Raw genomic sequence first — 57,671 nt, 5'->3', positions numbered from 1 at the left:
AAAAAAGGATTGTGTGAACTAACAGGTCAGATCAGTGGCATGGAAAATAAAGAAATCAAAAGAGCGCTGAAACAAGCAGAAAGGAAAAGAGCATGAGTACAGTAATGTTTTGGAGCCCACAAGCAGGTCATGGCAGAACATCTTCACATACTGCATTAGTGACATTAACAGCAGCATTACAATATCGATTACGGATATTGGTCTGCCATAATCAAGCTCAAGGTGAAAGTATAGAAAGTGGATTAATGGCACAAGGAACTATCGTATCGACTGCTTATCAAGAATCAGATATTGGCATTGATAGTGTGCGTAGATTGTTATCTTCACGCAAGTTGAACAAAAATAATATCTCGGATTATACAATCCCATTATTGAAAGATCGGTTAGATCTGCTACCAGGAACTATGGTTGCATCCCATTCTTCGTCTCTGGAAGAAGGTTCAGATTGGCAAGACATTTTAAATATTGCTAATGAGTATTATGATCTTGTGATAGTAGATGTAGGGTCAGGGATGGACAAAGTGGAATTATTAAAGCAAGCAGATAGCATAGTTGTGAATATGAGCCAGAATATTAATCATTTAGAGTCCTTTTTTAATACTGCTAATCAGTGGGGGAATATCCATCAACAGCCATGGACAACAGTTCTAGGAGCTTATGACTCTGATTCCAAATGTGCGGTTGCTAATATTCGTCGCAAATTTGGCTTAAAGCAACCTCTATTTGCGATAGAAAATGATGCTCAATTTAGAGATGCATGGAATGCACAAACATTACTCTCATTTGTGCGTCGTAATCTTGGCGTAACGCAGCCGCGTAAATATACAGAGTTGTTTAAGCAGACGACGATGTTAACAGAACATATACTGACACAGTTAAATGAAGGGCATGATCATAAGCGGCTTGGAGAGGGGAAGCTTCATGCTATTTGAAAATGGGATCAATATGACTTTGATTATTATCGTGTTGCTGATTCTTGGTCTGTTATTATTTGCACGTCATCGTCGCGCAGCCCTTGCAGGTAACGATATTGCTATTAATCACAGTCAAGAGCATACATTGTTTGCATTGATTCAATACGTCAAAGATCAATTGCATGATATGAGCCATAGCCGTCTATCCGATTATGGTCTGAATGAAGAAGAGTACCGACGCAGAATAGCAAAACGTACTGAATTACGCCAAGCGTTAAAAGGATGTATATCTGGAGATGTGATGGATAAGCGTTATGTGAAAGACTTTATCGCAGGTCTATTGCACAAAGGATACGGGCTTAACGAAACTAATATTAATCAGATTATTCCGTTTGATCAAGAAGAGCGCCTAACTACAGGCGAACAGTTTGATATTTTGTTATATCGCTACATTAGCGAATATGGACGTGATGGATTATCGATATTGATCGATACATATGATCTTGCAGCGCCTAAGTTAATCGAGACGGATGGAGATAGTTTGTCTTATGCAATTACAGAGCATGATATCCAGCAAATTTTCAGACAAGAATATCGATCCTTAACTTTTGAAGAAAAGCTAGATATCGTGACGCAAAAAGTCTATCAGCATTATAAAGGATTCTCTGTAATTGATGAAATTAGAGATCAACGGGTCGATGGCGTCAGCGGTGGGGTAAGTGGTGTACTTGAAGATTCCGGCCAATTAACACCACGTTATATGCCTAACCCTAAAGACCAAGTAACAGAACCACCTGCCAAAGGATGGGAAAGTGTATGGCTATTTTATAAAGGAAAATCGATTCATTTGTCGTTTCTCAGCTTTGGTTCTGTACGTGAATTAAAACGGGTCTGTCAAAATATTTACAAATACAATCATCCCGGACAATTGTCAGAAGCCAATGGTTATAAAGTAAATGAAATGAAAGATGGATCTCGGATAGTTGTGGTGCGTCCTCCTTTTGCCGAATCATGGGCATTTTTTGTCCGTAAGTTCGATGTGCAAAACGCTACGTTGGAACAACTGATTCGTGGCGATCAATCTGCAATGGTCATCGAAATGCTGGTTTACTTAATGAAAGGAGCACGTATCACTTCGATTACAGGTGCTCAAGGTTCCGGTAAAACGACATTGTTAATGGCATTGGTAAAACATATTTACGCTTCTTACACGTTAAGGGTACAAGAGATGGCATCAGAGCTTCATTTACGTGAAATTTATAGTCGTCGTAATATTTTGAGCTTTCGTGAAACAGAGAATGTATCAGGTCAACAAGGGCTTGATGTTCAAAAGAAAACCGATGGAACAGTTAATATTTTGGGAGAGGTTGCTACAGATGAAGTAGCTGCCTGGATGATTCAGATGGCACAGGTTGCCAGTTTGTTCACTATTTTCACCCATCATGCGAAAACGTTTCGCGATCTGATCTATTCTTTACGTAACTCACTACTCAAAACAGGTGTTTTTCAAAATGAAGTAATCGCCGAAGAGCAAGTGGTCAGCGTTATTAACTTTGATATCCATTTAAAAAGAGATGCCGAAGGTCAACGTTATATCGAACGGATCACCGAGTGTGTGCCGGTAGCAGATTTAAGCGAAGAAGAAGGTCACAATCAGCGTTATACGTTTATTGCACGTAATATTATTGAATATCATGATGGGGTCTATGTAGCTGTTCATCCAATGTCCACAAAAAATCAAATTGAAATGCAAGAGCAAATGACTACTCAAGATCGTGTTTTATTTGAGCGTTTTGTAAATACGTATTGGGGGCAAGCTGTATGAGTATCAAGCATTTGCTTATCGCTGTCTTGATTATATGTGCAGTCGGAATGGCAGTTGTGATATTACTTTATCGGATACAACATAATCGTAGTCGACATCTGACAGCAATGATGCCTTCTGAAAAAAATCAGGATCTACGTAAAAAATGGCAAGCATGGCATTATCAAACGTTGCAACAATCCTATATGGTTGCGATGAAAATCCCGCTTCTAGGCAATTATGTTCTACGTATTCGCAAACGACTAACCAGTATTCATGCTTATGAAGAATGGGAATTACGTCGCCGTACAATGGCAGTAACATGGATGATTATAGGCATATTAGGTGGATCAATAGTCATCCTAATTATCCGCAATCCTGATCCGTTATTCTTTATTATGCTTTGTATTGCAGCGGTCGTACTAAATAGCATGTTTATCGAAGCTTATGCAGGTCGATTAGAACGAAGATTGTTGCGTCAAATGGTTGATCTGTTAGCTGATGTTAGACATCATTATCATCGTCATGGCATGGTTGATGAATCGTTATACGAAGCAGCGGAATATGCTGCTCCTGAAATTGCTCTACATGCTAATTTGATTGTAGAAGCATTAACCGACCAACATCCCGAAGAACGATTAGAGCAATATTACGAGACAGCGCCTAATCGCTTTCTCAAAGCTTTTGCGGGTATATCCGGTATGGTAATGGAATACGGAGATAAAGTAAGGCAAGACGGATCGATGTATCTTAGAGGACTCAGTAATCTGATCAAAGAGATCCATTTAGAAATTTTACGACGCGATAAGCTCGATTATCTACTCAAAAGTCTAAATATTATCGTGCTTGTACCGATCTTTTTTACCAATCCGATTGAACAATGGGCACGTAGTAACTTTCCAGCAATGGATGATTTTTATACCAGTAAATTAGGATTTATCGCACGAATTTTTATTTTTATCCTTATTCTGATCAGTTATCTGTTACTGCAAAAATTACAGACTTACGATGAAACCACTTATCGAGCAGGCAAAGATTATCGCTCCTGGGAGCAAGTATTGTTGAAATGGAAATGGTTTAGCAAAATCGTATTTCTAGCCTCAGCCGGAGAAAATCCACTTCATAAGTATCGTTTAGACAAATTACTGAATGATGTCAATGCTCGTATCACGGTGGAATGGTTGCAAGTACGCAGATTAGTACTTTGCATTTTATGTTTTGGCATTACATTATCAGCAGGAATTATTCTGCATCAACAAGCTAAAGAAATGATTCTGTATGCACCTGTCAAAAACGATATGTTATTTGGCTCTATGTCTATAGATGAGCAAAAAAATGCAGAAGATTTAGCAACTTTGGATCGTCAAATTATGATGTCTGTTGGATTGTCCAGTAAAGCGACATATGAACAGATTGCTACACAAGTGAACAACTCGGGAAAATTTCGAGATCAGGAGCAGATCAATACGACAACTGATCGAATTTTGCTCAAGCTCAAAGCGTATGATACCGAGTATTTTCGCTGGTGGGAATTACTGATTGCTTTACTCACTGCTTTTATTGCTTATCAAGTGCCTGTATGGATGCTTTATTTCCAGAAAAAAGCACGCAGTATGGATATGAAGCATGAAGTGTACCAATTCCATACAGTGATCTCTATGCTAAGTGGAATGGATCGTATGTCTGTGGAAGTGATTTTAGAATGGATGAATCGATTTGCTGTGATCTTTAAATTGCCACTACAGAAATGTTTACTGCATTATGAGCATGGGCCTGAAGACGCACTAGAACAGTTGAAAGACGAAGTATCTTTCCCTGAATTCGGCAAGCTAGTAGACAAACTACATCTGGCAGTAGACAAAATTCCGATTCCGCAAGCATTTGATGATCTTGAAAGTGATATGTCCTATTACTTTGAACAACGTCGTCAAGAATACGAAAAAATGATCGAAACAAAAGCAACATGGGGCAAAATGATCGGTTTTACTCCGATGTATGCTCTGATATTCCTTTATCTAGTCTTACCACTGATAGGTATGAGCTTTAGTCAGATGGAAGTCTATTACGATCAGATTCAAAGAATATAGCTATTGATACACGTTAAAACTGATAAACTACAAAACAAATAACGGGGGATTTTACAATGAATAATGCTTCAACCGCTTTAAAAGTAGCCGCAGGAATATTTTTAACGATCGCTTTGATAACGATTGTAGTAATCTTATTTATTTCTGCTCAAGAAGCTACCAAAACGGCACAAAATAACTTTGCTGATATCCAAACTGAATTATCTCAAGCGTCTTATACAGTCTATGATGGTACAACTATCAGTGGTTCTCAAGTAACCAATGCTTTACGTAAATTTAGCGGTAAAGAACAATTTGGCGTTCAGGTAACAACGGGTAAAAACAAAGGTTCAAATGGTCAATGGTACGGTAATACTTTAAACACAAGTGGAGAATTAACTTCAGATTCTTATGGATCCGTAACAGCTAAAGCCAATGGTGATATGAATAATACGATGACAGAATCAAGCCCAGAGTATGTTAATCCGAGCGGTAAATTCAAAGCTGCGATTATTAAAGATCGTTCTAACGTTGTACGTGGTCTTGTCTTCACTCAGCAGTAAGGACTAATCGATGGATAATAGTACAAAAAGTATGCTGTGGCTCGCTGTTCAATTATTTTTGTTCGGAACAGCTTGCCTTGCGGCACTTTATCTAAGTGGTGGTATTCAGAAAGTAAATCAATTATCAGAACCTGTGATGCAAGGACAAAAGCAAAGCGTTCAGCAGTATATAGGCATTTCAGAACAGTTGACGTATACAGGTGCACAGGTCAGACAATCGATTGCTCAGATTCAAGAGATCGGTGTAGATATGCAAATCGATCATGTGCTTTATCCTCATGCTGTAAAACCTGAACCATCTGCATTACTGAGAATAGAAGTCAATCGTACGTATCAAGTGACTTACCAGACGAATCCACAAGGTGAAGTGGTTACTATTCTATTTAGCTAATCAATATGATGTAGTAGCCCATAGTGCTATACCACAGAACGATCAAGGAGAACGCTATGAATTCGATGTCCAAAGTATTTGCCGCTTTTCTTGCGGTAGCTTTATTATATGTATTTCCTACGATGCAAGCGGCAGAGCGACAAGACGATCTTTCTCAGATGATAGTTTATAATGCAGTTGTTCAATTTACAGATGCTGTACGCACCAAAGGATACGTAACACCTACTATGTATAATGATTTCACGCGTGAAATTAATACAACAGGCAATGAGTATACTATTCAAATCGAACATTTACACAAAACATATCATCCTGAATATACAGATCCAGCGAACGTAAATACTTTTCAAAATAAATTTACAACTGTGTATGAGGGATACTATGAGAATGCTATCATGCCTGTATTGTATCCAGATAATAGCACACCTAAAGATGATCAAAGCAGACAATATCGTTTACAAAATGGAGATTATTTTACAGTGAAAGTAGAAAGTACGAATCGAACAATGGCAGCGATATTGCGCGGAATGTTAGGGATCGAAGGAAATCAGAATCGTTCTGCTGTACTTGCACGTTATGGAGGCATGGTGCTGAATGAAGATTACTGATTTTGCTATTTTGTTTGTTATTATTTTCTTTCCGCTATTTTGGCTGAGTGGCTTACATACTGACGAACAGGCGCAAGCATCAAGTCTACAAATTTCGTATACTACAGCACTTCGTACAGCTGCTCAAGATGCAGGTCAGGTGATGAGTACGAATGAGCAGCAACAATACGAAGCAGGATACTCTTCAGAAAAGTTTTTTCGAGCAGATAAAGAGTTAGCATTACATACATTTTTGAATACATTGTATTTGAATTTTGGTATTCGTGGAGATGAGTCTGCACAGCAAAATCTACTGCACTATATCCCTGCAATCGTAGTGATTGATTATGATGGTTATTACATCTATGCGACTGAAGATTATGCAGGAAGTGATGGATTGCCTAATGCTAGACATATTTGGCATCCGAAAAAGCCATATGCGTATTCTGATGCACAAGGCAATAGTATCCAATTTACGCTAGATCATTATGTGCATGTTGTCGAAGCCAGTACAGGAAAAGTGTTAGATGGAGAAGCAGAGCAGTTAGCGGATCAGACGAATATAGCGCTTTTAGATCAGATCAATACATTTGAGCAAGTGAGACGTACAGCGATAGTGAGTTCAATTCAAAAAGATTTGGCTTACTATATCAATAAACACAATGAATATGCTTCTCGTTATGGGATTTCTTATACATTTACATTACCAACGATATCGCAAGAGGAATGGAACAACAGTATTAACGATATCGGTATTATTTCTTTTTTGCAGGGGATTCCGACAGGAAGCGGTTATTATAATAATTATGCGCTTGGCGGAGGACGATTAGTGAAAAAGACTTCATGGTTAGGAACGACTGATCCTGATTCAGGTATCAAGTATGCTTATCCTAATGGTTGTAAGTTACCTGCACCAGCTCAAGATTTATTCACCGATGCCAAAGAAGCTGCGAAATCAGGATACTTTCTACGTGATTGCCGTAATCCTTTAATTCATTAATGTTGTATAAAATAGCTTTTTTAACTCAAAAGTCATACAAAAAAACCAATAACCTTATAAAAGGTTACTGGTTTTTGGTTTTGAACTACCGATCATCGTTTGGCAGGTTGTGCATCAAGCTTAATTTTAAAACGATAAAAATTTACCAAGTTTCATCAAGGTGTTGAGCGTAGTAAGAAATTCCTCTTTTGAAGTATTGAAGATGTTCATCAGAAGTCGTTTCCATTAGATTAGCCAAAACAATCTCCATAGCCTGTTTGTAATCTTTTGCATTATACAGAGCCATTGAATAAAAGATTTGAAGGCCACGGTGTTCAGGAAACTCTGTTACACCTCGATGTAAAGTTTCAACCGCTTCTTGATAGTAACCTAAAGAACGGTAGGTACTGCCAAGACCAAGCAAACATCTTTGCAGATTTGCTCCTGTAAGACCTTGGTCAATTGCCTTTACATAATAAGGGATAGCTTCATTCGGATATCCGGAATTATCGTGAACCATTCCAGTCTGGTAATTTACCTCAGCGTGATCTGGATAGGTAGCGACCATTTCTAAAAGAAGAGAACGTGCTTCTTTCAGAATTTCTGGGTCTTGTTTAGCACGCCCTTCTTCACGCAATTTGTGGGCTTTTTCTAAGAGCAAATTCAATGTTGTTTCAGCTGTAGTATTTATTCTTTGATCATTCATTTTTAAAACTCCCTCAAATGTAGTATTGCAAATAGTAAAGTAACATTATAAAAACAATACTTTGAGAGAGTTAATTAATTTTGAAAGTGACTTTGTAAAAACATGTTCATGGCTTTTAATTCCTCCTTAGAAATCAGGAATAAACCCTAAGGTTCTTTTTCATACTAGGCTTTTTATTAACTAAAGTCAAAATCAAATTCAAAGTATTCAGTCGTTTATAATATTCTTAACAAGCTATGTCTTAAAACTAATACAATCTACTTCTTAAAGTAACAACCGACAGTTAAATTTAATTTTTAGAAGTAAGTAAAAAAGCTTTGATCTTTTCATAAAATGGCAAAATCTTCAACGATAATAAGATTACTTCAATTCTTTCAAACCGTTCGTAAAAGCATACATTTATTCTACACATCAGAAAATGAATGTAAAAAAATGAAAATTTTCAGTTCTAGACAGCTTCTGCTTATGTTACAATACACTCTGTAGCAATTTTGTGATGATGTATATTTAAAAAAGAGATATTTAACATAGACAGGAGCATTATTTAGTATGAGTTTGTTATCAGTAGAAAATGTAACACATAATTTTGGAGACCGAACATTATTTCGGGATGTATCTTTTCGTCTGCTTGCTGGAGAGCATGTAGGCTTAGTCGGTGCAAATGGTGCTGGCAAATCAACATTGATGAATATTATGACAGGTAAACTGTTGAAAGATAGCGGTAAAGTCGAATGGGCTCCGCGTGTACGTTATGGTTATTTAGATCAGCATACTAAGTTAACAGAAGGAAAAACAGTACGTGATGTACTGAAAGATGCTTTTCTTCCGTTGCTAGAATTAGAGCAGGAGTTAAATGAAGTCACCAACCAGATGGCTGAAGCATCCCCGGAACAATTGGAAGTATTGTTAGAACGAATGGGTGATATTCAAGAGCAACTGGAAATAGGAGACTTTTATCTATTAGATACCAAAGTTGAAGATATGGCTTACGGTCTTGGACTCAATGTTATTGGACTTGATAAAGACGTAACAGCTTTGAGCGGTGGTCAGCGTACTAAAGTACTGCTTGCCAAGCTATTACTCGAAAAGCCTAATGTTTTGTTGCTGGATGAGCCTACCAACTATCTGGATGTAGAGCATATCCAATGGCTAACTCGTTATCTACAAGAATATCCACATGCTTTCGTATTGATCTCACATGATACAGATTTTATGAATCAAGTCGTTAATGTAATTTATCATTTGGAATTTGCCAAATTAAATCGTTATACAGCTGATTATAATAAGTTTTTAGAAATGGCTGATATTCAAAAGCATCAACATATCGAAGCCTTTGAAAAACAGCAAGATTTTATCAAAAAACAAGAAGAATTTATTCAAAAAAATAAAGCACGTGCATCTACATCCGGTCGTGCAAAAAGTCGTGAAAAGCAATTAAATCGTATCGAACGTATCGACAAACCAGAAGAATTTGCTAAGCCAACATTTAATTTCAAAGAAGCTCGTGCAAGTAGTAAAACAGTCTTTGAAGGTAAAGACTTTGAGATTGGATATACACATGCTTTATTGCCTAAAATGACAATGAATATTGAACGTGGCGAAAAAATTGCGATTGTTGGTTGTAACGGTGTAGGTAAATCAACATTGCTCAAAACTATTCTAGGTAAACTTCAACCGGTTAGTGGTAAAACATATCTGGGCGATTATTTGCATTCTGCTTATTTTGAGCAGGAAGTACGTCCAGACCAATTGACACCGATAGATGAAGTATGGAATGAATTTTCACATTTAAGTCAAAATGAAGTGCGTGGTCATCTGGCACGTTGTGGTCTGAAAAATGAGCATATCACGCGCCCAATGCGTATGTTAAGTGGTGGAGAGCAAGCGAAAGTTCGTTTGTGCAAACTATTACTGCGTGAAAGCAATTGGGTATTATTCGATGAACCGACCAATCACTTGGATGTTCATGCTAAAAATGAATTAAAACGCGCTTTAAAAGCATATAAAGGTACAGTATTACTCGTGTCTCACGAACCTGAATTTTATGAAGATTGGGTTACTAAAATTTGGGATGTTGAGCAGTGGTCTGAAGCTAAAGCGAAATAAAAGATTTTCCATCTTTTTAAGATGTCATAGCTAGTTGTACTCATTTATTTTTAAAATGAACTGTAAAAGATGACTTTATAAAGAGTCTGAGAATCATTTGCTTTATTGAATAGTCTTTGCTAAGATGAATAACAAATTGAATAGCTTGAATGCACTAGGGGGGCCGCTTGAGGCTGAGATGAAAGCAGATATTGCTTTCGGACCCTTTGTACCTGATCTGGATCATACCAGCGTAGGGAAGTGGTAGCAGAGTTTCGGAAATGTTCGATACAATAATCGGAATAATCCAGTAATAGAGAATATGAAGTAGTGATAATCTACTAAATGTCTTATTACTATAGATGAATAAGATTATACAATTTCCGTTCCTTCTAAATAATCTTGTTTGATCGAACAGAGCGATCATTATTTTCTAGATCTATACTAGCCACTTCTTATTAAAAAGAAGTGGCTTTTTTGCGTTTTATTATATCTATGAACGTAAAGGAGGCATCTTATAAGTATGGAAATTCATGCGATTAGTACAGGTCAGCAATCGATGACTAAGTTGATAGAGATCGCATCACAAGTATACCCCTGGGTTACTGCTATTCATATTCGCGAAAAAAATTGGTCTGATCTTCAGATCATCAATACAATTCAGCAAATGGTAGATAAAGGTGTTCCGCGCTCACAACTAAGGATCAATAGTCGACCGCAATTAGCGGTTGATATGAATATAGGAGGGGTACATTTAAGCGAAAATATGGCTTATCCTTCGATTGATCATAGACCTTTGACATGGAAAGTAGGACGGTCTGTTCATCATATAGAACAAGCACTACAAGCTGAGCAGGAAGGAGTAGATTATATTTTTTACGGGCATATCTATCCTACTACTTCCAAGCCTGATCGATCTCCGCGGGGATTGATTCAACTGGAACAAGTATGTCATGCAGTGTCTATACCGGTGATTGCGATCGGTGGTATCCAGCCAGCCCATTGTCAGGATATTTATCAGGCTGGGGCGAAAGGAATTGCGGTAATGTCTGGTATTTTCGAAGCAGATTATCCTCAACATATCTGTCAGCAATATAAGGCAAGTATTTCAAATCGTACGTTTGCCAATCTATAACTACGAGGAAAGAAGTGAATGAGATCATGGGTCATTTATCCAATCTCAATACTAATCATTATGATGTAATCGTTGTAGGCGCAGGAGTGATTGGTGCTGCTTTGGCATATGAACTAGCACAGCAAGGGGTCAAAGTAGCATTAATTGAGAAAAGTAAACCAGCTTCTGGTGCATCAGGGGCGGCAGGTGGAATGTTAGCTGCTCATTCTGAGCATTTTACACATGTAGAACTGCATCAATTGGCGCTGTATAGTCAATCCTTGTATAGCAAGCTTGCTATCGATTTACTTGAACAAACAGGCATAGATATTGGATTGCGAACAGAGGGATTTTTACTTCCTCTCACTGAAATAGAGTTAAATTCATTACATGCAGAACAATCAAAAGTTCAATGGCAGGCAAATGCTATTGATCCAAATTCAAATCATCCTAATCGAAATCCTCAACATCAACTGGATAACAATCAACATACTTTTAACGATAACTACAGTCTTTCTGCTATCACGAACGCTAACAATATAAAAACAGATCGCAAACAGTGGTGGAGCCCCTCTTATCTGGCACAAGTAGAACCACAACTGCATGCTCCATCAGGGATGATCTATAATCCAGACGAACCGCAATTAATTCCAGCGCTACTTAATCAAGCACTTGTACAAGCGGCAACTCAATATGGAGTTGATTTTTATTCGGAAACAGAAGTTTTACGTTTACTGTATCAGCAAAATAACTCTCAAATTAAAGGTGTAGTGAGTAACAGAGGTGAGTTATATGCTGAACAGGTGGTTTTAACAACAGGATTGAGTACACAACAATTGCTAGCAACCGAGCAATATGAATTACCTTTTATTCCTGTCAAAGGCGAATTAATCGAAGTCAACACTCCGTCAAAGTGGCTTGGTCATACGATCTATGGAGAAGGAATTTATATTATTCCCAAAAGTGATCATCGACTCTGGATCGGTGCTACCAGTAAATCTGATCGAATCGATACTAGTGTAGATATTTCTGCTATTGCACAGTTATTGTCTCAGGCTGAACAATATCTGCCTGCTATTGGCTCAGCTACGTTTGTCCGTTGCTGGTCAGGTATACGTCCTGGAACACCGGATGAATTGCCTTATTTAGGTCGGATTGAGCCTATTCATGGCTTATGGACAGCTTCAGGTCATTATCGCAATGGTATTTTACTAGCGGCAGGTACAGCAAAATGGATGACACAAGCTTTGATAACCAATGATACAGCGCATATTCCAGATTGTTTTGCTCCAAAGCGAGCTTTACAAAAATCAAGCGATCAAGTTATAGCGAAAGGAGTGACTACATGGAACTGATTATCAATGGTCATCACAAATGGATAGAGCCTGAATTGAATACTGTATCCAAATTGCTAGAATCTTTATCATTAGGTCATAAAACAGTGATTGTCGAGCATAATCAACAAATTTTGCAAAAAGAAGAGCATCCGCATATTACACTAGCAGACAAAGATATATTAGAGATTGTACATTTTGTAGGAGGTGGCTGATTTGTTAACGATAGGTACACATACATTTACATCGAGACTGTTACTAGGCACAGGGAAGTTTACAGATTTGCAGATTCAGAATCAGGCGGTAGAAGCATCGGGCACAGAAGTGCTAACATTTGCAGTAAGACGATTGAATCTAGATCAAGTGAATGAACCGAATTTTCTAGAAATGTTAGATCTCCAAAAATATAAACTATTGCCTAATACCGCAGGAGCCAAAACAGCCGAAGAAGCTATTCGGATAGCACGTCTGGCAAAAGCTTCTGGATTATGTGATATGATAAAAGTAGAAGTTATCGGAGATGATACATTGCTTTTACCTGATCCTTTGGAGACAGTCAAAGCTTGTGAAGCCTTGCTAGCAGAAGGATTTATTGTTCTGCCGTATATCTCTGATGATTATATGTTAGCCAAACGCTTACAGCAACTTGGTGTACATGCGATTATGCCTGGAGCTTCCCCGATCGGTTCTGGTAAAGGAATACTTAATCCTTCAGCGTTGCAATGGATTATCGATCAAGCGACTATACCTGTGATTGTCGATGCCGGTATACGCTCACCGAAAGATGCTGCGTATGCGATGGAACTTGGAGCCGATGCGGTACTCCTTAATAGTGCTGTCTCTGGCGCAACGGACCCTGTTAAAATGGCAACAGCTATGAAGCTAGGTGTGGAAGCAGGACGATTAGGAAGGGAAGCAGGCATGATCCCTGTACGTGAGTATGCTGTGGCGAGCAGTCCAGCAGAAGGGATGATCACGACTTGAACGTGAATAATACCAATAATCAGCAACAAATAGAACAACATAATCGGTACTCCAGACAAGTGCGATTTACTCCTTTAGGTCAAAAAGGTCAGCAACATTTGACAGAAGCCACTGTGCTTATTGTAGGAGCTGGAGCTTTGGGTTCTAGCTCTGCAGAGACACTGGTTCGTGCAGGAGTAGGCAAAGTAATTATTGCAGATCGCGATTATGTAGAATGGAGTAATTTGCAAAGGCAACAACTGTTTACAGAACAAGATGCTCAAGATCGTATGCCCAAAGCTATCGCTGCTCAACGTCGTCTACAACAGATTAATTCTGACGTAACTATTGAAGCACATATTGCAGACGTAACGGCTGATGAAATGAATGATCTAGCCAAAGGGGTAGATCTGATCATGGATGCGACAGATAATTTTGAGACTCGATTAATGATTAATGATATTTCGCAAAAATATAATATTCCCTGGATATATGGTGGTTGTGTAGGAAGCTACGGCATTACATTTACGATTATTCCCGGAGTGACACCTTGTCTACAATGCTTAATGGAATCTGCACCACTTGGAGGAGATACTTGTGATACTTCAGGTATTATTCCTCCTGCTGTTCAGATGGTTGTAGCTCATCAGTGTACAGAAGCCATTAAGATTCTTAGCGGTAATACAGATCAACTGCGTGGTACATTGTTATCATTTGACTTATGGAATAATGAACAGGTGTCTATCAAAATGAATAGTGCACGCAAGTCGAATTGTCCTTCTTGTGGTACCCAACCTACGTATCCACATCTCACTCAAGCGGGTCAAAGTAAAACAGAAGTACTATGTGGTAGAGATACGGTACAGATTCGTCCAGCACAAAAAATGATAATAGATCTAGAGCAGACCGCTCAACGCTTAGCCAAGCTTGAAGAAAATCAAGTGAGTGTTACTCCTTTTTTAGTATCTATGACGATGCCAAATGAACAGCGTTTTGTTATTTTCCGTGATGGTCGTGTTATGGTGCATGGTACAAAAGATATAGCAGAAGCACGCACTTTATATCATCGTTATTTTGGTTGAAAAGGAGGGAATAGGATGACTAATATTGAGAATGAATCGACATGGCCGATCTGGGCAACAGAATCAGTAGAGATTGCACCACCTGATCCACAATGGATAGAGCAGGGCAAATTCTATACAAATGAATTAACGCAGTTACTATCTCCTGTGGATATACAACATATTAAGCATTTTGGTAGTACAGCGATACCTAATCTTCCTGCCAAACCTATTATAGATATGATGGCAATCACAGATTCATTTGATCAATTACCAGTTATTATTCCTATATTGGAAAAAGAAGATTGGCATTACGTTCCGCCTGAATTAGATGGTAAACAGCATCGCCGATTTTTTGTCAAAGTGATCAATGATAAGCGGGCAGCTCATTTGCATATCGTATTGCAACAAGGTCAGCAATGGCAAAATCAACTTCTGTTTCGGGATCGATTGATCGCACATCCAGAATGGGCAGAGCAATACGGTCAATTGAAGCAACATTTAGCAATAGACAACAAAGATGATCGAGAAGCATACACTCAAGCCAAAACAGAATTTGTGCAAAATATTCTAGATCATCATGACAAAATATAATCTTTAGGAATGAAAGAGTATAGAGTAAGAATCTATATATAGTTGATCAAAATAAGGGATAAGCGTGTATTACTTCTTATTTTGTTCTTGTTATTAGATACGGAAGATTCTACTTGCTTTATTAATTCTCATTACGAATGCTCATTACACAAAAAATCCATCGAACCAGCAATGCTCTCTGGTCGATGGATTTTTGATTTTGGTGCTTTTTAGTGATGATTTATTTTTACATATGTAACAAAATAAAAGGATCAAACAAATATAGCAAAGTAAATAAAAGTAGTAAAGTGCATAAAAGAGTTAAACAAAGCGATTCAATTGTAGTTACTTATTCAGTAGAGAACTGTATTGAAGAAACAATATAACAATTAATCTCTACTCTGAATAATTAACAGTAGACCGCCTTCGATACTGACTGTACCTTCTTCGTTGATTAGATGATTACTAATACCACGGGATTGACCCATCCGTAGAGTAGCTTGCTCTAATGGATATTGAAATCCGGTAAGATTAATGCCGGTCACTTCAGATGTAATAGGCAATAAAGAAATATAAGGGAACCCACGATTTTCAATAACGGCTTGTGTACTGGTAAGGGAAATATAATTATTCATATCCATAATGCTGCAACTTACCTGATGTTGAACCGCCCGTACAAGAAGTTGTACATTTGCCAACGTATGATCAAATCGTGTACCCAATGCTCCTAAAATTAAAATATCACGAATATGACGTTCCATCGCTATTTCAAAAGCAGCTTCGGTATCAGACCAATCTTTTTCAACCGAATCATAGACAATCAATTGATCACTGTTAGCTTTGATATTTGCCAGATCATGTTCGCGATCGGTCAGTGAATCGAAGTCTCCTACAGCTACATGGGGATGAATACCATGTTCAATTAAAAATAGTGCTCCACGATCAGCACCAATAATCAAATCGTCTTCTTGAATTTGTTGCAAAAAGTCAGGATGTAATTGACCACCCGAGAAAATAATAGCACGCTTCATCAACATGAATCAGCCCTCGTTTCATCTCATACTAAAGATCTATTGTATCGTTTATATGTGAATTTGGTATAAATAAAAAAAGATATATTGAAATTGTAGTTGCATAACTTTCTATCACACAGATACAATAGAAAAGACGAGCAATCAAACGAGTTATAGATTTTTTTGCTTATGAAAGCGCGAACATCGATATAAGCCGTTTGAAAGTTCGATTTCTACTGTAAGTACTTAAAGAACTACAAATTTTAGATTTCGGGTAAAAAGTATTTTAATGCAGCAGGAAGTTCTTTTTGCCAGAAGCCCCACAAATGTTTACCATCTTTTTCACTATATTGTACAGTTGCTCCACGTGCTTGCAAAAGATCACGAGTGTCGCGGTTTAATTGTACAAAATCGTAAATACCTGTATCGCTCTCAAAATCTGTTTCTTGCAGACCGACAATCATGTATACATTCAAATCTGTAAGATTTTGAGCTTGTGCGATAATATCCTGACTTTGTTGATAATAAGCACCGGATAGACTAATCACCTGCTGAAACAGTTCAGGATATAACAGGGACAGATGGATCGAAACGCTGCCGCCAAGTGAATCGCCAGCTAGAATTCGTTGATCTGGAGTGCGTCGCACAGGATATTTTTGCTCGATATATGGAATGATTTCTTCAGCAAAACAAGCGGTGTATTTTTCGAAGCGATCGCCAAATGGAGCATATTCTTGCGTTCTAATCTTCGTATTTACTTCTACACCTACGATAATAAAAGGCTCGATATTTTCATCTAAAATTAATTGGTTGGCATACGTAGCAATTCGACCAAAGTTGAAAAATTCTTCACCGTCCTGACAATACACTACAGGATAACTTAATACTTCATTATAGCCTGGCGGCAAGTAAATCCGTAATGTACGACTTTCACCAAGATGGCTGCTTTCGATTTGTTCTTTCAGTATTGTTCTTTTAAGATAACGGGAATCTGTCACAGTGATCACCTTTTTCGGGAATATTTTTTGCATTGCGTATCACAATGCGTTAAGATTGTTTCGTGCGGTCGTAAAGTCTTTGAATACAGAGATCGTAAAACTGTTATACAAATATTAACCTGCTGTTATACATACAATAATACACATATCTACTAAATTTCAATGTATGTTTTGACGAATGGAGTAGAACAGGTGTATAATAATTCTATAACAGCGGGACATGATATTCAAATTTTTTATTGAGGTGAATAAAATGAGCAAGGTTCCTTATGAAGTTTATACGGAGGACGTGGAAGCTCTTTCCGTTCTTTCTCCTGAAGGCAAAATCGTCAACAAAGATTTACTACCTGATCTTAACGATGATCAATTGAAAGAAATTATGTATCGTATGGTCTTCACACGTAGTTGGGATGATCGTGCAGTTAACTTAGGTCGTCAAGGTCGTCTTGGTTTCTATGCACCAGTATCTGGTCAAGAAGCTACAATGGTTGGTAGCGAATTCGCTTTGCAAAAAGAAGATTTCGTATGCCCGGGTTACCGTGATATTCCTCAGTTGGTATGGCACGGATTGCCACTTTATCAAGCATTCTTGTACTCTCGTGGACATCAACACGGTGGACAAATTCCTGATGGCGTTAACGTTTTAATGCCGCAAATCATCATTGGTGCACAAATTTTGCATGCAATGGGTATTGCTATGGCTTACAAATTGAAAAAACAAAAACAAGTTGTTATTGCTTACACAGGTGATGGTGGTTCTTCTGAAGGTGACTTCTATGAAGGTCTTAACTATGCTGGTGTATACAAATTGCCTGTTATTTTCTTTGTACAAAATAACGGTTATGCAATTACAACTCCTTTCGCAAAACAAACAGCTGCATTGTCGATCGCTCATAAAGCGGTTGCAGCAGGTATCAAAGGCGTAAAAGTAGATGGTATGGACGTTCTTGCTGTTATCAAAGCGGTCCAAGATGCTGCTGAACGCGGACGTAATGGTGAAGGTGCTACATTGATCGAAGCTGTTACTTACCGTTTCCGTCCTCACTCCATGTCTGATGATACAAGTAAATATCGTACTAAAGATGAAGAAGGTATCTGGAGTGAAAAAGATCCTATCGCTCGTCTTGCTAAATACTTGGCTGAAAAAGGTCTCTGGACTGATGAAGATACAGAGCGCGTAAGAGAAGAAGCTAAAGCTAAAGTAAATGAAGAAATCAAAAAAGCAGAGAAAACAGAGAAAATGACTGTTTCTGGCTTGATTGATAGCATGTTTGAACAAACACCTCAACACTTGGAAGAGCAAAAAGCTGATTTCGAATAAGAGGTTTCTAAAAATAGAGCGTTAATCTAGATCCTTGATGCGTGAACATGAACAGTGAAATGTTTAAGGAGGAAATGAAGCAAATGGCACAAATGAATATGAAAGAAGCGATTCGTGATGCGCTTCGCGTTGAATTGAAAAATGATCCTAATGTGATCCTTTTCGGAGAAGACGTAGGTCATGTTGGTGGCGTATTCCGCGCAACAGAAGGTCTGCAAGCAGAATTTGGTGAAGATCGTGTATTTGATACACCTCTTGCTGAGTCAGCTATCGGTGGTTTGGCAGTAGGTTTGGGTATCCAAGGATTCCGTCCTGTTGCTGAAATCCAATTCGTAGGTTTTATTTTTGAAGCACTTGACCAAATGGTTGTTCAAGCAGCTCGTATGCGTTACCGTTCTGGTGGCAAATACAATTCTCCAATCGTTTTCCGTACACCTTTCGGTGGCGGTGTAAAAGCGGCAGAATTGCATACTGATTCTCTAGAAGGCTTGCTTACACAAACTCCAGGTATCAAAGTGGTTATCCCTTCTAACCCTTACGATGCTAAAGGACTTATGATCGCATCTATCCGTGATAACGATCCTGTATTCTTTATGGAGCATTTGAACTTGTACCATGCATTCCGTGCAGAAGTACCTGAAGAAGCTTATACAGTAGAATTGGGTAAAGCAAACGTAGTACGTGAAGGTTCTGATGTAACAATCATCGCTTACGGCATGATGGTTCACACAGCTACTAAAGCGGCTGATCAATTGGCTGAAGAAGGAATCAAAGCAGAAATTATTGACCTTCGTACAGTAAGCCCGATTGATATTGATACAATCGTAGCTTCGATCCAAAAAACAAATCGTGCAATCGTTGTTCAAGAAGCACAAAAAAGTGCTGGCGTAGCAGCAGAAGTTATTGCACAAATCAATGAAAAAGCAATCTTGCACTTGGAAGCTCCAGTACTTCGTGTAGCAGGACCGGATACTGTTTATCCATTTGCACAAATTGAAGATTCTTGGTTGCCATCACCTAAACGTGTTATTGATGCAGTCAAAAAAGTAGTTCAATTCTAAAATAGTTTTTATTGTCAAAAGGCGGGTACATGAGCATATTCATTCAGTTTGATGATCGTCCTTTGGATACTCGTTAAATCGAAGAATATAATTTTGCGGACGCCTTTTGGCTTTGAAATATGCACTAAATAGATTAGGTAAAGAGATATTGCTGAATGATAGGAGTGGAATCAATTGTTCAGCAATCTAAATAGGGAGGTTTTGCAAGTGGCAAAATTTATTTATAAATTTCCAGAGCTTGGTGAAGGTTTGCATGAAGGCGAAATCATCAAAATGCATATCAAACCAGGTGATAAAGTAACAGACGATAGCATCATCATGGAAGTACAAAATGATAAAGCAGTAGTTGAAGTACCTTGTCCAGTTGATGGAACAGTACTTGAAGTATTGACAAAAGACGGTCAAGTTTGTCATGTAGGCGAAACGGTAGCAATTATCGAAGCTGAAGGTGACATTCCAGATCAAGACGAAGAAGAAACAGCTCCAGAACAAAAGAGCGGTCAAGAACAAGAATCTGTTCAAGGCGGAGTAGATACAACTTCATCTCCTGCTGCTGACAGCCCTGCTGATGCAAAAGAAGGTAAAGAAACAAATGCTTCTACACCAGCAGCTCCTAACAAAGATGTTCTAGCTACTCCAAGCGTTCGTAAATTTGCTCGTGAGCAAGGTGTTGATCTAGCACAAGTTAGCGGCACTGGCAACAACGGTAAAATTACACGTGAAGATGTAGAATCTTTCAAACAAGGTGGAGGACAAGTTTCTTCTCAAACTACAGAAGTAGCAGCAGAAGAAAAAACATCTTCTCCAGTAGCACCAGCGGCAGCTCCTACAGCTATCGCAACAGGTGGAGACGAAGAGCGCGTACCATTCAAAGGTATTCGTAAAGCGATCTCTAACGCTATGGTTAAATCTGCATACACAGCTCCACATGTAACGATTATGGACGAAGTAGACGTTACAGAATTGGTAGCTTTCCGTACGCGTATGAAACCACTTGCTGAGAAAAAAGGCATCAAAGTAACATACTTGCCATTCATCGTAAAAGCACTTGTTGCTGCTACTCGTGAATTCCCAGCATTGAACGCTTCTATCGACGAAGCTTCTAACGAAATTGTTTACAAAAAACATTATGATGTAGGTATTGCTACAGACACAGATAACGGTCTAATCGTTCCTGTTGTTAAAGATGCAGATCGTAAGAGCATCTTCATGATCGCAAGCACAATCAATGATTTGGCTGTACGTGGTCGCGAAGGTAAATTGTCTGCTAATGAAATGCGTGGAAGCACAATTTCTATCTCTAACATCGGTTCTGCTGGCGGTATGTTCTTTACTCCAATCATCAACTTCCCAGAAGTTGCGATCTTGGGAACTGGACGTATCAGCGAAAAAGCTGTTGTTAAAAATGGCGAAATCGTAGCAGCACCTGTAATGGCTCTATCCCTAAGCTTTGACCACCGTATTATCGATGGTGCAACAGCACAGAACTTTATGAACTTTATCAAATCACTTCTCGCTAATCCCGAGTTGCTGGTTATGGAGGTGTAATCAATGGTAGTAGGCGATGCTTCACTCGATATTGATACTTTAGTTATTGGTGCAGGACCTGGTGGATATGTAGCTGCGATTCGTGCAGCTCAATTGGGTCAAAAAGTTTTGATCGTAGATAAATCCGAACTAGGCGGCGTTTGTTTGAACCGTGGTTGTATTCCTTCTAAAGCGCTAATCTCTGCAGCTCACCAATTTGAAGCTGCACAACATGGCGAAGCTTTCGGTATTACAGCTGAAAATGTAAAAGTGGATTTCTCCAAAACTCAAGAATTCAAATCAGGCGTTGTTAAAAAAATGACTTCTGGTGTAGCTGGATTGTTGAAAGGTAACAAAGTAGAAGTATTCCAAGGCGAATGCATGTTCATTAACCAAAATGAAGCACGTGTATTCAACGATCATGAATCTCCTCGTTACCGTTTCAAAAACTGTATTATTGCAACAGGTTCTCGTCCAATCGAACTTAAAGCATTCCCATTTGGTGGACGTATTCTTTCTTCTACAGAAGCATTGAATTTACCTGAAATTCCGAAAAGCATGGTTGTTATCGGCGGTGGTTACATCGGCGCTGAGCTTAGCCAAATGTATGCTAAATTCGGTACTAAAATTACAATCATCGAAGGTCTGGATACAGTATTGCCAGGATTCGATAAAGATATGACTAGCCTTGTTGCTAAAAACATGAAGAAATCAGGTATGGAAATCTTCACGAACGCGAAAGCGGAAAGCGCAGAGCAAACAGATAAAGATGTAACTGTTAAATTCAGCGTTGGTGGCGAAGCTAAAGAAGTTACAGCAGAATACTTGCTAGTAACAGTTGGTCGTCGTCCTAACACTGATGGTGAGTTGGGTCTTGATCTAATCGAGATGGAATTAGACGATCGTGGTTTGATCAAAATTGATCACCAAGGACGCACAAACATTCCTCACATCTTTGCTATCGGTGATATCGTTGCTGGTCCTGCTCTAGCTCACAAAGCTTCTTACGAAGCTAAAGTAGTAGCTGAAGTTATTGCTGGTGAATCTTCTGTAATTGATTACAAATGTGTTCCGGCTGTTGTATTTACAGATCCAGAATGCTCTAGTGTTGGTTACACAGAGACAGAAGCAAAAGAAAAAGGTTACAAAGTATCTGCTGGTAAATTCCCTTATGCAGGTAACGGGCGCGCAACTTCTTTGAACAACACAGAAGGTTTCGTGAAAATCGTAGCAGACGAAGAAACAGGTCTTGTTCTTGGTTCTCAAATCGTAGGTTTGGAAGCTTCTAACATGATCGCTGAAATGGGTCTTGCTATCGAAATGGGCGCAACTCTTGAAGATTTGGCATTGACTATCCATGCGCATCCAACATTGGGTGAAATCGTAATGGAAGCGGCTGAATTGGTTATGGGTCACCCTATCCATGTTATCGCTCCACGCAAAAAATAATAAATAAACAATTATGTTATATATCATCGTACTCTTATCTACATTACTGTATATAGCATGAGTGGTTACTCAAAGCCGTCAGAATACATTTCTGACGGCTTTTTGCTGTTTTTGTGAATACATAAAATAGGGATCTTCCACAAAATAATTGACAATTATGCTATCACTAGGTGTATAATCTTTTAATAGTAATTATTACGATTAAAAGTGTGATGGGGGATAATATTATGTTAATCAATCAACAATCGAAAATTCCAGTAACCGTACTTAGTGGTTATTTAGGTTCAGGCAAAACAACAGTTCTTAATCATGTACTTAATAACCGTGATGGATTAAAAGTAGCTGTGATCGTCAATGATATGAGTGAAGTGAATATTGATGCAGGTTTAATCAAATCAGGAAGTACATTATCTCGAACAGAAGAAAAGCTAGTAGAAATTTCGAATGGATGTATCTGTTGTACATTACGGGATGATCTTTTATTAGAAGTAAAGCAGTTAGCAGAAGAAGGTCGATTTGATTATATCCTGATAGAGTCGTCTGGGATTAGTGAACCTATTCCTGTTGCTCAGACATTTAGTTATGCAGATGACTCACTAGCATTTGATTTAACGACTATTACACGTCTGGATTGTCTAGTGACTGTTGTAGATAGTAATCGGTTCTGGCATGATTATGAGTCTGGTGAAACTCTTTTAGAGCGAGGAGAAGCGGTAGGGGAGGATGATACTCGGGATGTGGTCGATTTATTGATCGATCAGATTGAGACTTGTGATGTAGTTATTTTGAATAAATGCGATCTTGTTGGTGAATCAGAATTAAATAAATTAGAAGCGGTTATTCATAAACTTCAACCGAGTGCACGTATCCTCCGTACTACCAAAGGTCAAATTGATCCTAAAGAAATTTTAAATACTCATTTATTCGATATGGAGAAAGCTTCTACTTCCGCAGGATGGATGCAAGAGTTACAAAAAGATCATCATACTCCTGAAACTGAAGAATACGGTATTCATTCTTTTGTATATCGACGTAGACGTCCTTTTGCACCACAGCGATTGTACGATTTTATGGAAGAATGGCCTGAATCGATTATACGAGCTAAAGGATTAGTCTGGTTAGCTACAGGCGAAGATGTAGCAGCTACATTAGGACAAGCAGGCACATCGATTCAATTTGGTCCTGCTGGTCATTGGGTAGCAGCATTACCTGAAGTTGAACGACAGCAGGTTTTAGCAGAAGAACCAGAACTATTAGAACAATGGGATCAGCAGTGGGGAGATCGTATGACAGAGGTCGTTTTTATCGGCATAGAATTGGATCAATTGAAAATGGAGTCTGAACTAGATCAGTGTCTGTTAACCGATCAGGAGATGGAGCTAGATTGGTTCACACTGAATAATCCGTTACCCTGGGTAACACCGGAAGAGGATCATGTGAATGAAGCTGTAACACATTTGTTTGGTGATAATTGCAGGTGAATTCATATCCTATGTTGTACATTTCTTTTCAAAAAATCAAGCGTATTCAATGTAAATATACAACAATCTATGATATAATAGAAAAGGCTGTTGGACATCATATCTGTTCGGTAGTGAACAGATTGAGAAAAGATTTAACCTATCCTTTAATGAATATGGTGTTTTTCTGAAAATTGAAGTTGAACATTTTTCACAATTAGGGTACATTAGTATAGTTGAATATTTTTGTCTATTAATTAGTGAAGTGAGGTGAATTCACATGCGCGTTATCGTAACTATGGCATGCACAGAGACTGGCGACCGTAATTATACTACAACCAAGAACAAAAGAAATCATCCAGAACGTCTTGAGTTGAAAAAATATTGCCCACGTCTAAAAAAATACACGATCCATCGTGAAACTCGTTAATATTTATTAACGTCTAAACGTTCGCCCATCTGTTTTATACAGATGGGTGTTTGTGTTTTTTAGAACCTTTTTAGAGTACTATGTAGCTTTTAGCATTATAGTGAAATGTATAAAACCGTACTTCGCTGTTCAGCGTTATGTTTTCATACATGTATTTTAGTATTGAATATAATTATTATCTATTTTATCAATATCTAAGAGTTGTATGTTGATCTGATTTTTACTATCATAATAAGAAGCTAGATAGATACGGATATGGGTATATTCTATATTGAACTTTTAGCGAAGTCTTATGATGAGGTGAATTATGAAAGTATATTTAGAGCTATTACAAGATATTTTGGATCATGGTGCAGAAAAATCAGATCGTACCGGAACAGGAACGACATCTGTTTTTGGTAGACAAATGCGTATTGATTTGCAAAAAGGTTTTCCTTTACTAACAACGAAGAGGTTACATACTCGTTCGATTATACATGAATTGTTATGGTTTCTTAGTGGGAGTACAAATATTAAATATTTGCAAGATAATGGCGTTACGATCTGGGATGAGTGGGCAGATGAAGAAGGAAATCTAGGACGTGTCTATGGAGCACAGTGGAGAACATGGCGCGGTCCCGGTGGAGAAGTGATTGACCAGATTACATCGGTAATCGAAAGTATTAAAAACAATCCAGACTCACGTCGCCATATTGTAAATGCTTGGAATGCAGCAGAAGTAGATTCGATGGCTTTGCCACCTTGTCATTATGCTTTCCAATTTTATGTAGCTAACGGCAAATTGTCCTGCATGTTCCAGATGCGATCGGTAGATACTTTCTTAGGATTACCATTTAATCTGGCTTCGTATGCACTTCTCACTCATATGGTTGCACAGCAATGCGATCTGGAAGTGGGCGATCTGGTATGGACGGGTGGAGATGTTCATATCTATGCTAACCATATGGAGCAAGCGAAATTACAGTTAACCAGAGAACCATATCCGTTGCCTCAGCTTCGTCTGGCTCGCAAACCGGATTCGATTTTTGATTATCATTTTGATGATTTTGTTTTTGAAAATTACGAGTATCATCCAGGAATCAAAGCACCTATTTCGGTATAATAAAATAGCATATTCTGTTGTTTTACAAAGAACTCTTAACATCTTTTCTATAACAAGAAAAAGAATTAAGAGTTTTTTTGTATAGTAAATAATTTTGAGAAGCGCCATATGTATTACTCTCAAGTCTGTGCATCCAGTAGATTAAAATTAAATTACTACATCAATAAAAAACGAAGTAGATCAGCAAAAAGAAAGAAGCAAATCAACTAAAAGATAGGTAATGATTAAATTTATGAATGACTATCTATAAAATATTTTATATATTGATTTTTGGCAAATGATTGAGTATGTAAGCTTATAAAAGGTTCGGGATTTGGATAATAATGTGATGCCAATGACAGGTTTTGATGATATGATACAGTATAAACCTGTCTTAACGTATATTTTGGACATATGGAGGTCGTAAGTGGAATGACGATTACAATGATATGGGCGCAAGCAAACAACGGAGTCATTGGCAAAAATAACGACTTACCTTGGCGATTGCCTCGCGATATGGCTTATTTCAAACAACAGACTCAGCACAAAACGGTAATAATGGGACGCAAAACATGGGAATCATTTGGTGGTAAGCCGCTACCCAATCGTCGTAATATTATTCTGACACGAAGTCATGATTTTAAAGCTAATGATGCTGAAGTTGTATATTCAGTAGAGGAAGCGATCCAGCTTGCAGATCCAGAGCAGGAATTAATGGTTATCGGCGGGTCTACAATTTATAAGCAGTTTTTGGATCATGCAGATCGTTTGTTAGTTACAGACATCGATCATGATTTTGCAGGGGATACGTATTTTCCAGAGGTAGATTGGTCGAAATGGAAAGAAGTTTCTACTACTCAAGGTGTGCGAGATGACAAAAACGATTATAATTATTATTTTAAAGAATATTTGCATATTTAATCATTTTATGAGATATTTATGCGAAAATAAAAATCAGCTATCTATGCAGTAAACTATAATCAGCACTAATATGCATTTGAACATGTATTAAAAGTATATGCTTTATCACAACATTCAATAATTACAGTGGAAAAGTACGCAACGCCAAGAAATAAGCTTGCAAGATGTTTCACCACGGTGTAATCTCTATGTAAAAAGTACAAACAATCATGCGCATAATCCATTTTGTATTTATTTGTGTGAATGATAATCTAGAAAATAAACTTATTACAAGCAAGTATTGTGTTTTACAAGTAGTAAGACGACATCTAGATTCACTAAATAAAGAGAAGGTAACAAGATTGGATATCATAAAAATATCTGTACAACAAGCTTAGCAGTGACAGAACGGATGGGGGAAATGTTAAAATGTCTACACCAACTGGATTCATGGAATACAAAAGACAAATTCCCGCGGATCGCAATCCGCTTGAACGCGTAAAAGATTGGCAAGAGTTCCACAAACATATGGCAGAAGATGAGCTCCGTACACAAGGCGCTAGATGTATGGATTGTGGCACACCTTACTGTCACACAGGAATGGATATGGCTGGTGGAACTTTTGGTTGTCCGGTTCATAACTTGATTCCTGAATGGAATAACTTGGTGTATCGTGGATTGTGGAGAGAAGCGCTAGAGCGTCTACACAAAACAAATAATTTTCCTGAATTTACAGGGCGTATCTGTCCAGCACCGTGCGAAGGTTCGTGTACGGTAGGTCTGATCGGACAACCGGTAACGATCAAAACCATTGAAGAAGCGATTATTGAAAAAGGTTTTGAAGAAGGTTGGGTTGTTCCACAACCACCTGAAAAACGTACAGGTCGTCGTGTAGCGGTTATCGGATCAGGTCCAGCCGGTCTGGCGTGTGCAGCACAATTAAATAAAGCAGGTCATTCTGTTACTGTCTATGAGCGGTCTGATCGTGTTGGTGGATTGCTAACGTATGGTATTCCAACAATGAAATTAGACAAAGGTATTGTTCAGCGTCGTGTTGACCTTTTGATCGCAGAAGGTATCGAATTTATTACAGGTACAGAAATTGGAAAAGATATTCCTGCACAACAATTGGTTGATGAATATGATGCTGTTATACTTTGTGGCGGTGCAACGAAACCGCGTGAATTCAATATTGAAGGCAGCGAGTTAAACGGTGTTGTCTATGCTATGGATTTCCTAAACGGTTCGATTAAAAGTTATCTGGATAGCAATCTTGAAGATGGTAATTATCTATCTGCTCAAGATAAAAATGTTATTGTGATCGGCGGCGGTGATACTGGTTCTGACTGTGTAGCTACTTCGGTTCGTCATGGTTGCAGTACAGTCACTCAATTCGGTACGCATGACAAAGCGCCTTTAGAACGTGATCCTATTAGTAACCCGTGGCCACAATTCCCTAATGTGTACACATTGGATTATGCACAAGAAGAAGCAAAAGCAATATTCGGTAGTGACCCACGTGAATTCTCAATCATGACGACTAAATTTGTTGGTGATGAAAATGGTAACTTGAAAGAGTTGCATACGATTCAGATTCAACGTATTGTCGATGAGACCGGTCGTAAAATCTACCAACCAATCCCGGGTACAGAAAAAGTATTCCCTGCGGAACTTGCACTAATTGCTATCGGATTTGATGGTCCTGAACAAACGTTGCCACAACAATTAGGTCTAGCAACAGATCGCTGGACGAATGTTAAAGCACGTTATGGTAAATACAATACCAATGTAGATAAAGTATTTGCTGCTGGTGATATGCGTCGTGGACAAAGTCTAGTCGTATGGGCGATCAATGAAGGACGCGAAGCTGCGCGTGAAGTGGATAAATATTTGATGGGTTCAACAGTGCTTGTATAACAGAAGTTATAGATCAATGAAGCAGTAGAGTGATCTCTATGTGATAGCCAATGCCATACCAAGATATCATTTAATAAAAGCTATCGTTAGCTAAGAATAGTTCTAGCTGACGGTAGCTTTTATTATGTTGATCTGTCTTATCAATCATTATTATTTCAAGGTAGGCATAAACATAGAAACACAAAACTTCAATCGAAATTTGAACGATGCTATGTTATAATAAATAGCAATAGCAAGTACGTGGGCAAGGGGGCTACACTCCAGGGTGTGGTCCCTTTTTGCCGCTAAGATACAATCCATTCCCGGAAAGGAATGAACGAAATGAAAATATTAATCGTAGCAGAAAAGCCTGATATGGGACGGAATATTGCTGCTGTGATGGAGCCTAAAGCACGCAATCACCGTACATATTTGGAAGGGGAACAATATATTATTACTTGGGCAATCGGTCATTTAATAGGACTTGCAGAACCCGATGCTTATGATCCCAAATATAAAAAATGGAACTTCGGCGATCTTCCTATTATTCCAGAGCAATTCAAAATTGTACCTAACCCTCGAACCAAAGATCAATTGAATACGATCGGAGAACTTGCTAAGCGCTGTGACCGCATTGTAAACGCCTGTGATGCCGGGCGGGAAGGTCAGCATATATTTGCGTTAATCCAGCGTCAATTGAAGCTTACACAGCCTGTCAAGCGCTTATGGATATCAGATCTTACACCGGAAAGTATTCGCAAAGGATTTGTTGAATTAAAAGACGGACAGGAATTTGAGAATTTAACCCGGGCAGCGAGAGCACGAAGTGAAGCGGATTGGTTAATCGGGATGAATGCGTCTCGCGCTTTTACGATTAAACATAATAATTTATTGTCTGTAGGACGTGTACAGACGCCCGTACTAGCTTTAATCTATGATCGCCAGAAAGAAATCGAAGCGTTTGATTCGCAAACGTTTTATGAAGTGAGAGCTACATTCAAGCAGGACAATAAAAGTTATACAGGTGTGTGGCAAGGTGATCGTATTACCGATCAAGCCAAAGGACAAGCGATTGTTGATAAAGTAAAAGGTAAAGAAGGACGTATTACCAAATACGATATCAGGGAAAGTAAAGAGTACCCATACAAACTGTATGATCTTACCTTGCTACAACGGGATGCAAATGCCAAATTTGGTTACTCAGCCAAAAAAACGCTTGATACCGCGCAAGCTCTGTATGAAAAGCATAAAGTCATCAGCTATCCGCGTACGAACTCTAACTATGTTACCGAACAAAATATTGATGGCATGCATAAAGTGTTAGGAATGCTCAAAAACACGCCGTATGAACAATTGGCAGAAGGCGCAGAAGGCAAACGCGTCCATGTTAACAATAAAGCGGTTTGCAATCCTTCTAAAGTGGAAGATCACCATGCGATTTTACCTACGTTGAAAAAGCCGGGTACACTGAGCAAAGAAGAACAGCAATTGTATGATCTGATTGTACGCCGTTTTCTAGCACAATTTTATCCACCTGCTGAATACAAGCATCATACTGTAATGACCACTGTAGAGCAGGAAACATTCAAAACAGCAGTCAAAGAATTATTGTTTTTGGGATGGAAAGCTACATTGCCTGATAAAGATAAATCCAAATCTTCCAGTAGATCTTCAACCAAAAGTGAAAATGGTAAAGAAGAAGAGCCAGAGGAAGAAGTACAAGAACCATTTGTTATTGATGATAAGCAACCTGTGCAATGTAGCAAAGCAGAAGTGAAAGAAAAAGCGACTCAACCGCCCAAGCATTATACAGAAGGTACTTTGCTCAAAGCGATGGAAAGTGCAGGCAAGCAGATCGAGAATGAAGAATTGCGTGATGCGATGAAAGAGTCGGGTCTGGGTACACCAGCTACACGAGCGGCAACGATAGAACGACTGAAGCAAGTCGGATATATTAATACTCAAGGTAAAAAGATGGAGTTAACGTTAAAAGGACGTGCTGCTATCGAATTGATTCGTGCGGCTGGAGTAGAACTTCTCACTTCGCCAGAAATGACAGGGCAATGGGAGCGTCGGCTTAATCAGATTTCACGTGGAGAAGCAGATTCTGATCGCTTTTTAGAAAGTGTGAAGAAATTCGCCGCCTCTGTAATCGAAAAAGTAAAAACACAATCACCTGCTATTGCCGGGCGATTTGGCGATGAATCACGTTCAACAGGCAAAGGTAACCGTTCATCGAAATCTACACGTACTACTGCAAGTAAAGGAAGTGCAAGTACAACCAATCGTAGTAAAAGCAGTGCTACAAGCAAATCAACTGCTAAATCAGCATCCACTTCTTCTGCATCAACAGCCAAATCGGCTACAGCTACTGTATCGATGGGAGCGGCTGGAGAACATACAGCACTTGGTAAATGCCCGAATGCTAATTGTGGCGGACAAATTATAGAAGGGCGCAAAGGATACGGTTGTTCGCATTTCAAACAAGGATGTACTTTTGTGATCTGGAAAGAATTTGCCGGTAAAAAAATATCGGTCTCTATGCTCAAAACGTTATTACAAAAAGGCGAGACTCAAGCTCTTGCTTTCAAAAAAGGAAATGAAACGCATAAAGGACGAATCAAACTGGTCGATCAGGAATCTGGCAAATTGATCGTAGAAGCTGTGAAATAAACGTAGTAGATGATGATAAATAATCATAGATAATGGCTAATCTATGTTATGCAGTAAAAGGAAAACAAAGTTTTTAATGAAAAACAAAAAAACGGACCGGGAATTAACCCGATGTCCGTTTCTTTTGCTGTTGTGATAGACTTTCATGAATGACCTGAGGAACTTCAACCAATTGCGATATGGTGTAGAACGGAAGATTGTCGTCGTGTTGAAGTTGAACTACATCATATGCCCATTCATGGGATTGTTTCAGATAAATAGTGTTGAGAGAAGCATGTAGAGCAGGTTGAACATCAGAACGTAAAGAGTTACCGATCATCCATGTGTCCTGACGTGGAAGCACATGAGAATTAATAATCTCTTCAAGCGCATGAATATTTTTGTGCTGACGGATAAAGATGCGAGAATCGAAATAAGATGTTAATTTCATCTGATCGATTTTGCGTTGCTGAATAACAGTCTCGCCGCCGGTATACAGATATAAAGTATGACCTGCTTGTTGAAGAATTTCTAGCGTTTCTACCATGCCAGGATAAGGTTCTACTTCTTTCTCATATACGCTATTGCCTAGTAGACGCAATTGATTTTCTTCTGCTTCATGTACAGGTCGTCCTACTAATTGACTGAAATGATGATACGTTTCAACTAATGATTTGGGAAAATGTTCACTAGCAAAACCTACTCTATGCACACCAGCTACATCAATTTCGATTTGTTTTTGACGAATAGCGTCCATCGTTACTGCTGGATGATTGAACCATTCGGATAACAGACTGATAAATTCGTCTAAAATGAGATTGAAATATTTGTTACAATGGATCAGCGTATCATCCATATCAAAGATAAGGTGCTGATGTCGGATGTCTTTCATGTGATTCACTCCTTAAATACGGATATACGATTCGAGGAACAGTTGAAGCTCAGAAGCACCGTCCTGTCGAATACTAAAACGTTCAATATCCCCTCTACCGAGGTGGATACGCAGTAAGCCTGCCACTCTAAGCATCATCAGATGATGCATAAGCGACTCTTGAGGTTGTAATAGATAGTGAGCCATATCTTGTAAAGAACGTGGTTCACCGCCAATGTAGCGCAGCATACGTAGGCGTTCTGGATCTGATAATGCTCGTGTCATACGTAAAAGAACATTTGGTGGATCTTCTTCATCTTGTTCAGGTACATCAACTGGATATTGAATCAATAACACGCCTTCGTAAAAGCAATACGTATTGATTGGGCGGTTATGTACCGTTGGGAATAAGATCACCGTATTTAACTCGGGAAAAGGATCTACCACTAAGCCGCCTGAAGCATATTCAATTAATGCACTAGGGTCCATTTTGTCCAGTAACCCTTTTTTCTCTTTGGCATCTTCTGTGATTAATTCAAGAATTTCATCTTCTATATGATGAAAGTAATGTTCATACCATAATTTTAATAGTGGAGCATAACTGGTCTGAATACGTCTAGTATCGAGTAAAGTCATAGTCGGTAGCAGTTCGTGAATCTCATTCCACATCTCATCTTCAGAAGCATTTTCTAAATGATTTAAAAAATCACGAACAGAACCGTCAGCATGACGACAGCTTGCCCAGGCATATAATACATCAAAATCATCAAAAGGCCACGAAGATGCTTCTAATATAGCAGAACGCACTCCAGGGCTTAGTTGGTTGTCGATGTCTCTGATCCATTCTGAACCCAGATCGATATCACGAATCCATTTTTTGGTCACATAGACCATAAAACTTCCGAGTAAATCGTAGATCGGAGACACATCTATTTTCACGTCATAGCTCATGAAACCAGAACCCTCCCAAATAATATCTATTCAACAATAGATGAATCTTATTTCAGATTCAACATAGTGTAACAATATAACCTTTTTATACGTCTACAATCAAGTCAATATATCGGTTATTATCATGTTATTATGGCTTGTTTACTTGTATATTGTCCACTATAATGTTCGGATGGTATTTTGCAAAAGAGAAATTCTATGATTCATTTACATCTTGTTTCATTACATAATTGGAGGAACTATCGTGCTCAAAACATCGTCCCAGCATTCGCAATCGATTCATTCTGTATCCAAAGTTCATTTTGCTATTTTGATTATTGCTATTATCGTAGCTGGTATCAGTCAGGGGATGTTGTTACCTGTACTGGCTATTTTTCTGGAAAAAATGGGTGTGTCTTCAACATTAAACGGCTTAAATGCTGCTGTATTGTATATCGGTTCATTCGGCATGACACTGGTCGCAGAACGACTATTAGGCGTTTTAGGATTTAAAAAGTTAATGCTTGGCGGTTTGTTGCTGGTGCTGATTACATTACCGTTATTTCCACTGTACCCAAGTATTATTTTTTGGTTCGTATTAAGATTATTAGTCGGTGTTGGAGATAGCGCTGTTCATTATTCTGCTCAATTATGGGTATTGATGATGACGCCTTCCGAACATCGCGGTCGTAATCTTTCAATCTATGGTATGTCGTATGGTATAGGTTTCAGTATCGGCCCGCTTGGAATCAAATTGCTTGATTGGGGAGTATATGCTCCGTTTCTATTACTGGCAGGATTATTCTTAATTGTGGTTATTCTGGTCATCTGGAAATTGCCACATGGAACACCAGAGAAAACCGCAACCGATGAACCTGCACAACGTCGATTTACGAAAAGTTATAGCTGGGCCTGGTATGCGCTTATTCCAGCTTTCTTGTATGGATATATGGAAGCTGCTATGAACAGTAATTTCCCTGTGTATGGATTACGAGTTGGATTTTCAACAAGTGATATTGCGTTCTTACTTCCTTTTATCGGTATCGGGGGATTAATCCTTCAGCTTCCTTTGGGGATATTAAGTGATCGGTATGGACGTAAAAAGATGTTGATGATCTGCGGAGGACTGGGTGGATTACTATTTTTATTTGTTCCGATGGCAGAAACGAATATGATCGCAATCGCTGCTATTTTTGCTTTAGCCGGTGGATTGATCGGTTCTTTCTTTTCTTTAGGACTAGCGTATGCGGCTGATATGTTACCGAAAGTGTATTTGCCTGCTGCTAACGTATTAGCTTCTTTTCATTTTAATGCAGGTAGTATTATTGGGCCAGCGCTTGGAGGAAAAGGAATAGAGATGGGTTCACCAGCTAGTTTGTTTTGGGTTTTGGGTGGTTGTTATATGATTTTTGCTGCTACTGGTTTTATATTTAAAGAAAAATCGAAATAATCAGGTACAGTAGATGGCATTTCTTTGCTTTTTCCCCTAAACTAATAAGTAATGGTTCTATGTGCATACCAAAGTGCTACAGATCAATAGGAGAAGCGATAGAAATCATACACATTCCAGTAATCACCAGATAGAGAAGGGCGGCTCACGATAGATGTCGATGATCAAAATAGAGAATCTCACAAAAACGGTCGGTGAAAATAAAACCAAAGTATTGGATCGGATTAGCCTGGAAATTCAACATGGTGAAATGATTGCTATTTTGGGGCCGAGCGGTAGCGGTAAAAGTACATTACTTAAATGTCTGGCGATGAAAGAATCATGGACAGACGGTAGCTTTCAAGTAGGCGATATCGATATTATGAAAGCAGGCTTTAGCGGTAAACGCAAAATCTCGCGTGAATGGGCTTATGTAGAACAAAGCCCTCAGCTTCATCCTGAACGAACAGCTCTTAAAAATGTATTGATTGGACAAGCTGGACAGACACCAATCTGGCGCATGCTCACAGGTATGGTGCGTTCAGACGATTATATGGGAGCGATGGATGTATTAGAAAGTCTAGGATTGCTCGACAAAGCTCATCAAAAAGCAAGCACATTAAGCGGTGGCGAACGTCAACGTGTAGCAATAGCTCGTTCTCTTGCTCATGGTGTGAAAGTCGTTCTTGCAGATGAACCTATCACAGGGCTTGATCCCAAATCTGGAGAAGATGTAATCAAAACACTGCGTGCATTATGCAGTAGTGAGCGTGTCACTATTATTACAGTGATTCCTTTAGAATTAGCAGAAAAATATGCGACTCGTATTATTGGACTGCAAGAAGGACATATTGCTTTTGATATTAAAGGTCGGAGATTGACCAGTGCAGAACGTCGATTGTTATAACAGATTTAGTTAATGAAAAGAGTGATACTATTGAAATGGAATCTATGGGTACGCTTGGCGACAATAACAACGTTATTGATCCTGTTAAGCGGTTGTGAACTCATTTCAGATCCGAAAGGGCTTATGCAATTACCGCAGTTACCTTCGGATAAGCAGACATTAAGTAGTACGATACAAGCAGCTTTACCCCCTGGTGCCAAGCTTGCCAACCCCAAAAATGGTAATGCCAATGATTGGATTCAACAAGCGGATCTTGATGGAGATGGCAAAATGGAAGCTATTGCTTTCTACACGACTTCCGATGCTCGAATCAACGGTATGATTTTTGAACAATCCGGTTCTGACTGGATTAAAAAAAGAGATATTGAAGGGCAAGGATATGTGCTGGAAAGTGTAGAAATCAAAGATATTACTCATGATGGACATAAAGATCTGATTGTTGGATATTCAAATGCGATCAATACGACGAATAGTGGTGTAGATAGCATGCAGAAAAATCTGGTGATCTATAGTTATGACAAAGGTGAGTTGAATATTGTAGACAAAAAGCCTTACACTTATTATGAGATTTTGGATATGAACGGTGATGGTGTTGATGATCTGACAACGATGTACATGAGCCGTAATAGTTATTTAACAATCACGAATTTCCGTTACAAAGATGGGTTCCAAGAAGTCGATTCGATCGATCTGGATTCAACAATTACGTTAGGATTTTATAATGTAGTCGCTGGAAAAGTATCCAAAGATCAAAATGGAATCATTATGGATCAGTTACTAGGTTCATTCTCTGGATTTACTCATTTGATTGTTATGGACAATAATAAGCTTCGAGATGTATTCCCGATTAGCAAAGCCGCTACATTCAAAGACTCTTTGATCTATAGTGATGATGTAAATGGAGATGGCATATTGGAAATTGGAATGCTACAAATTCCATTAGGCTGGGAAAATATCGAAACAAGCGAAATCCCTTATTTTATATATTATTATCAGTGGGATGGAGATAACAAACTCAAATTAGTTAGTCAGCAATACCGAGATGATCAAGGACGATTTGTGTTGAAATTTGCACCGGAATGGAACGATAAAATCACTCTCGATACGAAGTCTAACAAAGATCAAGATTTACGCTTTATATTGAAAGATACAGGAGAAAAAGTAGCAGAAGTTCGCTTCTTTACTTCAGCTCAATGGAACAATCAGACAAATAAAGATTGGGAGCTTATTACAACCTCCAATGATCAATATATTGCACTCTGGCAAAATACAAAAAATAATCTGATATTGAATTGAGGAGGTCTATTTTTATGAGTAAAGTGTTAATTATGGAAGATGAAGAATCAATCCGCAGTTTTATTATTATTAACTTGAAGCGAAATGGATTTGAAGTGATAGAGACAGAGAACGGTGAGCAAGCCTTGCATATGTTAGAAACTGTTCCTGATATTGATATTGCTTTGCTTGATGTCATGGTTCCGGGTATTGACGGTTTTGAAGTATGTCGTCGTATTCGTGAAAAAAATGAACGTATTGGTATTGTCTTTTTGACAGCTAAAGTACAAGAACAAGATAAAGTATATGCTTTATCAGTTGGTGCAGATGACCATATCAGCAAACCATTTAGCCCTACTGAATTGATTGCTCGTATTCAGTCTTTGTTACGTCGTGTCAATGTACAACGTGAATCGAATACCAAAGTATCCTTTGAATCCGGCCCATTTACACTGGATCTGATCTCCAAACAATTTAAGAAAAAAGGACAACAGATCGAATTGACACCAACCGAGTTCTCATTGGTTCAATTTTTCCTTGAAAAAGAAAATACACCGCTTAGTCGTGATCTACTGTTGGATCATGTATGGGGCAAAGAGTATATGGGTGATCCCAAAATTGTAGATGTAAATATTCGTCGTTTGCGTCAAAAAATCGAAAACAACCCGTCTGAACCTGAATTCCTACAAACGGTGTGGGGACATGGCTATAAATGGAGAGGCCGGGAGTCCTAATGATCAAAAAAGGCATTAGCCGCCAGATTGTTTTGCATTACTTTATTGTTGTATTTCTGGCGTTGCTCTTGGTAGAGTTAGTGTTTTTATTCTCTATGCGTACGTATTATTACGACAGTATTTACAATTATCTCAATAGTTCTACAGATGTACCGCAAAACTTTATCAGCGATCAGTCGAGCCCTGTGAAATATCAAGAGATTATTCAGCGTTATGAGTTAGGCGATACGGTTGAAGTTCAACTTTTGGATACTCAGGGAAATGTTTTGCAAAACTCGACCAATTTTAGAGTAGATAAGCCGATCCAGACTGGTGATATTCCACAAGCATTAGCAGGTTCTACTGGTCGCTGGATTGGTAAGCAAGCAGGTACTGGTGAAAATGTTATGGCAGTGACCAGACAAATTCAAGTGAACGGTGATAATTATCTGGTGCGTTATGTGACATCGTTAGAGCGTGTAAATCAGAAGTTATTAACGATTACTATGGTTGCTGTAGGTGTGGGAGCCGCTGTCTTAATTATTGTGCTGGTAGTAAGTCTAGGATTAGCGAATTCTATTGTGCGACCACTTAACAATATTATTGGAGTCTCTACGCTAATGGCAAAAGGGGACTTTAACGCCCGTATCAAAGGTAATTATCCTCATGAAATTGGTGAGCTTGCTTCTACTCTGAATTATATGGCGGAAGAAATTATTCGTAGTAATCAGATCAAAGACGATTTTATTTCTTCGATTTCACATGAATTACGAACACCTCTTACAGGTATTAAAGGTTGGAGTGAGACGTTAGTTTCGGGAGGATTTGATCCTGAAGAGACAAAGCTTGGTATGAGTATTATTTCTAAAGAAACCGATCGTCTGATTGGACTGGTTGAAGAAATGCTTGATTTCTCAAAATTACAACAAAATCAGATGAAAATGGTTATAGGTGAAGTGAATCTCAAAGAAGTATTACAAGAAACGATGCTGAATGTCTGGGCCAAAGCAGAACAGAAAAAAATTCAGCTCAAATTAGAACCGGGCGAACGCCCTTTTATCGTACAAGCTGATGGAAACCGTCTAAAACAGGTCTTTCTAAATATTGTCGATAATGCGATCAAATTTTCACCGGAAGAATCTACTATCTTTATTATGCTGACAGAAGTTTCACCTGAACGAGTACGCATATCGATTCAAGATGCGGGTATAGGTATTAGCCAAGAACATTTAGAAAAAGTAAAAGATCGCTTTTTCCAAGTGAATCCGAACCGAGGCGGTACAGGACTTGGGCTTGCCATCACCCAGCAGATTGTACAATTGCATAATGGAGATATGTATATTGATAGTGAACTGGAAAAAGGTACAACCGTTATGATTGAGCTACCTTTAACAAAACAACAAGAAATTTTACAGCTTACGTAAACTGATCATGTAAGGAGGAACACCATTTGACATTACAACAACCTCAAGTTGGAGATTTGCAACTTCGTATTATCCAAGCCAATGAGCAACATGCCGAACAGGTAACCTCTTTGTTAGTCAATGCGGCAGAATGGATGGAATCTCAAGGAATTGAACAATGGAAAAAGGAAATGTTTACTCCTGAATTAATCCATAGTTATTTTGCGGAGCGAGAAGTATTTCTTCTTTATGTAGATGATCGACCAGCAGCGATGTTTACTCTGCAATCAGGAGATCCCGATTACTGGCAACATCTAGATGATGATCGTTATTTATATTTGCATCGGTTGACGGTGCATCAAGATTTTCGGAGTCTTGGATTAGGTGCTATTCTGATTCAGTGGGCTACCAATTATGCATTAACATCTGGTAAAAAAGGGCTTCGATTAGATTGTATGGCGCATTTGCCTACATTGAATCGTTTTTATCAGAGTCAAGATTTTCGCTATATGGGAACTCATGATGTAAAAGGTCGCTTGGCAAGTCTCTATGAGAAGCTTCCACCCGCAGAAGATCATCAGATTCGGTTAGAATATTTTCTGGAAAAAGATTTTGATCAGTTATTAGAATGGTCAGGAGACGCTAAATTCTTGCAACAGTGGAGTGGAATAGGGTGGGAATATCCACTAGATACTTCCGATCTGGAAGCTCATATAGAAGGTGCCAATCATCCTATGTTTTCAGATCAATTGATCTATATCGTAGTCGATCGAATAACCAATCACAAAGTTGGTCATGTTGCTTTAAGTAGAATTGATCGTACTAATCGATCTGCACGTATCTCCAAATTATTAGTCGGTGATCCTGAAGCTAGAGGTAAAGGATATGGTCGCCAAATTCTTAACGAGTTATTACGGATCGGTTTTGATACGTTAGGAATGCACCGTATCACATTGGGTGTGTACGATTATAATGTATCTGCTATCAAGTTATATGAATCTTGTGGATTTAGCAAAGAAGGATTAATGCGAGATTCTTCTTGGTTAGATGGACAATATTACAGTGTGTATGAAATGAGTATTCTTGAAGATGAGTGGAGAGCATTGCAATCGCGCTCCACATTATAAATAAAAAAGCGATAGCCTGATGGCTACCGCTTTTTTATTTATAATGACTATCATTCAATAAATGAATGAACAGTATTTTATCGTAATTAAATTATAGTCCACCAGCACGTAGTCGGCTGGACTTCTCGTATACTTCTTGAAGTAAACGTGCAGGTTGTGTACGAACCACAGGTTTAGCATGAATGATTTCGTAAGGAGCCACTACTTTGATATCGTTAGCAGTACCTTTAATCACAGCGCCTTCTTTGATCACAGCACCTTCAGCAACAATAGCATATTCTACTTGAGCATGCTTGCCAACTACAGCACCAGGCATAATTACACTATGACGAACATGAGCAAACTTACCAATCTCAGCATTGTTGAATACAACAGAACGTTGTACATCACCTTCTAAAATAGCTTGGTCACTTACCATAGAACAATTCGGTACTTGACGCTCACGAACAATAGTAGTCTCTACATTTAAGCTAGGGGAGAACATCGGCCAAGCTTCATTTTTCAACTCGAATTGTTGACCGTCACTTAGAATGTCCATATGAGCTTCCCATAAGCTATCAATCGTACCAACGTCTCTCCAGTAACCCTGGAATTCGTAAGCAACAACAATTTGATGCTCAGCAAGCATTTGCGGAATAATATCTTTACCGAAGTCATGATTAGAATCTGCTTTGGTAGCATCTTCAATCAGATGACGTCTTAGGTATTGCCAGTCAAACACATAAATACCCATAGATGCCAGGTTACTTTCAGGTTGAGCAGGCTTTTCAGAGAATTTAGTAACATTCATTGAAGAGTCAGTACTCATAACACCAAAGCGACTAGCTTCTTCCCATGGTACTTCCATCACCGAAATAGTAGCTTTCGCTTGATGTTGTTCATGGTAAGCAATCATATCACTGTAATCCATATGATAAATATGATCACCAGAAAGAATCAAAACATTTTCAGGATTAAGCGCATCAAGATAAGCGATATTTTTCGTGATCGCATCGGCTGTTCCCATATATTCACCTGTTGCTTCTGAAGACAACAGAGAGATGTTCATTTGAAGATTGGATGTGGACCAAGCATCCCCTTGATCGATATGGTCATGAAGCGAAGCAGCTTCATATTGCGTCAGTACGCCGATCGTATCGATGCCTGAATTCACGCAATTACTAAGAGGAAAATCGATAATTTTGAAGTCTCCGCCAAACGGTACAGCTGGTTTGGCCACAATTGATGTAAGTGGTGCGAGTCTGCGCCCTTCTCCTCCGGCCAGCAACATAGCAACACACTTTTGATTTTTCATTAACTTTTCCCTCCAACTATATAATGACAACGCTCATGATGATGTAATAATTTATAACCTTGAAAGATATTGCTTGAAACAAGTTATTGTAAAATATTTTCATTCTTAATCTTATGTTCCCCTTTCTTCATCAAATGTAGTCTTTTCAAGTGTGCAAAATAAGGGTAATAGTTGTAGTTAGTGACTTAAATGGTTTACCTATTCTAATCAGGGCAATAATAAATTAGAATAGATAAAGAACATATCAAATGATGATAAAATGATGTATACATTTATTAGTTAGCGGGGTGATGTTTTGAGTCAAAAACGGACAGTCTACGGAGAGCCAACTCCAGAAGAGCTTTATCTTTTTCATGAAGGCACCAATTTTCATACGTATCGTCATTTTGGATCTCATGTGACATCAGAAAATGGAGAGTCCGGTGTGCGTTTTAGTGTATGGGCACCTCATGCTGCACGTGTTGGCGTAGCAGGCGATTGGAACAACTGGGATGGAGAACATTATCAATTACATAAACTTCCAAACTCGGGAGTATGGACAGGATTTTTACCGAATATTCATGAAGGCACTTTATATAAATATCATATTACTTCATCTAATGGTGATTCGTTTCTCAAAGCTGATCCGTATGCTCACTATGCTGAAGTACGTCCAGCTACAGCCTCGGTAGTTGCTTCTTTATCTGGATATACATGGAACGATGCGGTATGGAGACGCAAACGTCGTGCTCCTTATCGCAAACCACTCAATATTTATGAAATGCATTTTGGTACATGGAAACAAAAAGAAGATGGTAGCTTTTACACTTATCGTGAGCTAGCAGATTTGTTGATTCCTTATTTGGTAGATATGGGATATACGCATTTAGAATTGATGCCATTAACCGAGCATCCGTATGATCTATCATGGGGGTATCAAAGTACAGGATACTTTGCGCCAACGAGTCGTTATGGAACTCCACAAGAGCTAATGTACTTCGTAGATGCTTGTCATCAAGCGAATATTGGAGTGATTTTGGATTGGGTTCCCGGGCATTTCACCAAAGATGCACATGGACTGCGGATGTTTGATGGTACACCATTATATGAGTATGCTGATCCAGATCGAGCAGAGAAAATCGGATGGGGTACATTATCGTTTGATTTTAGCAAGCCAGAAGTTCGTTCGTTTCTGATTTCAAGCGCACTATATTGGATGGAGATGTTCCACTTTGACGGTCTGCGTGTTGATGCAGTTACCAGCATGATTCGACTTGATTTCGGTAGAGAAACAGTTGGAGGTTGGAAGCCGAATGAACAAGGTGGAGCTGAAAACAAAGAAGCTATTTTATTTTTGCAACAGCTTAACAAAACGATCTTCCAATATTACCCGCATGCGTTAATGATGGCAGAAGAATCAAGTGCATGGCCGGGTGTGACGAAGCCTGCGCATGAAAATGGACTTGGGTTTAATTATAAATGGAGTATGGGCTGGATGAATGATACGCTCGATTATATGGAATCTGATTTTGAGCAACGTCCAGAAAAGCATAATCTTTTAACATTCCCTATCACCTATGCTTTTGCTGAAAATGCTACATTACCACTGTCCCATGATGAAGTAGTACATGGCAAAAAATCGTTGTTAGATAAAATGCCGGGCGCTTATGAGCAAAAATTTGCAGGTCTGCGTCTATTGCTTGCGTATCAAATGACTCATCCGGGCAAAAAGCTGTTATTTATGGGTGGCGAATTTGGACAATTTATCGAATGGAAAGATCAAGATCAATTGGATTGGTTGTTGCTTGAGTACGATATGCATCAGAAAATGAAAAGTTATACACGTGAGCTAAATCATCTATACCTTCAATTACCTGCTCTATGGGAACAAGATCATGAGTGGCAAGGATACGAATGGTTGAATGCAGATGATGCTGCACGCAGTGTAATTACGTATATGCGTAAAGGAAAGAAAACAAACGATACACTGATTATAGCGATTAATTTCCAACCGATTCCGCAGGTGAATTATCGTGTAGGTGTACCCAAAGCAGGCACTTATGAAGAGATCTGGAATAGTGATGAACCTCGCTTTGGCGGAACAGGTGGACGAACAGAATCGTTATTATTCTCGGAGAAAGTTCCGTTCCATCAGCAAGAACAAAGTATTGAAATGACCTTACCACCACTTAGTGTCATTATTTTAAAGCGTCGAACTTCAAATAGACGCAAATTATAGAAGGAGGACATAAACGATGAATATTTTATTTGCAGCAGCAGAAGCGAATCCTTTTATCAAAACAGGGGGGCTTGCTGATGTTATAGGAGCATTACCTCAAGCACTACAAAAAGAAGGGGCAGACGTACGGATCGTCTTACCTTTTTATAAAAGTATTCCGGCACCGATTCGCGAAAAATCGGTTTTGTTGAAAGTTATTCAAGTGCAAGTGGGATGGCGTAGTCAATATTGCGGAATTATGCAATATATCGAAAATGGCGTTACAGTTTATTTGATAGATAATGAATATTATTTTGGTCGTGATGGTATCTATGGATATGGAGATGATGGAGAGCGCTTCGCATTCTTTAACCGCGCAGTGTTAGATATTTTACCTGAAGTCGATTTCCAACCGGATATTATTCATGCTCATGACTGGCATACCGGAATGGTACCAATGTTGCTTAAAGCACAATATCGTTATAACCCATTCTACGCTAACGTACACAGCGTATTTACGATTCACAATCTATTATATCAAGGCATTTTCCCTTACTCTGTTCTAGGAGATTTGCTTGGTATGGATGATCGTTATTTCCAATCAGATGGAATCGAATATCATGGAAATGTAAGCTTTATGAAAGGTGGATTGGTGTTCGCTGATCAAGTGACTACAGTAAGCCCAACATATGCTGAAGAGATCAAAATGCCATACTATGGTTATGGATTAGAAGGATTGCTTGGTTCTCTGGGAGATCGATTGCATGGAATTGTAAATGGAATCGATACGAAAAGTTATAACCCGGCAACAGATACGTATTTAACCAGTAATTATCGTAGTGCAACTGCCAAGCGTACAGCTAACAAACTAGCTTTGCAAGAAGAATTGGGATTGCCTATTGATGCCAAAATTCCTATGATTGCGATGGTTACTCGTCTGACTGAATCTAAAGGATTGGATCTAGTGACTCGTGTACTGGATGAATTTTTATATTATGATGATGTGCAATTTGTTATTTTGGGCACAGGTGAGCAAGAATACGAAGATTGGTTCCGCGAAGCAGTGGCTCGTCATTCAACCAAGCTTGCGGCGGAGATTAGATTCAGCGAAGGCGTAGCACGCCGTATCTATGCAGGTAGTGATATGTTCTTAATGCCTTCTAAGTTCGAGCCTTGTGGGATCAGTCAATTGTTAGCGATGCGTTATGGTAGTATTCCTATCGTGCGCGAAACAGGCGGATTAAATGATACTGTACAGTCATTTAACGAATTTACAGGAGAAGGTACTGGATTTACATTTGCAGCCTATAATGCTCATGATATGTTGTTTACAATTCGTCGTGCATTATCCATTTATCATCAACCAAAAGAATGGAAAAAAGTTGTGAAAAATGCGATAACCGGTGAATATAGCTGGCAGGTATCTGCGCAAGAATATTTGGAAGTGTATCGACAAGCATCGGAATCGTAAATAATTGCATTAAAGATCCAAAGTGTAACACGTAAGATGTAATAAAAGGCTACCCAAACGATATAGAATAACGGGTAGCCTTTTGTTATTTTCAACATTATTAATATGCTAATCATTCATATCTATAGATCAATCGAGAGTTAGAACGTGTTCTTGCTTTGGATTAAGCTATAGATTATCTCAATCATTGGTAAGGAGTGAGGCAGCGATGTTAAGCCTAACAAGCGCAAAGTGGGAACTTTTAGATGGGCCTTATGGTAACGGTGGACATATTCCATTGCAAATTCAGCACTTACAACAAGACTACGATCAAGAACAAGCAACAGCTTTATATTATGAAGAGTTGTATCATCAAAATACGATCTATCCTTGTACATATGTAACAGTACCTTATTTAGTAGAGCTGGCTTTACATACTTCAGAACATTACATTCTTACAGATATTTATATCGTATGTGGCCTGTTTGAAGCATGGAATCAGCTACCCCTTTCGTCATATAACGAAGATGTTGCAGATGCCTGGCGTTCTTATTTTGCAGATTTTGATGAAAATGAAGTCAAAGATATCTATCAATCATATACAGATTCACTTATACAGCTTCAGCAACGTATGGCAGAAGTGAGAATGCAGATCGATCAAGTAGAAGAAAGTGAAAAAATGTATATATTATCTGCAACAGCAGCTTTGCATGGATATCGGCAGTGGGCAAAATGTTTGTTAACGTACAGTGATGGTGAAGAATATATATTGGATTGTTCTCACTGTGATCAACCGATCTATATTTGGCCAGCTACTGATAGCAATATTACTGAATGGCGAGCATATAGCGAAGACCCGGTTATTCATACAGAGGCTACATTTGAAAAAGTAATACCTGATCTAGAATATGAGCACCAAATGGATCTGAATTGGTTATATACGTATATGGGTTCATTACAAATGTCATCTTGGTTAGCACAGCTTCCTTATTTAGGAGGAAGAGTGAAATGTCCTCACTGTTCTGACGATATATGTGTAAAGGAACAATTGTTACAACAGTTTTCCTAGCCCTATGTATTGTGATCAATTTCATTATAGTAGGCTACAGCATTGCTCAACATAAGGGAGCGTTAGAAAGATATGAGCGAAGTAACGATAAGCACAGAAGAATATGAAAGACTATTATCAAATGAAAAGCATTACCACAATATTATTAATTATTCTAATGACTTAATCAGTCGTCATCGTATAGACAAAGGATCGACATATATTTCTATGTCTAATGTAGCTTATGAAATGATGGGCTACCTGCCTGAAGAGTTAAAAGGTACTAGTGGATTTAGTTATATTCATCCTGATGATGTAGAACAAGTAATAGAACATATCAATATGAGCTTGATTATTAGCCATTATGCTACAGCGGCATATCGTATTTTGCGTAAAGATGGCTCTTATTTCTGGGCGGAGTCTGTCTGCCGTTATGTCTATGATGAGTATGGCAAAGAAATTGAGGTATTAGCAGTCACCCGGGATATTACTGAACGTAAATTGATTGAAGAACAACTACAACAAAATGAATGGCAAATGCGTCTGATTACCAATCACACCTCGGACTTTATTTCACGTCATAAAGCATCAGACAATCTTGAGTATTTATATGCTTCGCCGGCTTGTAAAACATTATTAGGTTATGAGCCTGAAGAAATGTTAGGCAAAGATGGGCTTAGCTATGTACATGAAGAAGACGTAGAGAAAGTACGAGACTACTTAATCTCTGTGCAACAGGTTCAAGTTGATCCAGAAGCGGTAATTTTTCGGTTCCGGCGCAAAGATGGAACGTATATGTGGTCTGAAACGACTTGTCGTTATACGTATACCGATCAAGGCGAATTTGAATATGTGGTAGCTGTGTCACGTGATATTACCGAACGACGCGAACAAGAGAAAAGAATGCGTGAAAGTGAAAGTCGCTATAAATCTTTATTTGAACATAATCCTATCGGCATTAACGCATTAAGTATGGATGGAACCTATCTGTCTATGAATAAAAGCATGGAACAGCTTTTAGGTTATACAAATGAGGATTTGAGAAATAAACCTTTTGAACCTGTTGCTCATCCTGATGATCTCGCTAAAACCAACTATCATTTTGAGTTAGCCAAAAAAGGCGAGACACAGACATACGAAATACGTACTTTTCACAAAGATGGTCATATTATTGAAGTACATGTTACCAATGTACCGATCTATGTGGAAAATGAAGTCGTAGGTGTCTACGGGATTATTAACGATATTACAGAACGCAATCATTATCTAGCTAAAATCAAAAATCTAAGCAATCAACAAGAGCTTATTCTGAACTCGGTATCTGAAGGGATATTCGGAGTCGATCTGGAAGGTAATACCACATTTATTAATCCGGCTGGATCAGCGATGTTAGGCTATGATGTGGATGCTATGATGAATGAGTATCACTTGAAGCAAATCGAGCAAAGTGAGCCAGACGGTAGTCCATCACTAGCAGGGGATACACCGATTCTACGTTCTCTTTCAGACGGTCAACCTCTTTATCGGGAAGAAGCAGTACTATGGCGACAAGATAATTCAAGCTTCCTTGCGTCTTATCGTGTAACCCCTATTATAGATAATGGAGAGCGTGTAGGGGCTGTTATCGTATTTCAAGATCGCACTGAAGAAAATGAAGTTATACGAGCTCGTGAAGTTGCCGAACAAGCAGACCGCGCCAAATCGGAATTTTTAGCGATTATTAGCCATGAATTGCGTACGCCTATGAACGGGATGATCGGCATGATTGAGCTATTATTTGATACGTTAGAAACGCAAGAACAACGTGAATATGCAGAGATTATTATGGATAGTAATAATGCATTACTTAAAATTCTAAATGAATTACTGGATTTTAGTAAAATCGAAGCTGGACGTATGGAACTGGAATACAGTGAAGTAAGTATTCAGCATTTGTTAGATCAGGTGACCGATATTTTTGCGATGCCTGTACAAGAAAAGAAACTATTTATTAATACGCATATCGATCCTAGATTGCCTTCCTATCTAATCGGAGACGAAGATCGATTACGACAAGTTCTTATTAATCTGGTCGGCAATGCAGTCAAATTCACAGATAACGGTGGAGTTCTTATTTCGGCTCACTTGAAGCCACAAAATAATGCTCAATCTATTGTTATCGAATTCTCTGTGCAAGATACAGGGCATGGTATACCAGAAGATCAACAAGCGAAGTTATTTCAACCGTTCTCCCAGATCGGTACAGCGACCAATCGCAGATATGGTGGAACAGGGCTTGGATTATCGATTTGCAAAAAGATTATTGAGTTAATGGGCGGTTCTATTCGTGTAGAAAGTAATAGCAATCGTGGAGCGACTTTTGCATTTACCCTCACACTGAATGCAGCCGATTATCCCGAAATTCCAACAGCAGAACAGTTGTTACCTGCTACACCATCTGTTCCTAGTTCATTATATGGCCCATTGCGTATATTGGTAGCTGAAGATAATGAAACCAACCAAAAAGTATTGCTAACCATTTTAAGTAAACGAGGATATCAAGCAGATCTTGTAGAAAATGGTGCGGCCGCTGTGGAAGCGACCAATCGCAAGTCATATGATCTGGTCTTTATGGATGTGAATATGCCGATTATGGATGGTCTGGAAGCCACCCGTCGTATTCGTCAACAACATCGTCACAAGCCTACACCGATTATTGTGGCTGTTACTGCATTTGCTCGTAAAGAAGAACAGTTATTGTGTATGGAAAGTGGGATGCAAGATTTTGTTTCTAAGCCACTGCGTATTACTGATATTGAAGCACAGTTAGAGAAGTGGTCAGAGTATATTCGCAATCATGCTAACGATAGAAAATAATAATATCACAACAAAGAAACTCTCTTAATGCTAGAGAGTTTTTTTGTTCACTATTTTATATGGAAAGTAAGCTTTTGGATCTTTACCATTCAAAGGTTTGTTCTCGAAAGTCGGAAGGAGTACATCCTGTTTCTCTTTTGAAAAATTTACTAAAATGGGTTGGTTCCTTAAAGTTAAGGTGTTCTGCAATTTGGTTAATAGATTGATCGGTATGCACAAGTAATCGTTTTGCTTCCAAAATCATTCGAGCAGAAATAAAAGCTTTGGCAGTCATGCCGGTTGCTTCTATGGTAGCTCTTGTTAACGTTTTTTCAGTACAATTTAAATAGTGAGCATACTCGCTGACATGACTCCATTCAGTAAAATGTGTCTCAACAAGCTTGTGGAAATGAATAAAACGTTGTGACAATTGAGTATATGTCATAGAATGAACATTTTTGTGCAAAATATGAAGCCATGTCATTAAAGCATACAGTTGATAACGTAATAACATATGGACATCTTCAGTTGGTTCTGGGATCAGAGAGTCTTCTGTCATTCTAGTAATCGAATGAACAGCTCGTGCCAATTCTGTCTTCGTTAGTGTTAGCACTTTGGGTAGTCTTTCAATATCAAAAGCTAGCTTGTGCTCATTTAAAGTTGAAGTCATAGGGATCAGAAACTCAGAACGAAATAAAATAATCCAACCTTCCCAATCTTCATCTTTTCCCAAGTTATGGACTTGATTAGGAGAGACCACAAGTAAAGTTCCAGATTTACATAAAACCGGTTCAAAATTAATCCATTGAGTACATTCGCCTTGAGTTACACAAATAAGCATATAGAATTTATATCTATACGTAATGTACATTCTTCCTTCAAGTGTACGCTTTTTCAATTCGGAAAAACTGAAAATTTCTAAGTCGTATGAATAAGGTGACGGCGGCTTATATCCTAAGGGTTCTATTTTGGAATCACTATTCAGTTTAAAATTCATAGTATATCTTTCCTTTCATTGATAAGAGGCAAAACAATAGAATGTCCATTTTATATCTTTTTTAGTCCTTATATAACCTTTATTTCATATCAAAAATTACCTAAAATGATCATATAGTATCTTATCAATATAACACAAAAAAGGAGTTTGAAAAATGAACACGATGAACCAGAACGAAATTGCTGAAATTGTCATGAATATCGAGCGCGCAAATAATGAGCGTTGGAATCAGGGAGATTGCTACGGTTACTTGGATAGTTATAGTGACGACATCAGTTACTTTGATCCAATTACTGAAAAACTTCTCGTGGGTAAAGAAGCTGTAGAAAAGCATATTTTGGCACACTATAAAAATCCGAATATTATCCGAAGCGAATATATTGATCCAGATGTAGCTATTAGCGAAGCTGGTGATCTCGCTGTACTGAGTTACAATTTACGTAATTTTGTAGCAGGAGAACATGGAGAAGAACAACTTCAGAATTTTTGGAACTCAACAGCAGTTTTTCGCCAAATTAATGGTAAGTGGCGCACAGTCAATGCTCACTGGTCTTTCGTCCAACATCCAGGAATTTTATCAAGACCGAATTCGTTTTAAAAGAAAGATGATAGATAGCATATTAAAAAGAACTCTCTTATTTATTAGGAGAGTTCTTTTTCTAGCTATGATACGTTACAGCGTACCACTTGCTGAATCCATATATGTTATTTTAATACAATAAATATTAAATATACTCTAGAGGTGGAAAACGGTGAAAAAAATTATTGTAATACCACAAGGTGAACAATATGCTAAGTATGTGGAAATAGGGTTGCTGATAGATCAATCATATGCGATTACATTAGGAGAAGAACATGTGCATCTGGTTAAAGTAAAGCCTACTACACAAGCAGATATTTATATTGCAGAGCAACCGTATAGTTTTATAACCATTGCTGTAGGTACATATGGAATTGAAGATTTACCTATCCTTCTTAAAAAACTGAAAAGCGTGTCAGGATATGCACTATTAACCAAGTATCATCATGTAGAAGATGATTATTTTAATCTAGCAGAATAATTATGAGTAGAAAGAAGGGAAGTTAATGAACATTCATTCTTCAAATCATCATAGTCATAAAATGAAATGGCTTCGAAATGCTATTGTGAGTGTAGCAGTCATTGGATGGTTAGGTAGTGTGTTTACAATAGGATCAAGACAAAGTGAGGCGACTATCCAAGCACCTCTACATCCAATTATCATAATTCATATTTTGTAATCGGTACTCCTAAGCTAGTGATAGCAGTAGTTGCAGGTGCTAGTGTTGGCATGGGTGTAGGTATACCATTTACTGCGAAATTATATACTAATATGTTAAGTTCTATAAAATGAAATATTATGTAGCGATCTAAGTATTATTGGTTATAAATAAAACCAATATAAACCAATGCTGCTAAACAAACCAAACATCCAAGAACAGCTAAAATTCGATGAAACTTAGGATACTTTTGCGGATTGATCGTAGAAAATTCGATGACTTGTGTTAATGTAAGTACAAAGTAGGCAAAAGCTGCTAAAGCCAGTAACCCAATAGCTTGCGGATAAACTAATCTCAATAGCAAACAAATCACCGCTACAATAGGACAAGTGATAAAAATAATCTTAAATAGTCGCTTCATCGTCAATACTCCATTTCGTATTATTTAGAAGATGTGGAAGGTTTATTTAGCACAAAAAAAGTAGCAACCAATATACATAACAAACCACCTAACCACCCTATAGTTGGAGCATAAGCAAATATATTTTTGCTGTACATTCCCAGAAGAATCAAGCATACACCTGCTAAAATGAACCCAATTACTTTACGTTGTAGCAACATATATTCGTCCTCCTTACATCATCAAGTACCTACAATAATCTAATATTATCAAAAAAAAAGAGAATCATTACTAAAATATAACGTCTTAGCTAGCATAAGAGATTTAATGTAATCGATTTTTTGAAATGAGGAAAGCTGATGATTGTCAATTCTAGAATGGAACAATATTTGAGTCATTTATTAGATGAACAAACCAACCAAATGAATATATCTATTGATCAAGCAGAAATTCAAAATCTGTAACGCCTTATTTTTTTGAGTGGGATCAATGTGTTCTTCTAAAACAATCCAGTGTAGAAGAATTACCTGTTTCTTTTGTACCTAATTCATATTTATTGGATCGAACCGCCTTTGAAGCCTATTATAATCATATACACTTAAATGATTGCATAAATTCAACTTCTGGATCATATCATTTATTACAAACTGCTATTGAAATTATCGAAATCTGGAAAATAACGTTGTCTAATCAATTTAAAAATAGAAAAAGATTTATCATTATATTGTCCTATGATGGGGAGGACTGTGTTTTACGATTTCATACATTAAGAGAAGAAGAACGTTCATGGTTAAACGTAGATTCATTAGAATCGTATGCAGAAGGAATTATGATGATAGAAGTATAATAAGATGTGTCATTGAAAGAACCATAATACAATAGCATCTCTATGAATAAGTTCCCGATATTTTCTACATGTTCAATATGATTTCGAGTTTCAAAGTATAGATTATGTAACATGAAAAAGGCGATTTTTGCTATCTGACTCGTTTTCTTATAGAATAGTCACGTAACAATGAACGCTATGTGTCTTTTTTTGGTTAATCATGATAGTGAGACATGAAGGCAGTCAGCTATATTTACACAACAGAGAGGAATGTACGCATGAAAAAAGTAAAAACATTACGAACGGTGAGCATTATGCTCATGCTAGGAGCATCGCTCACAGCTGTACATACAGCTTCTGCTGATCCATTGAAAGTGGATAATGCTTTTTTTGAAAAACAAAAGCAAGTGGTGATGGATCAGACTACGACTCATTCCAGTAATGATACAAGTGCATCCAAAGAAGTGCAAAAGCTTGAAAATGCCGATTACTTGTATATGAGTGAAGATGGTCAGGTGTATAGTTCCAAGCGTGGTTATTTAGGAGCAGCTAAAAAAGATGATGATCTGGAAGCTTCACGTGTTGGCGATCAACCGAGTCCACCCATCAGTGGCAATGGGCCTGCCGTTAAAGATGTAAATGGAGGCACAACCGGAGCTTTTGAACGTAAGCAATTAGCATACTCTGGCTTTGATAGTATTACATCAGATATCACTCTTCCTAAAGTAAGTGGTCTAGGTGCAGGCGAACAACCATGGGTGTATTATGGATTTGATTCTGATAATGCTTCGATTGAAGCAGGTTATGCGTATCAGACAGGTACTTTTAGATGGTTGCCGTATATTCGTTCCAATGGGTTTTATTATGCCGATTCTGCTTACCAGAAGTATGATGGTAATCGTATCAACAGCGTACAATTTTATCTAGCCAAAACAGCAACATCAGATACGTATTACAATGCGTATATGGTCGTAGGTGGAACGCAAGTAACGATTGCTCCGACTAAATTTACCGATAGTGATGCTCAATCCACTTCAGTAAAGAAAGTTACTTCAATTGCTAAAAAAGCTTTTGATGGTACAAATATTGAAGGGCGCACGATGAACCAACGTTATGATAATGTACAAGTGTCTTTATTTTATCAAGACCAAGCGTATCCATGGACACAATATCCAGAGTCTAGCGATTTTAAAAACAACAAATGGTACGGAACAATCGATAATCCTATCTCGTATGTACATCGCGATTGGGATAGCACCTCGATTTATAAAGATACCAACTAATGTATCGTCACAATCTTCTATAAAACAAAAGGAAGCCGATATGTACGATCAGGCTTCCTTTTTGTATATTTTTGTCCAAATAGAAGATCAGTGGATTGCTACTATTGTTAGATCTGATCTATACCGTACCTAGATAAAGCTTTGGTAGACGCATCGAATAATCGCCATTGCAGATAATTATTTTCAAGTACAACAACACGCTTACCGAGTGAACGTAACTTGCTAAGCACATAATGTGTTTCACTACCATCAAATACAAGATGGATGCGGTAGGTCTGTGTATCTTCACTGAATTTCACTTGTTTCTCAAAGCATGAAAAAGCATGCAAAATACGACTGAGTTCTATATTGTATTGAGGCAGGATTTGGATTAAAGCTTGATGCTGATTCGCTGTTGCTTTCTGCTCCATATACTGCTGAATCTGATTGTATTGAGTGCTCTCGATAGCAGGGAGATCTTCAATTTGGGTAATCCGTATCAATCTTGTAGTCATCGCTACTTGAGAACGCAAATTGTACCAGATTAGATACCATTCACGCTTGACCATAGAAAATTCTAAACGCCAGGGAACCGCAGGTTGCATCCCTGTGACTTGTCCATGTTTGTTCTCATACTGGATAGATACACATTCTTGTTGACGGATACTTTTTCGTAAAGGCTGAATTAACGTATGATACATATGATGGTGATGACTACCTGCTTTTTCGACCAATGCAGGCTGAAAAAGAAGTTGTTGCTCTTCTGGTATACAATCTATGATTTTGGCAATCAGGTCAGCAGATAATGCTTCACTAGAAATAGGATGATTTAACATCGTTTTGAGCCATATCCGTTCTTGAGTGGTTAACGTATACGTTCCATGTTCTTCTAAGACTGATGTTAATTGATAACTAAAAATCTTCTCGAACAGATTCATAATAAGCTTGAATCTCCTTCCATTCATCGATCAACGACTGACGTAATTCTGCGGGAGCCAGCACTTCACAGCTCGAACCAAAGCTACGTAGCCATGGTCTAATCTCGATATATCCATTCACTTGGATCTCATATACAAACCATTCATCGTTCTCATCTGTAATTTGTCCCCATTGTCCTTGCAATACGACACGCTCACGAATAAAATCTGTTGGTAATGGATCTGCTTTGTAAAAGCGTGCTTGCACTGTAATCGTATCTCCCGTATCGACTAACCAGCTATATTGCGTTTTACGTTGTAACTTTGCCAGATACTTTGCAACATGTTCTTCAGATTGTTGCTCTTCTTCTACAATATCAACCATACCGCTCATACGAAATTTAACGATTTGTCCTTTGGGATTAACACCAAGCAGATACCAGCGACCATATTGATGATCATAGACCACTTGTAGGGGCAACACGATATGCCGGTGCACAACCGTATTTTCATCGGTAAATAAAGGATTGGTCTGGCGCGCACTGTAATTATTTTTGACTTTAGTAGAAAAGTATTGAAACGATATTTGTCGCCGTACACGAATCATCTGAAGCAATGTATATAGGTGTGCTTCATCCAGAATACGAGCATCATAATGATATTTATAATGAAACGGTTCAATTAATCGCTGATCCCATTGTTCAGCAGGTATCGTAGCTTGAAGTGCTTTTTTGAGATTATCACGCAGTAAATATCCTTGCACTGAAGGAATTTGTGTATTTGCCATAATATCTACAAATTCATACAATTCGATCAATTCAGCTTGAGAGAGACAATCGGTTAGATCATTATTGAGGCGATAGTAATATGGACGAGTGCCGGGTTCACGACAAATCACACCGATCTCTTCTAAATATCGCAGATCCGAACGAATCGTTTTCTCGTCCGGTGGAACAGTATCACTATCGATCAGTTGCTCATCACAATAGACTAATAGCTGGGTGGCAGTCATTGTTTGCTGTTTTAAAGCAGTCAAAATCATAGGCAAGCGCTGACTTTCTGATTCTTTGATCGATTTGGCTCGATATAGAAACAGTAGGGTAGGTTCAGCGGAATCAACATAGCTATAACGAAATAGATCGTTTAGATCTTGCTCTCCATTAACTTCGCGTAATTTACGAATTGTTTTATCAAAAGTATGTATAGAAATGCCCAATCTACCAGCAAATTGTTGTCGATTATACGCATTGCCTGTCAAAGCTAACATGCGTAGATATTGAATTTCTTTATCAAAACTTTCTTTAGTCATTTGTGTTCCTCCAAGCATTTATTTCTATATGTTAGTGTTGTACAGGTTCTCTATGAAATCAAGCTTTTTATTATTCTATACAAGTCGCCATACTTTTGCCCTGTTCGCTAGATCGATAACATGAGAAGATGAATTCATCAAAGAGAGAGCAACAAAAGCATAACGCTTACGTTAGTTCATCGTATATCCGAGGCGTTCGAAAGGGTTACTTCGACTTCTAATCGACAGGTCGCTGGTTCGAGTCCAGCTTCCGCTGTATATAGCGGAATAGCTCAGAGGTAGAGCGGTACACGTACCTTTTCACCTTTTTCTTCGGATATACTTTTTAATAGTAGATGTATAGGAACATAGATAAGCACATAAATAGCCGAGGCGCTTGAAAGGGTTACTTCGCATTCATGGCGTACGGTGGCCGGTTCGAATCCGAATTCCGCTATATGGCGGAATATCTCAATGGTAGAGACGTATTTTACACCTTTTCAGCTTACTTCCTCGGTTACATATCATACTTTATAAGGAGGCGAACAGAATGAGCCAGGCAAAAGATATTTTTCAACAAGCAATACCACAAATGTTAAACCGAGCAGTCTATCCCGCATATGAGCGCAATCTGCGAGAACGTTATTTACAAACATTGTTAACGAATACGTTAGGAAATACGGTATATGCTAACAATGGTGAGCTATTAATCGAAGCTACAGTACTACATCAAGAAATGAGTGAACTTGATCCTGAATTTATGGCAAAAGCATTGGTATTTGCACGTAATCAAGGATATATGAGACTACAACCACTTTATGGCTTAGCAATCTTGTCTAAAGTTAGTCCTCAACTGTTCGCCCGTATTTTTGCACAAGTTGTACGTATTCCTTCAGATCTAACTGAATTTTTGACTATTTTGGAAAGTATCGGTCGTGGACAGGGTGGACGTGCAGTGAAGCGTCAAGTTGCTTTATTTCTAAATCGCACTTCTGAATACTGGGCGTTAAAATATAACGGTCGTGGTCGTGGATTCAATCTGAGCGATGCTATAGTGACTTCCCATCCTATCCCTATAGATGTTAAGCAACAAGCATTATTCCGCTATCTGCGAGGACATGAGACAAATCTTGCATTAATTCCGCAGATCGAAGCAATGGAAAAACTCAAAAAGGTAACCACTGATAAAGATCGTATCAAGCAGATTCAAAAAGGCAAGCTACCCTATGAAATTGTCACAAGTGTCATTACACCAACAACTAAAGTCTGGGCACATTTATTGTACCAGATGCCTGTATCTGCATTGTTACGTCATCTAAATACGCTACATCGTCATGATGTATTGGATCATCCCGAGCATTTGCAATATATACAGCAACGCTTAACAGATGTAGAAGCATTACGTAAAGCCAAGATTTTACCTTTTCAATTTGCCAAAGCCTACAATGAAGTAAAGCATCCTGAATTACGAGATACATTAAGCGAAGCAGTAGATTTATCGTTTGATAACTTACCTGATCTACCGGGAAGAACAGCTATCTTTTTGGATATTTCAGGTTCGATGAATGGTGAGTATTTACAGACAGGTGCTGTATTTGCTTATGCATTGTACAAAAAAACTAAAGGGAATTCTTTATTCTGGTTATTTAATACAACTGTACATGATGCCAAACCTTCACGTCGTGATAGTATTATGGGTCAAGCTCGACAGGTCAAAGCATATGGAGGAACCAATACAGGAGCTCCTGTTAAGCAGTTAACAGATATCAAAGAAAAAGTAGATCAGATTATTATAATTACAGATGAACAGCAAAACACGGGTAGTGCTTTTTATAGTGAACTGCAAAAGTATCGCCAAAAAATAAACCCTCACACAAAAGCATTTATTGTAGATATTGCTCCATATCAGACAGCTATGGTTCCACCTAAAGATCGTCAAACGTTTTATATTTACGGTTGGAGTGATACTGTGCTTTCTTTTATCTCCCAAACGCTTAAAGGATTCCATCATATGCAACATGAAGTAGAACAGATCGATCTAGAAAAAGACCTGTAATACGCTATAATATAAGATTTGTTCCCCTTTTGTATTGTTACAATAGAAGAGGGGAATTTTCTGCGTTGTTTCAGCAATTTACATTACAGGTTTACTTTAAAGGAACAACGTATTATAATAGCAAACGTTGAGAATAATTATCATTATCATAAAAATAAAAAAGATAATAATACGGATATGAAGGAGACAGGAACATGATACTTAAAAAGCTAACCAAAACGATTTTGACGGTGGGTGCATTAACAGCGATTCTAGCAGGGTGTGGCAATACAAGCACAG

The 57,671-nt window shown here is 38.3% G+C and carries 52 protein-coding genes, 1 tRNA gene, 1 pseudogene and 1 riboswitch (2 of these 55 only partly in view); of the genes and pseudogenes, 43 read left to right on the top strand and 11 right to left on the bottom strand.

Going from position 1 to position 57,671, the window contains the following annotated elements:
• The 8 genes in view from QE450_RS09920 to QE450_RS09885 are tightly spaced (at most 56 nt apart) and all read left to right on the top strand, a layout consistent with a single transcriptional unit that may run on beyond the window.
• Window positions 1–96, top strand: partial view of a hypothetical protein gene (locus QE450_RS09920; protein WP_273612646.1) — the 3' end only. It extends 630 nt beyond the left edge of the window; the window shows 96 of its 726 coding nt (coding positions 631–726); the start codon falls outside the window, past its left edge; the stop codon is at window positions 94–96.
• Complete coding sequence (locus QE450_RS09915; protein WP_307298963.1) at window positions 93–932, top strand: P-loop NTPase family protein; 840 nt, start codon at window positions 93–95, stop codon at window positions 930–932. Before QE450_RS09920 ends, QE450_RS09915 begins: the two co-directional genes overlap by 4 nt.
• On the top strand, window positions 922–2,739 hold the full coding sequence (locus tag QE450_RS09910) for a P-loop NTPase family protein (RefSeq protein WP_307298960.1): 1,818 nt from the start codon (window positions 922–924) through the stop codon (window positions 2,737–2,739). The genes QE450_RS09915 and QE450_RS09910 overlap by 11 nt, the downstream gene beginning before the upstream one ends.
• Window positions 2,736–4,805 (top strand): hypothetical protein, encoded by a 2,070-nt coding sequence (locus QE450_RS09905; protein ID WP_307298957.1) that lies wholly within the window; start codon window positions 2,736–2,738, stop codon window positions 4,803–4,805. Before QE450_RS09910 ends, QE450_RS09905 begins: the two co-directional genes overlap by 4 nt.
• Window positions 4,806–4,861: 56 nt before the next feature.
• Window positions 4,862–5,347 carry an ABC transporter permease gene (locus tag QE450_RS09900; protein ID WP_204823836.1) on the top strand — a complete coding sequence of 162 codons (486 nt, stop codon included), beginning with the start codon at window positions 4,862–4,864 and terminating at the stop codon, window positions 5,345–5,347.
• Between the two features lie 10 nt (window positions 5,348–5,357).
• Window positions 5,358–5,738: a hypothetical protein gene (locus QE450_RS09895; protein WP_301262049.1), complete on the top strand. Its 381-nt coding sequence runs from the start codon at window positions 5,358–5,360 to the stop codon at window positions 5,736–5,738.
• A gap of 56 nt (window positions 5,739–5,794) precedes the next feature.
• The gene (locus tag QE450_RS09890) at window positions 5,795–6,346 is read left to right on the top strand and encodes a hypothetical protein (protein WP_274172577.1); all 552 of its coding nucleotides are present in this window, start codon (window positions 5,795–5,797) and stop codon (window positions 6,344–6,346) included.
• Complete coding sequence (locus tag QE450_RS09885) at window positions 6,333–7,325, top strand: hypothetical protein (RefSeq protein ID WP_307298954.1); 993 nt, start codon at window positions 6,333–6,335, stop codon at window positions 7,323–7,325. Before QE450_RS09890 ends, QE450_RS09885 begins: the two co-directional genes overlap by 14 nt.
• Before the next feature lie 142 nt (window positions 7,326–7,467).
• Here the strand turns inward: QE450_RS09885 and QE450_RS09880 are convergent, their stop codons facing one another.
• Window positions 7,468–8,010 (bottom strand): tetratricopeptide repeat protein, encoded by a 543-nt coding sequence (locus QE450_RS09880; RefSeq protein WP_301262047.1) that lies wholly within the window; start codon window positions 8,008–8,010, stop codon window positions 7,468–7,470.
• A gap of 549 nt (window positions 8,011–8,559) precedes the next feature.
• Here QE450_RS09880 and QE450_RS23640 point away from each other — a divergent pair.
• From QE450_RS23640 to QE450_RS09845, 8 genes and pseudogenes are all read left to right on the top strand, one after another.
• Window positions 8,560–9,148, top strand: a pseudogene (locus QE450_RS23640) (ATP-binding cassette domain-containing protein); the annotation flags it as partial.
• Between the two features lie 74 nt (window positions 9,149–9,222).
• Entirely contained in the window at window positions 9,223–10,116 is an 894-nt protein-coding gene (locus tag QE450_RS23635; protein WP_441005609.1) for an ATP-binding cassette domain-containing protein, read from the top strand.
• 146 nt (window positions 10,117–10,262) lie between these two features.
• Window positions 10,263–10,372: riboswitch (TPP riboswitch) on the top strand.
• A gap of 246 nt (window positions 10,373–10,618) precedes the next feature.
• A complete protein-coding gene (locus tag QE450_RS09870; RefSeq protein ID WP_307298952.1) occupies window positions 10,619–11,230 on the top strand; it encodes a thiamine phosphate synthase in 612 nt (203 codons plus the stop codon).
• A gap of 14 nt (window positions 11,231–11,244) precedes the next feature.
• The gene (locus tag QE450_RS09865; RefSeq protein WP_307298950.1) at window positions 11,245–12,564 is read left to right on the top strand and encodes an NAD(P)/FAD-dependent oxidoreductase; all 1,320 of its coding nucleotides are present in this window, start codon (window positions 11,245–11,247) and stop codon (window positions 12,562–12,564) included.
• Window positions 12,555–12,758, top strand: a complete 204-nt coding sequence (gene thiS, locus QE450_RS09860) for a sulfur carrier protein ThiS (protein WP_307298948.1) — start codon at window positions 12,555–12,557, stop codon at window positions 12,756–12,758. Before QE450_RS09865 ends, thiS begins: the two co-directional genes overlap by 10 nt.
• Before the next feature lies 1 nt (window position 12,759).
• Window positions 12,760–13,527, top strand: coding sequence for a thiazole synthase (locus tag QE450_RS09855; protein WP_307298946.1), 768 nt, complete (start codon window positions 12,760–12,762; stop codon window positions 13,525–13,527).
• A gap of 2 nt (window positions 13,528–13,529) precedes the next feature.
• Window positions 13,530–14,588, top strand: coding sequence for a MoeB/ThiF family adenylyltransferase (locus QE450_RS09850; RefSeq protein WP_307302658.1), 1,059 nt, complete (start codon window positions 13,530–13,532; stop codon window positions 14,586–14,588).
• Window positions 14,589–14,603: 15 nt separating this feature from the next.
• Window positions 14,604–15,161 carry a GrpB family protein gene (locus tag QE450_RS09845; protein WP_307298945.1) on the top strand — a complete coding sequence of 186 codons (558 nt, stop codon included), beginning with the start codon at window positions 14,604–14,606 and terminating at the stop codon, window positions 15,159–15,161.
• A 368-nt stretch (window positions 15,162–15,529) separates the two neighbouring features.
• On the opposite strand, the gene QE450_RS09840 is transcribed toward QE450_RS09845, so the two are convergent.
• Both QE450_RS09840 and QE450_RS09835 read right to left on the bottom strand, forming a co-directional pair.
• Entirely contained in the window at window positions 15,530–16,177 is a 648-nt protein-coding gene (locus QE450_RS09840) for a thiamine diphosphokinase (protein WP_274172589.1), read from the bottom strand.
• 239 nt (window positions 16,178–16,416) lie between these two features.
• The gene (locus QE450_RS09835; protein ID WP_273612631.1) at window positions 16,417–17,151 is read right to left on the bottom strand and encodes an alpha/beta hydrolase; all 735 of its coding nucleotides are present in this window, start codon (window positions 17,149–17,151) and stop codon (window positions 16,417–16,419) included.
• A gap of 253 nt (window positions 17,152–17,404) precedes the next feature.
• On the opposite strand from QE450_RS09835, the gene pdhA reads away from it, so the two are divergent.
• The 10 genes from pdhA to QE450_RS09785 all read left to right on the top strand — a co-directional run bounded on the left by pdhA (window position 17,405) and on the right by QE450_RS09785 (window position 30,949).
• A complete protein-coding gene (gene pdhA / locus QE450_RS09830) occupies window positions 17,405–18,472 on the top strand; it encodes a pyruvate dehydrogenase (acetyl-transferring) E1 component subunit alpha (protein ID WP_069325966.1) in 1,068 nt (355 codons plus the stop codon).
• A gap of 83 nt (window positions 18,473–18,555) precedes the next feature.
• Complete coding sequence (locus QE450_RS09825; RefSeq protein WP_273612630.1) at window positions 18,556–19,533, top strand: alpha-ketoacid dehydrogenase subunit beta; 978 nt, start codon at window positions 18,556–18,558, stop codon at window positions 19,531–19,533.
• Between the two features lie 207 nt (window positions 19,534–19,740).
• Window positions 19,741–21,081 carry a dihydrolipoamide acetyltransferase family protein gene (locus QE450_RS09820; RefSeq protein WP_307298938.1) on the top strand — a complete coding sequence of 447 codons (1,341 nt, stop codon included), beginning with the start codon at window positions 19,741–19,743 and terminating at the stop codon, window positions 21,079–21,081.
• Between the two features lie 3 nt (window positions 21,082–21,084).
• Window positions 21,085–22,509 carry a dihydrolipoyl dehydrogenase gene (gene lpdA / locus QE450_RS09815; protein WP_273612628.1) on the top strand — a complete coding sequence of 475 codons (1,425 nt, stop codon included), beginning with the start codon at window positions 21,085–21,087 and terminating at the stop codon, window positions 22,507–22,509.
• Between the two features lie 227 nt (window positions 22,510–22,736).
• Entirely contained in the window at window positions 22,737–23,990 is a 1,254-nt protein-coding gene (locus tag QE450_RS09810; RefSeq protein WP_307298934.1) for a GTP-binding protein, read from the top strand.
• 259 nt (window positions 23,991–24,249) lie between these two features.
• Entirely contained in the window at window positions 24,250–24,399 is a 150-nt protein-coding gene (gene rpmG / locus QE450_RS09805; protein WP_083243303.1) for a 50S ribosomal protein L33, read from the top strand.
• Between the two features lie 307 nt (window positions 24,400–24,706).
• Window positions 24,707–25,501 (top strand): thymidylate synthase, encoded by a 795-nt coding sequence (gene thyA / locus QE450_RS09800; RefSeq protein WP_301262041.1) that lies wholly within the window; start codon window positions 24,707–24,709, stop codon window positions 25,499–25,501.
• 411 nt (window positions 25,502–25,912) lie between these two features.
• Entirely contained in the window at window positions 25,913–26,401 is a 489-nt protein-coding gene (locus QE450_RS09795) for a dihydrofolate reductase (RefSeq protein WP_307298927.1), read from the top strand.
• A gap of 408 nt (window positions 26,402–26,809) precedes the next feature.
• Window positions 26,810–28,297: a glutamate synthase subunit beta gene (locus QE450_RS09790; protein ID WP_204823856.1), complete on the top strand. Its 1,488-nt coding sequence runs from the start codon at window positions 26,810–26,812 to the stop codon at window positions 28,295–28,297.
• Window positions 28,298–28,618: 321 nt separating this feature from the next.
• A complete protein-coding gene (locus QE450_RS09785; protein WP_307298924.1) occupies window positions 28,619–30,949 on the top strand; it encodes a type IA DNA topoisomerase in 2,331 nt (776 codons plus the stop codon).
• Between the two features lie 103 nt (window positions 30,950–31,052).
• On the opposite strand, the gene QE450_RS09780 is transcribed toward QE450_RS09785, so the two are convergent.
• Both QE450_RS09780 and QE450_RS09775 read right to left on the bottom strand, forming a co-directional pair.
• Window positions 31,053–31,820 (bottom strand): HAD family hydrolase, encoded by a 768-nt coding sequence (locus tag QE450_RS09780; RefSeq protein WP_273612623.1) that lies wholly within the window; start codon window positions 31,818–31,820, stop codon window positions 31,053–31,055.
• A gap of 12 nt (window positions 31,821–31,832) precedes the next feature.
• Complete coding sequence (locus QE450_RS09775; RefSeq protein ID WP_301262038.1) at window positions 31,833–32,750, bottom strand: winged helix-turn-helix domain-containing protein; 918 nt, start codon at window positions 32,748–32,750, stop codon at window positions 31,833–31,835.
• A gap of 244 nt (window positions 32,751–32,994) precedes the next feature.
• Between QE450_RS09775 and QE450_RS09770 the strand changes: the two genes are divergently transcribed.
• The 6 genes from QE450_RS09770 to QE450_RS09745 all read left to right on the top strand — a co-directional run bounded on the left by QE450_RS09770 (window position 32,995) and on the right by QE450_RS09745 (window position 39,583).
• Window positions 32,995–34,179, top strand: a complete 1,185-nt coding sequence (locus tag QE450_RS09770; RefSeq protein ID WP_367317624.1) for an MFS transporter — start codon at window positions 32,995–32,997, stop codon at window positions 34,177–34,179.
• A 160-nt stretch (window positions 34,180–34,339) separates the two neighbouring features.
• Window positions 34,340–35,065: a phosphonate ABC transporter ATP-binding protein gene (locus QE450_RS09765; RefSeq protein ID WP_273616315.1), complete on the top strand. Its 726-nt coding sequence runs from the start codon at window positions 34,340–34,342 to the stop codon at window positions 35,063–35,065.
• A 30-nt stretch (window positions 35,066–35,095) separates the two neighbouring features.
• Window positions 35,096–36,361, top strand: a complete 1,266-nt coding sequence (locus QE450_RS09760; RefSeq protein ID WP_273612621.1) for a hypothetical protein — start codon at window positions 35,096–35,098, stop codon at window positions 36,359–36,361.
• 14 nt (window positions 36,362–36,375) lie between these two features.
• Complete coding sequence (locus tag QE450_RS09755) at window positions 36,376–37,074, top strand: response regulator transcription factor (protein ID WP_069325954.1); 699 nt, start codon at window positions 36,376–36,378, stop codon at window positions 37,072–37,074.
• Window positions 37,074–38,477: a sensor histidine kinase gene (locus tag QE450_RS09750; RefSeq protein ID WP_273612620.1), complete on the top strand. Its 1,404-nt coding sequence runs from the start codon at window positions 37,074–37,076 to the stop codon at window positions 38,475–38,477. Before QE450_RS09755 ends, QE450_RS09750 begins: the two co-directional genes overlap by 1 nt.
• A 26-nt stretch (window positions 38,478–38,503) precedes the next feature.
• Window positions 38,504–39,583, top strand: a complete 1,080-nt coding sequence (locus QE450_RS09745) for a GNAT family N-acetyltransferase (RefSeq protein WP_307298912.1) — start codon at window positions 38,504–38,506, stop codon at window positions 39,581–39,583.
• Between the two features lie 91 nt (window positions 39,584–39,674).
• Here QE450_RS09745 and QE450_RS09740 read toward each other — a convergent pair whose 3' ends face one another.
• A complete protein-coding gene (locus tag QE450_RS09740) occupies window positions 39,675–40,877 on the bottom strand; it encodes a glucose-1-phosphate adenylyltransferase (RefSeq protein ID WP_273612618.1) in 1,203 nt (400 codons plus the stop codon).
• Between the two features lie 295 nt (window positions 40,878–41,172).
• Here QE450_RS09740 and glgB point away from each other — a divergent pair, with 295 nt between their 5' ends.
• The 4 genes from glgB (at window position 41,173) to QE450_RS09720 (ending at window position 48,428) form a co-directional block, all read left to right on the top strand.
• Window positions 41,173–43,095, top strand: coding sequence for a 1,4-alpha-glucan branching protein GlgB (gene glgB / locus QE450_RS09735; protein WP_273612617.1), 1,923 nt, complete (start codon window positions 41,173–41,175; stop codon window positions 43,093–43,095).
• Window positions 43,096–43,111: 16 nt separating this feature from the next.
• Window positions 43,112–44,545: a glycogen synthase GlgA gene (glgA, locus tag QE450_RS09730; RefSeq protein WP_273612616.1), complete on the top strand. Its 1,434-nt coding sequence runs from the start codon at window positions 43,112–43,114 to the stop codon at window positions 44,543–44,545.
• Between the two features lie 208 nt (window positions 44,546–44,753).
• On the top strand, window positions 44,754–45,593 hold the full coding sequence (locus QE450_RS09725) for a hypothetical protein (protein ID WP_307298906.1): 840 nt from the start codon (window positions 44,754–44,756) through the stop codon (window positions 45,591–45,593).
• A gap of 72 nt (window positions 45,594–45,665) precedes the next feature.
• Window positions 45,666–48,428: a PAS domain-containing hybrid sensor histidine kinase/response regulator gene (locus tag QE450_RS09720; RefSeq protein WP_307298903.1), complete on the top strand. Its 2,763-nt coding sequence runs from the start codon at window positions 45,666–45,668 to the stop codon at window positions 48,426–48,428.
• A gap of 82 nt (window positions 48,429–48,510) precedes the next feature.
• Here QE450_RS09720 and QE450_RS09715 read toward each other — a convergent pair whose 3' ends face one another.
• Window positions 48,511–49,404, bottom strand: a complete 894-nt coding sequence (locus QE450_RS09715) for an AraC family transcriptional regulator (protein ID WP_307298900.1) — start codon at window positions 49,402–49,404, stop codon at window positions 48,511–48,513.
• 154 nt (window positions 49,405–49,558) lie between these two features.
• Between QE450_RS09715 and QE450_RS09710 the strand changes: the two genes are divergently transcribed.
• The 3 genes from QE450_RS09710 to QE450_RS09700 all read left to right on the top strand — a co-directional run bounded on the left by QE450_RS09710 (window position 49,559) and on the right by QE450_RS09700 (window position 50,664).
• Window positions 49,559–50,002, top strand: coding sequence for a YybH family protein (locus QE450_RS09710; RefSeq protein WP_307298898.1), 444 nt, complete (start codon window positions 49,559–49,561; stop codon window positions 50,000–50,002).
• Window positions 50,003–50,156: 154 nt separating this feature from the next.
• Window positions 50,157–50,465 carry a hypothetical protein gene (locus tag QE450_RS09705; protein ID WP_273612611.1) on the top strand — a complete coding sequence of 103 codons (309 nt, stop codon included), beginning with the start codon at window positions 50,157–50,159 and terminating at the stop codon, window positions 50,463–50,465.
• Window positions 50,466–50,490: 25 nt separating this feature from the next.
• Window positions 50,491–50,664 carry a hypothetical protein gene (locus tag QE450_RS09700; RefSeq protein ID WP_307298894.1) on the top strand — a complete coding sequence of 58 codons (174 nt, stop codon included), beginning with the start codon at window positions 50,491–50,493 and terminating at the stop codon, window positions 50,662–50,664.
• Window positions 50,665–50,800: 136 nt separating this feature from the next.
• Here the strand turns inward: QE450_RS09700 and QE450_RS09695 are convergent, their stop codons facing one another.
• Both QE450_RS09695 and QE450_RS09690 read right to left on the bottom strand, forming a co-directional pair.
• Window positions 50,801–51,064 (bottom strand): hypothetical protein, encoded by a 264-nt coding sequence (locus tag QE450_RS09695; protein ID WP_273612609.1) that lies wholly within the window; start codon window positions 51,062–51,064, stop codon window positions 50,801–50,803.
• 20 nt (window positions 51,065–51,084) lie between these two features.
• Entirely contained in the window at window positions 51,085–51,264 is a 180-nt protein-coding gene (locus QE450_RS09690) for a hypothetical protein (RefSeq protein WP_307298891.1), read from the bottom strand.
• A gap of 883 nt (window positions 51,265–52,147) precedes the next feature.
• Here QE450_RS09690 and QE450_RS09685 point away from each other — a divergent pair.
• Window positions 52,148–53,152 carry a hypothetical protein gene (locus QE450_RS09685; RefSeq protein ID WP_273612607.1) on the top strand — a complete coding sequence of 335 codons (1,005 nt, stop codon included), beginning with the start codon at window positions 52,148–52,150 and terminating at the stop codon, window positions 53,150–53,152.
• 107 nt (window positions 53,153–53,259) lie between these two features.
• Here the strand turns inward: QE450_RS09685 and QE450_RS09680 are convergent, their stop codons facing one another.
• Both QE450_RS09680 and QE450_RS09675 read right to left on the bottom strand, forming a co-directional pair.
• Window positions 53,260–54,069: a WYL domain-containing protein gene (locus QE450_RS09680; RefSeq protein ID WP_307298887.1), complete on the bottom strand. Its 810-nt coding sequence runs from the start codon at window positions 54,067–54,069 to the stop codon at window positions 53,260–53,262.
• Window positions 54,044–55,357 (bottom strand): helix-turn-helix transcriptional regulator, encoded by a 1,314-nt coding sequence (locus QE450_RS09675; RefSeq protein ID WP_307298884.1) that lies wholly within the window; start codon window positions 55,355–55,357, stop codon window positions 54,044–54,046. The genes QE450_RS09680 and QE450_RS09675 overlap by 26 nt, the downstream gene beginning before the upstream one ends.
• Window positions 55,358–55,548: 191 nt before the next feature.
• Here QE450_RS09675 and QE450_RS09670 point away from each other — a divergent pair.
• The 3 genes from QE450_RS09670 to QE450_RS09660 all read left to right on the top strand — a co-directional run.
• Window positions 55,549–55,613 (top strand) — tRNA-OTHER (locus QE450_RS09670).
• 273 nt (window positions 55,614–55,886) lie between these two features.
• The gene (locus QE450_RS09665; RefSeq protein WP_307298880.1) at window positions 55,887–57,392 is read left to right on the top strand and encodes a TROVE domain-containing protein; all 1,506 of its coding nucleotides are present in this window, start codon (window positions 55,887–55,889) and stop codon (window positions 57,390–57,392) included.
• 194 nt (window positions 57,393–57,586) lie between these two features.
• Window positions 57,587–57,671, top strand: the 5' end (the start) of a protein-coding gene (locus QE450_RS09660; RefSeq protein WP_307298877.1) for an ABC transporter substrate-binding protein. Its footprint extends 878 nt past the window's final position; only the first 85 of its 963 coding nucleotides appear in the window; the start codon lies at window positions 57,587–57,589; its stop codon lies off the right edge, out of view.

The organism is Paenibacillus sp. SORGH_AS_0306, from assembly GCF_030819345.1.
In the GTDB taxonomy this organism is placed as follows: Bacteria; Bacillota; Bacilli; order Paenibacillales; family Paenibacillaceae; genus Saccharibacillus; species Saccharibacillus kyungheensis.
The sequence above is the reverse complement of the archived record's forward strand: the minus strand, read 5'-3'. Positions and strand labels throughout refer to the sequence as shown.

Coding starts and splice junctions, on each gene's coding strand:
- QE450_RS09890 (WP_274172577.1), top strand. CDS start 5,795: ATGAATTCGATGTCCAAAGTATTTGCCGCTTTTCTTGCGGTAGCTTTA.
- QE450_RS09785 (WP_307298924.1), top strand. CDS start 28,619: ATGAAAATATTAATCGTAGCAGAAAAGCCTGATATGGGACGGAATATT.
- QE450_RS09750 (WP_273612620.1), top strand. CDS start 37,074: ATGATCAAAAAAGGCATTAGCCGCCAGATTGTTTTGCATTACTTTATT.
- QE450_RS09905 (WP_307298957.1), top strand. CDS start 2,736: ATGAGTATCAAGCATTTGCTTATCGCTGTCTTGATTATATGTGCAGTC.
- QE450_RS09695 (WP_273612609.1), bottom strand. CDS start 51,064: ATGAAGCGACTATTTAAGATTATTTTTATCACTTGTCCTATTGTAGCG.
- QE450_RS09885 (WP_307298954.1), top strand. CDS start 6,333: ATGAAGATTACTGATTTTGCTATTTTGTTTGTTATTATTTTCTTTCCG.
- QE450_RS09690 (WP_307298891.1), bottom strand. CDS start 51,264: ATGTTGCTACAACGTAAAGTAATTGGGTTCATTTTAGCAGGTGTATGC.
- QE450_RS09870 (WP_307298952.1), top strand. CDS start 10,619: ATGGAAATTCATGCGATTAGTACAGGTCAGCAATCGATGACTAAGTTG.
- thyA (WP_301262041.1), top strand. CDS start 24,707: ATGAAAGTATATTTAGAGCTATTACAAGATATTTTGGATCATGGTGCA.
- QE450_RS09765 (WP_273616315.1), top strand. CDS start 34,340: ATGATCAAAATAGAGAATCTCACAAAAACGGTCGGTGAAAATAAAACC.
- QE450_RS09685 (WP_273612607.1), top strand. CDS start 52,148: ATGAAAAAAGTAAAAACATTACGAACGGTGAGCATTATGCTCATGCTA.
- QE450_RS09825 (WP_273612630.1), top strand. CDS start 18,556: ATGGCACAAATGAATATGAAAGAAGCGATTCGTGATGCGCTTCGCGTT.
- QE450_RS09810 (WP_307298934.1), top strand. CDS start 22,737: ATGTTAATCAATCAACAATCGAAAATTCCAGTAACCGTACTTAGTGGT.
- rpmG (WP_083243303.1), top strand. CDS start 24,250: ATGCGCGTTATCGTAACTATGGCATGCACAGAGACTGGCGACCGTAAT.
- QE450_RS09715 (WP_307298900.1), bottom strand. CDS start 49,404: ATGAATTTTAAACTGAATAGTGATTCCAAAATAGAACCCTTAGGATAT.
- QE450_RS09665 (WP_307298880.1), top strand. CDS start 55,887: ATGAGCCAGGCAAAAGATATTTTTCAACAAGCAATACCACAAATGTTA.
- QE450_RS09910 (WP_307298960.1), top strand. CDS start 922: ATGCTATTTGAAAATGGGATCAATATGACTTTGATTATTATCGTGTTG.
- QE450_RS09790 (WP_204823856.1), top strand. CDS start 26,810: ATGTCTACACCAACTGGATTCATGGAATACAAAAGACAAATTCCCGCG.
- QE450_RS09755 (WP_069325954.1), top strand. CDS start 36,376: ATGAGTAAAGTGTTAATTATGGAAGATGAAGAATCAATCCGCAGTTTT.
- lpdA (WP_273612628.1), top strand. CDS start 21,085: ATGGTAGTAGGCGATGCTTCACTCGATATTGATACTTTAGTTATTGGT.
- QE450_RS09795 (WP_307298927.1), top strand. CDS start 25,913: ATGACGATTACAATGATATGGGCGCAAGCAAACAACGGAGTCATTGGC.
- QE450_RS09915 (WP_307298963.1), top strand. CDS start 93: ATGAGTACAGTAATGTTTTGGAGCCCACAAGCAGGTCATGGCAGAACA.
- QE450_RS09840 (WP_274172589.1), bottom strand. CDS start 16,177: ATGTTGATGAAGCGTGCTATTATTTTCTCGGGTGGTCAATTACATCCT.
- QE450_RS23635 (WP_441005609.1), top strand. CDS start 9,223: ATGAATCAAGTCGTTAATGTAATTTATCATTTGGAATTTGCCAAATTA.
- QE450_RS09700 (WP_307298894.1), top strand. CDS start 50,491: ATGAACATTCATTCTTCAAATCATCATAGTCATAAAATGAAATGGCTT.
- QE450_RS09680 (WP_307298887.1), bottom strand. CDS start 54,069: ATGAATCTGTTCGAGAAGATTTTTAGTTATCAATTAACATCAGTCTTA.
- QE450_RS09780 (WP_273612623.1), bottom strand. CDS start 31,820: ATGAAAGACATCCGACATCAGCACCTTATCTTTGATATGGATGATACG.
- QE450_RS09880 (WP_301262047.1), bottom strand. CDS start 8,010: ATGAATGATCAAAGAATAAATACTACAGCTGAAACAACATTGAATTTG.
- QE450_RS09775 (WP_301262038.1), bottom strand. CDS start 32,750: ATGAGCTATGACGTGAAAATAGATGTGTCTCCGATCTACGATTTACTC.
- QE450_RS09725 (WP_307298906.1), top strand. CDS start 44,754: ATGTTAAGCCTAACAAGCGCAAAGTGGGAACTTTTAGATGGGCCTTAT.
- QE450_RS09720 (WP_307298903.1), top strand. CDS start 45,666: ATGAGCGAAGTAACGATAAGCACAGAAGAATATGAAAGACTATTATCA.
- pdhA (WP_069325966.1), top strand. CDS start 17,405: ATGAGCAAGGTTCCTTATGAAGTTTATACGGAGGACGTGGAAGCTCTT.
- QE450_RS09740 (WP_273612618.1), bottom strand. CDS start 40,877: ATGAAAAATCAAAAGTGTGTTGCTATGTTGCTGGCCGGAGGAGAAGGG.
- thiS (WP_307298948.1), top strand. CDS start 12,555: ATGGAACTGATTATCAATGGTCATCACAAATGGATAGAGCCTGAATTG.
- QE450_RS09845 (WP_307298945.1), top strand. CDS start 14,604: ATGACTAATATTGAGAATGAATCGACATGGCCGATCTGGGCAACAGAA.
- QE450_RS09675 (WP_307298884.1), bottom strand. CDS start 55,357: ATGACTAAAGAAAGTTTTGATAAAGAAATTCAATATCTACGCATGTTA.
- QE450_RS09900 (WP_204823836.1), top strand. CDS start 4,862: ATGAATAATGCTTCAACCGCTTTAAAAGTAGCCGCAGGAATATTTTTA.
- QE450_RS09895 (WP_301262049.1), top strand. CDS start 5,358: ATGGATAATAGTACAAAAAGTATGCTGTGGCTCGCTGTTCAATTATTT.
- glgA (WP_273612616.1), top strand. CDS start 43,112: ATGAATATTTTATTTGCAGCAGCAGAAGCGAATCCTTTTATCAAAACA.
- QE450_RS09710 (WP_307298898.1), top strand. CDS start 49,559: ATGAACACGATGAACCAGAACGAAATTGCTGAAATTGTCATGAATATC.